The organism is Stenotrophomonas sp. 109824_Sma (genome assembly GCF_056480025.1).
Genome location: NZ_CM151078.1, coordinates 2,982,796 through 3,037,044, shown reverse-complemented (window position 1 = coordinate 3,037,044; position 54,249 = coordinate 2,982,796). Strand labels below are relative to the sequence as shown.

The following is a 54,249-nucleotide window of genomic DNA, read 5'->3' as shown; positions in this document are numbered from 1 at the left end:
AGCCCTTCAGCGTCAGCGACTTGCCCAGCACGTTGAACAACGGGAACGGGGTGGGTTCGCTGCTCAGCGCGCCGTACTCCAGCAGGATGCCGCCACGCGCCATCGCCTCGGTCAGCGGCACGAACTGCGGGCCACCGATCGGATCGAACACCACGCGGGCACCGGCACCGCCGGTGATGCGCGCCACTTCGGCTGACAGGTCCTGCTCCTCGGTGGCGATGACATGGGCGGCACCAGCATCGAGCAGGGCCTGACGCTTGCCCGGGCCACGCGTTACCGCGATCGGCGTGGCGCCCACCGCGTTGGCGATCTGGATCGCGGCCAGGCCGACACTACTGCTGGCAGCGGTGATGATGACGAAATCCCCGGCGGACAGGCGGGCCTGCTCCAGCAGCGCACCCCAGGCGGTGACGTACTGCATCCACACTGCGGCGGCCGTTTCAAATTCCAGTGCCTGCGGGTGCTTGACCACCAGTCGTGCCGGCACGTTGGCCAGCTCGCCATAGGTGCCCCAGCGCGCGATATCCAGCGGCGGCACCACGCTGACCGCATCGCCCACGGTGAATCCACTCGCCGCACTGCCGATGGCTTCGACCACGCCGGCCGCTTCGTAGCCCAGCCGGCTGGGGAACTGCGCCTCCTGCAGATAGGCGCCGTTGCGGAACATCACCTCGGCGCGGTTCAGGCCGACGGCCTTGACCCGGATCTGGACCTCGTCGGCGGCGGGGGCGGGAACGTCGATGTCGTCGATGCGCAGTACATCGGCATTGCCGTATTCGTGGATGCGGACAACCTGGCTCATGGGGGCTCCTGGGCAAGGCCGGCGTTGGGGCCGGCGGAAAGGTGAGGGCTACTGTGCGCGTGGCCTGCATCCAGAATAAGGGGTAATCTGGCGTTTCATTGAAAAACAATTGTTTGCAATGGACCTGATCGCTCCCCTGCGTACGTTCGTCAAAGTGGCCGAGGTCGGCTCCTTCGCCGCTGCTGCCGACGCGCTGGACCTGTCGCCGCAGCTGGTCGGCAAACACGTGCAGTCGCTGGAACACCACCTGGGCGTACGCCTGCTCAACCGCACCACGCGCAAGCAGAGCCTGACCGACTTCGGCCAGGCCTACCTGGCGCGGGCGCGGGTGATCCTGGAAGAAGTGGAGGCGGCCGAGCAGCTGGCTGAAGTGGCGCGTGGGCGGCCGATGGGGCGCCTGCGCATCAGCGCACCGGTCACCTTCGGCGTGCATGCACTGGGACCGGCGGTGGTGGCCTACCTGCAGCAGTACCCGGACGTGCAGGTCGATCTGAACCTGTCCAACAGCCTGGTGGATATCGTTGAGGACGGCTTTGATCTGGTGTTCCGCACCGGCGATCTGGCCGACAGCGGGTTGGTGGCGCGACGGTTGGGGCCGTATCCGCTGGCGCTGTGTGCGTCGCCGGGTTATCTCGCTGCACGTCCGGCCATTACCCATCCGACCGATCTGAGCCGACACGAGTGCCTGGGATTCGCACATTCGATCATCCGCACGCGCTGGAGTTTCCGCGACACCGATGGCAGCGTGCTGACCGTGCCGGTGTCCAGCCGCTTCATGGTCAATCAGGCCGAGCCGCTGCTGACCGCCGCCATCGGAGGGCTGGGGCTGATCCTGCAACCGCACGAAATGCTGGCCGGAGCGATGGCGCGTGGTGAACTGGTGGAGGTGCTGCCGGCGTACGTGCCGGTGTCGACCTGGATCAACCTGGTGTATCCACGCGATCGCCAGCTGACACCCAAGCTGCGCAGCTTCCTCGACTTCTGCGTGGCGTGGTTCAACGAACAGACCATGGCACGGCGATAGCGCGACCATCGGTTAGCATGGTTTCCATCAACCGCGAAGGATCGCATCCTCATGTCGCCTCCATGGCCGGAACGTCTCGCGCGTTTCATGCTGCCAGTACTGCCTGCATTGCTGTTCACCACCGGTTTGCTGGCTGCCGAAAGTCCAGCACAGGCACTGGCGGAGTGGGAGGCGCACGGCCGTGCCGACGGCCTGGCCCGACCTGACATGGTCTGCCAGGACTTCCTGCAGGCAATGGGGCGGAAACCAGCGGGACTGGAATACATCGGCTGCAGCCAGGACGATGCGTCCTACATCAAGCCGATGGAAGCCCACTATCGGGTTGCGGGTGCCGGGGCAGCGAAGGTCGAAGCCTTCCTGCACGCAACGTTCGGCCTGCCAGCGTTGCGTTACGTCTGCTGTGGCTGGAGCAGCGGTGAACCCTATTACTGGCGCGAAGGTCCGGACGCAGTGAGGTACCAGATCGGCATGGGCGTGGAATCCCTGCCGCACGCGCGGAGCGAATGGCATCGCATCGAGGCATTCAATGTAACGGTTGAGGTGTTTCGGCAGAGTCCCTAGCGCCGATGCGGCGGACGCAGCCTTGGTCTAGGATGCATCCAGGGATCCCGCAAAGGAACGGCCATGAAGGCGGTTGGACGTTTGTTTCTCTGCAATGCGCTGGCCTGTTCGGTTCTGATGGCTACCCCGGTTTTTCCAGCAGTAGGCGCAACCTCTTCCGAGCGCGCACATCCACGTGCGCAGGACGCCATCGATGACTGGCTGGCGGCCTTCAATGCTGGCAGCCTCGAGGATCTGCAGGCATTCGCCGATACCTACGGGAAGAAGGAGGGCAGCAGCCCAGGGGACTATCTCGAATTCCGCGGGAGCACCGGCCCACTGCGCGTACTGGAAACAATCCAGAGCACGCCCAACCAGGCGAAGCTGCTGGTGATGGGTCAGCTGAACGAACGTGCGATGTGGGTGACGGCCGGCATGGACCCGGACAACCCGTCGCACGTGAAGCAGTTCCAGATCGAGGGCACTGAAACGCCGGGCAAGTACAAGCCGGCACGGGTTGCATTGCCTGTCCTGATGGCCGATGCCACAGCAAAACTGGAGGCGCTGCGGGCGCAGGACGCGCTGTCGGGAGCGCTGCTGGTGGCGCGGAACGGCGAGGTGCTGCTGGACTGGCGCGGTGGCGAGGCGAACCGCGAAGGCGGCATTCCGGTGGATGCGGATACGCGCTTCCGGCTGGCCTCGTCCAACAAGATGTTCACCTCGGTGGGCATCCTGCAGCTGGTACAGACCGGCAAGCTGGGGCTGGACGATACGATCGGCATGCACCTGCCGGACTATCCGAACAAGGCCGTTGCCGGCGCCGTGACCGTTCGCCAGCTGTTGACCCATACCAGCGGCCTGGGCGATTTCTTCGGGGATGATTTCGACCAGTATTCCGCCTCGCTGAAGACGCTGGATGACTACGTGCAGCGCTTCGCCAAGGATCCGCCGCAGTTCACGCCTGGCAGCCAGGACAGCTATTCCAACTATGGCTTCATCGTGCTCGGGCGCATCATCGAGGCCGTTTCCGGGCAGTCGTACTACGCCTATGTGGAGGAGCACATCCTGCGTCCGGCCCGCATGGCCGGCACCGGCTTCGAGCCGGAAACAGTGACGGTGCCACAGCGTGCCGTCGCCTACACGAAGCAGGATGGGCAATGGATGCGCGAAACGAAGTCGCTGCCCTGGCGCGGCATGTCGGCCGGTGGTGGTTACAGCACGGTAGGCGACATGATGAAGTTCGCCGAGGCGCTGCAAAGCGGAAAACTGGTCTCACCTGCATTGCTGCAGCAGGCCACCACAGCGCAGAACCACAAGGGCTGGTACGGCTATGGTTTCGTGGTGCAGGGCGAGGGCAGGGAGCACCAGTACGGCCATGAAGGTGGTGCGCCCGGCTCCAACAGTGCCATCGTGGTGCTGCCCGCGCAGGGCTATGTGATTGTCGGGCTGGCCAATGTCGATCCGGATGCGATCGGCAATGTGGTCAATTACATCGCGCGACGGGTGCCACTTTGATCGTGACGCGTGCCGGTCATTCCGGCACGCGCACCATCTTCGTCATCAGGTGTTCCACCACACCCGCAGGATCGGCGGTGCGGCCGACATGCGTGCTCGACATCTGCACGACCGAGCTGCGCTTGGCGGTGAGGAAATGGAAGCGCGCGCGCGCGGGCAGCTGCGCGATTGGTCCGGCGGTCGCGTCGCCGCGGCAGATGGCCACGATCGCATCCAGCCATGGCTGCAACGCGTCCTGGTCCAGCGCCGGCGCGAACGCGTGCAGGCGTGCCGGATCAATCTCGATGGCCGCTTCCAGATGGCGTGCGCCGGGGCAGGACACGATCACCCCGACGTTGATGAATTCCTCGCGTTCCACCCGCGGTACCACGCGGATGACCGCGTAGTCATACGTGTGCAGCGTGGGCACGGATGGCCTCCTGCACGAACACCGCACGCACTTTCAGGCGGTGCTTGAGATAGTCGATGTAGCCCTGGCGATAGGCCTGCGGGCTGTCGAATGCCGGCTCGTTGACCAGCCAGCTGTCCGGCACCAGGCCGACGATCCGCTCGATCTCGGCGTCGGTCAGGCGGGCGGCCAGCTCGGCATCCACCTCGGCGATGCGGCTGGCGAACGACAGCAGCACGTGGTCGCGGATCAGCACGAAGGGCTTCTCGCAGGCATCGCCGGCGTTGGCCCAGTCGTGATGGAAGTACATCGCCGCGCCGTGATCGATCAGGTACAGCTTTCGATGCCACACCATCAGGTTGGGATTGCGCGTGGTGCGATCGACATTGCTGGTGAACGCATCGAACCAGACGATGCGCGAGGCCAGGTCGGCATCCACCGGCATCGCTGCCGGGTCGTAGTTGATCGCGCCAGGCAGGTAGTCCAGGCCCAGGTTCAGGCCCTCGCTGGCGCGGATCAGCTCCTGGATCTCCGGGTCGGGCTCGGTGCGGGCGAACTCGCGGTCCAGCTCGACGAACAGGATTTCCGGAATCGGCAGACCGAGCGTGCGCGCCATTTCGCCGGCGATCAGCTCGGCGATCAGCGCCTTCGGGCCTTGGCCGGCGCCACGGAACTTCAGCACGGCCATGCCGTCGTCGTCGGTCTCGACCACGGCTGGCAGGGAGCCACCTTCCCGCAAGGGGGTGATGTAGCGAAGGGCATGTACGGTGCGCATGGCCGCATTCTAGCGTGGCGTCCGGGGCAAGCGTGCCGCGGCAGGGTGGGGCGGCAGCTTAATGAACGGGTACCGCGCGAACCACCTGTTACAGGTCGCCTGCAATCTTCACTTGTTCCTTCCGCGCAGAGTGGCAGCATTCGTTCCAACGGAGCAACACACCCGCGTGTGACCTTCAACAGGAGGCCCTCATGCCGCTACAGTGCAGCTGTCACGCTTCACCGTGTATGCAACGCAACGCGTGGTGTTGACCTTGACCTTGACCTGACGCGGTCACGCCATCGGCGCAGATGGCCATCCCCCCGCAGTTCCAGATACCTTTCGCCCATCGCGCCCCGGCGTTGCCCGGTTGGTCCTGCGATCCAGGTACTTGCGCCCCAAGAGAGACCCCTGCGTTGCCGTCAACGCTGGCAACGTGGGGCCGCCGAATCCACGCTATCCCCACAGGCTTTGGAGGTGCTCCGATGAACGACGAATTCAATCCCATGCTGCCCCCACTGGATGATGCGAAGGCCGAGGAAATGATCGGCAAGGTCGTGCTGGTGGGTGTCACCCGCTATGGTGGCGACGGCCAGGTGCAGGGTCTGGAGCAGTACGCGGGCACCGTGCTGCGCATCAGTGCCGACGAAGGCGTGGTGCTGGCCGACGAAGACGATGGTCACGAGCGCTACCTGCCGCCCATGCTCGACCAGTACCAGCGGGCCGAGCCAGGCGAATACCGCATGCGCAACAGCGGCATGATCGTGGTCGACCCCGATTACCTGACGGCCTGGGACCTGCACGCCCAGCAGTGATGACAGACCACGCCTGGCAGATGCCGGCCCATCGCCGGCCTCTCCGGGCGTGTCCCACTTTGCCCCATCCGGACACTAGCCCTTCCGGCCCATTCACCCCAACCCCTGCGGTGCTAGATTCGGGTCCATGCCCGATTCCGGGTACCCATTCACACCCAGGGGATAAGGATGCTGATCCGTCGAACCTCTCTGGCGGCGGCTGTTGCCGTTGCCACCGTCGGCCTGCTGGCCGCTGGCCCGGCCTTCGCTGATTACGCGAAGCCGCCGGAACACCTGCTCAAGGTGCTGAAGGCACCGCCGCCGCCGGCACCGAACGTGGCCCCGGGTGGGCAGCGCCTGCTGCTGACCACCGCGCAGACCTACCCGTCGATCAGCCGCGTGGCCCAGCCTTACCTGAAGCTGGCCGGCGTGCGCCTGGAGCCGAAGAACCGCAGCCGCCATGACACGCCCGGCGGCTACGGCATTCCGGCCTGCGTGGCCGATTTCACTCTGGTTGATATCGGCAGTGGCAAGGAAACCAAGGTGAACCTGCCGCAGGGCTGCGCCACCGGCGCGCTGTGGTCGGCCGATGGCAGCCACTTTGCCTTCCAGAACGCGGTCGATACCAGCGTGCAGCTGTGGGTGGGCGATGCCGCCACCGGCCAGGTGAAGCAGGTGCCGAACGTGCAGCTGAACCCGATCTTCGGCAACACCGTGCAGTGGCTGGGTGGCAGCCAGAACCTGCTGGTGAAGCTGGTGCCGGCCAACCAGGGCCCGGCGCCGTCCAATGGTGGTGTGCCGAACGGTCCGGACGCGCAGGAGTCGCTGGGCAGCAGCGGCGAAAGCAGCACCTACGAGGCCCGCGACACGCTGACCAGCGTGCATGACGAAAAGCTGTTCGCTTACTACGGTGCCTCGCAGCTGGCCGTGGTCGATACCGCCGCGGGCAGCGTGCGCCCGGTCGGGCAGCCGGCGCTGTTCAACGAGGTCAGCGCCGCGCCCGATGGCGTGCATGTGCTGACCGAATCGATCAAGGCACCGTACTCGCATGCGGTGACCTACCAGCGCTTCGCCAATGATGTGGCAGTGCTGGATATCAGCAACGGCCGCAGCACGCCGATCGCCAGTCTGCCGCTGGCCGACCGCGTGCCGGTGCACGGCGTGCCGGAAGGCCCGCGCGGTTTCGACTGGCGTGCCACCGATCCGGCTACCCTGGTCTACGCCGAAGCGCTGGACAAGGGTGACTGGAAGGTCAACGTGCCGCATCGCGATCGCGTGCTGATGCTGAAGGCCCCGTTCAACGGCAAGCCGACCGAAATCACCCGCACCGCGCAGCGCTTTGAAGGCTTCGCGTGGACCGCCGATCCGGCCGTGGCCTTCCAGTACGAGAACGACGAGAACCGTCACTGGATGCAGACCCGCATCGTCGACGTGGACCAGCCGAAGAAGGAAGGTCGCCTGCTGTGGGACATGTCCAGCGATGAGCTGTACGGCAATCCCGGCAACCTCGTGTTCACCCGCCTGCCGAATGGCGCGCAGGTCGTGCGCCGTGAGGGCAACCACGTGTTCCTCAGCGGCCGTGGCGCCTCGCCGCAGGGCGATCGTCCGTTCCTCGACCGCCTGGACCTGGGCACGCTGAAGAGCGAGCGCCTGTTCCGTAGCAGTGCCGACGCCTACGAACAGTTCCTCGGCTTCAGCAACACGCCGGGCCGCTACCTGACCTGGCACCAGTCGGTGATCGATCCGCCGAACGCCTTCATCCGCCAGCAGGGTGAGGCAGTGGCCGATGCGAAGGCCGGCGAGGCGCAGTTCGCCTCCACCACGACCGCGCTGACCAAACTGGTCGACCCGACCCCGGAAGTGCGCCAGATCAAGAAGCAGCTGGTGACCTACAAGCGTGCCGACGGCGTGGACCTGTCGTTCACCCTGTACACGCCGCCGGGCTACAAGGAAGGCCAGCGCGTGCCGGCGATCCTGTATGCCTACCCGGCCGACTTCGCCAACGCCGCGCAGGCGGGGCAGGTGTCCGGTTCGCAGCAGACCTTCACCCGCCTGCAGCCCTACCGCCTGATGCTGCTGGCCGGCTACGCGATCATCGACAATGCCTCGTTCCCGATCGTGGGTGACCCGAAGAACGCTTACGACACCTACCTGGAGCAGTTGGAAGCCGACGCCAAGGCGGCGGTGGACAAGGCCGTGGACATGGGCGTGGTCGACCGCAACCGCATCGGCGTGACCGGTCACAGCCACGGCGGCCTGATGACCGCCAACCTGATCGCGCACACCAACCTGTTCAAGGCCGGTGTGGCGACCAGCGGTTCGTACAACAAGACCTTTACCCCGTTCGGCTTCCAGAACGAGCGTCGCTCGGTATGGCAGGCGCAGGACGTGTACCTGAAGGCCTCGCCGTTCTTCTATGCCGACAAGATCAAGCTGCCGCTGCTGCTGGTCCACGGTGAGGATGACGCCAACCCGGGTACCGAACCGTTCCAGTCGCGCAAGCTGTACCAGGCCATTCGTGGCAACGGCGGCACCACCCGCCTGGTGATGCTTCCGAACGAACCGCACTGGTACACCGCGCTGGAATCGAACGAGCAGCTGGTGTCGGAGATGCTGAACTGGTTCGACACCTACGTGAAAAACGCCAAGTAAGGCAACGGGAAGGCCGCCTTCGGGCGGCCTTCCTGCCTCCTGTAGAGCCGAGCCCATGCTGTTCGCATGTAAACAGAGGCAAGCGCTCTGCAATCAACTGTGGAGACTCGGTAACGACGTGTTACCGGCACATTCCCGCGTCATGCAAATGGGCTAGGCTGAGGCCGTGTGCTCGTTCCAGGTCGGTGCAATGAAAGCCATCCTCCTTGCTGCAATGCTGTCGTTGGCCTTGGTCTCGACTGCATATTCCCAGCCGTTGCCCACCGAACTGGCGCAGCTGGGCATTGTTGCCGGCATGCCCTATGCCAAGGCCAAGCGCCTGATGGATGCAGCAGGGTGGCAGGCGAGTCCGGCACAGGGCGCCCCCGAGTCACTTGAGGGCTTTCCGGAAGTCGGATGCCAGAAGGGCGGAAAGCAGTGCGCAACGACCTTCGAGAAGGGCGGGCAGCAGATCGCGGTGCGGCTGGGCACTACCCTGGCAGGGCAGCCGTTCGTGCAGGGCGCTGACTGAGCATCCGCCCTCACGCCAGCGGTAGGCGGTCCTGCGCGTGCGACAGGCGATCGTGCAGTTCGCGCACATGCTCCGCCTTGGCATGCACCCGGGAAGTGTCGCCGAAGCTGCGCAGATAGGCACAGGCCGCGAAGCCGGCACTCTTCTTTTCATACTCGGCAATCCAGGCCAGTCGATCCGGATTGTTGGCCTGTTCGGCTGACCAAGCGGCCACCGGCGGCCGGATGCGGTACTTCAGGCCAACGCGCCACGGCTTCGGTGTCAGTCGCGCACGGAAGCAATGCTGCAGCCGGCACATGCGCGCGTACAGGGTGTCGGTGCCCAGTGCCTTGAAGAATGCCTGCAGCTGCTCGTCCTCAGGTGAGAACGTGGCATGCATCGCCAGCACGCGCAGCCCCGCCGGTGTGCGGTAGGCCCGCAGGTGCCAATCGGGATGCTGTTCGCTGAAGGCGTCCACGCGCTTCAGCGCAAGCCCTTCAGCACCACCGGCAGCGGCCAGGCGCTGCTTCCGCCGCATCAGCAGTGCCGCGTTGGCCAGCAGCACTGCCGCCACGCCCAGTACCAGGCCCACCAGCCAATGCCAGAGCACGGTGCCGATGATGGCGCCGGCAAGCAGCACGGCCGCAGCGACGATGGCCGGTATCACGCATCCGGCCGGCGGCTGCGCATGGTCGATGTCGGCAAACAGCACGTCGGGGCTGTTGAGGCACAGCGCGCCATAGCTGTTGCGGGTGATGATGACATCGCCGTCGCGCTGCACGATCTGCTCGCGGATCGGTACGCCCTCCACACCGTAGTTGCTGCGCACTTCGCGACGCGGCAGCACCTGCCCGGCGATGATGGCGTTGAGGGCTTCATGGGCACGTGCGTCGGCGTGGGCCTGGGCTTGGGCAGGTCCCTCGTCGGACCAGCCGAAGCGGCGCACGACCACCGGCCGGCCACGGAAACGGGCCTGCAGGCGGGCTTCGGCCCAGTACGCGGGAACGATCATCATCGTGCGGTGCTCCATCATCCATGGCAGGTGCCAGAGTGAGTCTGGCACAGCCCCGAAGGGCCTGCATATGCCCGCTGCGGTAGCTGGGGCGGAGTGGTAGATTGCGCGCTTCGCATGCACTCCACCAAGGACGGAGCGATGTCCAGTTTCCTGCGTTGCCTGCTTGCCCTGGCCTGTGCCGGGGCGGTCGGCGTGGCGTCGGCGGGTACCCCGCCGGGGCCGCAGATCCTCACCACCGATGCCAGCCGCTTCTACGCGCTCTACGACAGTACCGGCGGCAAGCCCAGCGTCGCCCAGTTGGCCGGTTACCTGGCCGAAGGCAGTACGGGCCTGGGTGAATTGGCGAAGGCGCGACGGGTCACGCCCGAGCGTATTGCCGAGGCCATTGCCAGCCAGCCCGAAGTGTATGCGCAGGGCCGCGCTTGCCTTGCGGAGCTGCCGGCGGTGAAGCAGCGCCTGGTGCAGGTGTTCGCCAATCTGCAGGCGATCTACCCGCAGGCCACGTTTCCGCCGGTGACCATCGCGGTCGGCCGTGGCCGGCCGGTCGGGCTGACCTCGAAGAGCGGCGTGATCATCGGCCTGGAAGCGCTGTGCGCAGCCGATTTCATGAATCCCAATGTGCAGGACCGCTTCGTGCACGTGATCGCGCACGAGTACGTGCACATCCAGCAGACCGGCCTGACCGATTTCGAGCCGGGCGACCCGCATGCGACGGTGCTGCGTGTTTCGCTGGGCGAAGGCATTGCCGAGTTCATCGCCGAACTGATTTCCGGCAACGTCGGCAACGGCCGGCACGCCGCCTGGACCCGTGGCCGGGAGGTGCATATCGAAAGCGCCTTCGCGTTGGATGTGGACAGCACCGATCTGTCGCCGTGGCTGTACAACTACAAGCCGGGCTCGCAGGAGCCTTACGACCTGGGCTACTGGGTGGGCTACCGCATCGCCAAGGCCTATTACCTGCAGGCCAGGGACAAGCGCGATGCGGTACGTGCGCTGATCCAGCAGGACAACCCGAAGGCGATCCTCGCCGCCAGCGGCTGGACGCCAGGCATGTGGATGCCGGCCAAGGTGACCGGCGTGGCGGCACGGTCGGCGGCACGCTAGGCGCGGGGCCACGCGCTAGACTGGCCCGGACATTCCACGGAGAGACCCCATGCGTTCCTTGTCCGGCGGCGTGGCCGCGGTTGCCCTCGGTATCGCGCTGAGTGCCCATGGCGTGGCGGCCGATGTGCCCGCCATCAACCCGTTGCTGGTGGAACCTGTCGAGCGCCTGCGCCAGGACGAGGTGCGCTTCATGCAGCAGCGCCTGGCCGATTGGCCGGAACTGCAGCGTTACCGCGACGCCAACGCACGTCTGCCTGCCGCCGTACCTGGGCAACCGCGCGTGGTGTTCTTCGGTGACTCGATCACCGAAGGCTGGGGCAGGGAGGGCAGTGCGGCGTTCTTTCCCGGCAAGGGCTGGCTCAACCGCGGTATCAGTGGCCAGACCACGGCGCAGATGCTGGTGCGCTTCCCGCAGGACGTGCTGGCACTGAAGCCGCAGGTGGTGGTGATCCTGGCCGGCACCAACGACATCGCCGGCAACACCGGCCCGTCCACCCAGGCAATGATCGAAGACAACCTGCACGCGATGGTGGACCTGGCCCGCGCACACGGCATCCGTGTGGTGCTGGCATCGGTGCTGCCGGTCAGCGATTACCCGTGGCTGCCGGGCACGGCACCTGCGCCCAGGGTGCGTGCATTGAACACGGCGTTGAAGCGCTACGCCGATGCGCAGCAGCTGGTCTATCTGGACTACTACACGCCGATGGCCAATGCGGCTGGTGGGCTCGACCCGCAGTTGGCCGACGACGGCGTGCATCCCACGGCGAAGGGCTATGCGGTGATGGCGCCGCTGGCCGAGGCGGCGGTCAAGCGCGCGCTGCGGCAGAAGTAGCTCGGGCGGGCAGGTTCGCCAACAGCCACTCGCAGAAACTGATCACCAGCGGATCTGCCGCGCTGTCCTCATGCACCAGCCAGCTCCAGCGCGGGCCGCGCACGCGTGCATCATCCAGCGGTTGCAGCAGGCCTTGATCGCACGCACGCGCGCTCAGCAGTTCGCTGACCAGCGCGATGCCCAGCCCTTGGCACGCGGCATCCAGCAGCTGCCCGGGCTCGGAGAAGTTCATGCCCTCGCGGCGCTGGCCGACATCGGCGCCGCCCTGCACCTGCCATTGGCTCCAGTCCATTTCGCGCTCGCCATGCAGGGTCAGTCGTTCGTGCATCGGTGTGGCGAGCAGGGCCGGATGGCAGGCCGGAAAGAGGCGGTCCTGCAGCAGCACGCGGTGCTGGCACTGCGCCTGTGAGTCGAGGTCATCGCGTACCGCCACGTCCAGCGTCTGCGTGGTCATGTCCGGCGCTTCCTCGCTGGTCAGCAGCCACAGATCGGCGTCGGGATGCAGCCGGTGGAAGCTGGCCAGGCGTGGCACCAGCCAGTGTCGGGCGAAGGCCGGGCTGGTGTTGACGATCAGTTGATTCGGCTTGCGGTACTGATCGAGCCGGCGGATGCCGCTGGCCAGCTGGCGCAGCAGTGACTGGGTGGTTTCCAGCAGGTCGATGCCGGCGTCGGTGAGGGTGACGCTGCGGCCTTGCCGGAAGAACAGTGGTTGTTGCAGCGACGCCTCCAGCCCGCGGATCTGCTGGCTGATGGCCGACTGGGTCAGGTGCAGTTCCTCGGCCGCCCGGTGGAAGCTGCCCAGGCGGGCGGCGGCCTCGAAACCACGCAGCGCGTTCAGCGGGGGCCAATGCTTGAGCATTCTGATAAGAAAAACTGTTCAGTTGATGGCTGAATCTATCGTTTGTTCTTATGGATGGGCAAGCGCAGCATAGCGCCCATCCCACACCGGCCATGGAGCCTGTCATGACCAACCGTCGTCACTTCCTCACCCAACTGGCGGGCGCCGCCGGCCTTGGCTGCTTGGCCGCGCTCGGCCTGGCCGGGCTGCCGGGTCGCGTATCCGCAGCAGGGCCAGGTGCGGGGACTTGGCGCATGCCGGACGAGCACGGCCCACAGGAACGCGTGTTTCTGGCCTTCGCCGCGCAGCCGCGGGTGTGGGGCGCGCAGGCCGATGCGGTGAACGCCGCCGTGGCGCGGCTGGCCCGTACCATCGCCCGCCACCAGCCGGTCAGCGTGCTGTGCCGCCCGGCGCAGTTGAAGCAGGCGCAGGACCGCTGCGGCCGCGACAACATCGAGTTCCTCGAGGTGCCGCTGGATGACATCTGGGTGCGCGACTACGGCGGGTGCTTCGTCACCGATGGCCAGGGCGGGCTGGGCCTGGTCGACTTCAACTTCAATGGCTGGGGCGGCAAGCAGAGCGCGCGCAACGATGGCGCGGTGGCACCGTGGCTGGCGCAGGTGACCGGTGCCACGCTGCTGGAAAGCGATCTGGTCGGCGAGGGCGGCGGTATCGAAGTCGACGGCCATGGCACGGCCATCCTTACCGAAAGCTGCTGGGTCAACCGCAATCGCAATACGGACTGGTCGCGCGCGGACATCGAGGCCGAGCTGAAGCATCACCTCGGCCTGCGCAAGGTGATCTGGCTGCCCGGTATCGCCGGCAGGGACATCACCGATGCGCACGTGGACTTCTATGCCCGTTTCGTGCGGCCGGGCGTGGTGATCTCCAACCTGGACAACGATCCGGAGTCCTACGACTACGATCTGACCCGCGAACACCTGCAGATCCTGCGCGCGGCCACCGATGCCGATGGCCGTCGCCTGCAGGTGCACACCCTGCCGCCGCCCCTGGACGGGCGCGACAACGTGCATACCCGCGACAACGACGATCTGGCCATGGGCTACATCAACTACCTGCCGATCAACGGCGCCGTGGTTGCGCCGCAGTTCGGTGACGATGCAGCCGACGGCTTCTGCCGTGAACTGCTGGAAGACATGTATCCGGGCCGCGTGATCGAACAGGTGGATATCGATGCGATTGCCGGCGGCGGTGGCGGCATCCATTGCGTGACCAAGAACATGCCGAAGGTCTAGTCCGTCACGGTACAGTGGCGCGGAAGCCGGCCACGCAGGGTGGCCGCCAGGGACGATGGAGTGGGTGATGCGGAAGGGAATCCAGGGCTGGCTGCGCCGCGGCGGCGCAACGATGGCAGTGCTGCTGGCCGCCGTGCCGGCGTTCAGTGCGGACACGGCGGCGCCTTCGCCGCTGACGCGTGAACCGGTGGGCGGCGTTTCGTTGGCCGAATGGACCGCCCGATGGTGGCGGTGGGCCGACGGCCAGGGCGGCGCGCCCTATCTCGACCCGGATGGCCGCGTATGCGATGTGGGCCAGGAAGGCCCGGTCTGGAACCTGGCCGTCACCAACGGCCGTTTCCGGCCACATCGCGAATGCGTGGTGCCGGCCGGCAAGTACCTGTTGCTGCCGATCATCAACATGGCGCACTACCAGGTGGATGAGCGTGTGACCTGCAAGGAGCTGCAGGCCGGGGCAGCGGTCAACAACGATTACCTGATCAGTGCGGTGGTGCTGCTGGACGGCCAGCCATTGGGCGACATGCGCAGGCATCGGGTCCGCAGCGAAGGCTGCTTCCGCATGGATGCCGATGACGAACACTCTCGGCTGGCTGCCGCCGATGGGTATTGGGTGATGCTCAAGCCGTTGCCGCCGGGACGGCATACCCTCAGCGTGGGCGCCAACTACGGCGTACCGGATGGTGGCGCGTACAGCCGCATGCGGCAGTCCTTCGAATACGTGCTGCACGTGGGAGGGCGTACCCAGGTCGTATCGCGCGGACAGCCCACGATGCCGATGGCGGCTCCCTGACGCTCAGGCGTCGTCCTGCTTCAACGCCGCATCGGCGGCCAGCAGCGCTTCGGCGGCCGCACTGAGCGGCGGCGACGGCGGGGCGACCACGCCGATCGCTTCCATCATCTTCGGCATGCCGAGGAACTGCCGCGCGCGGCGGTCGTAGATGCCGGTGACCAGCAGCGCGCGCGTGGCGATCTTCTGCTCGGCACCGATCAGCACCCGCTGCTCCATGATGCCGCGGGAGCCGACCCAGCCAACCAGCCGCGTCTCCAGGGTGAAGCGCTGGAACGGTTTGAGCTCGCGACGGAACTGGATGGTGCCGGCACCAACGATCGGTGCCCACTTCTCGCGCAGCGCCACCCGGCCCAGGCCCATGCGCAGTATCAGGTCCAGCCGGCCCAGGTCGAAGATGTTCCAGTAGCGGCCGTTGGTCATGTGCAGGTTGCTGTCCAGGTCATTGGGCAGTACCCGGAACTGCAGCCGCGAGACCCCGAACGGGGCCTCCAGCTTCGGCCGGAACAGGCTGCACAGCAGCAGATGGAGCAGGCGGAACCAGAGATTCATGGCTATGACGACTGTTATAGAACGGCCGGTACGCTAATCTATGACGACTGTCTTAGCAAGGAGCCTGCCGTGAGTCCGCGACCCTCTGATGCGCCTCAACGCGTGATGGATGCTGCGGCACAGATGCTGGCGCGCGTGGGCCTCAATGCCACCAGCATCCGTGAAGTGACGAAGCTGGCCGAGGCGCCGCTGGGCTCCACCTACCATCACTTTCCCGGCGGCAAGCAGGAGCTGCTGGCGCGCGCCACCCACATGGCCGGCGACAAGGTGGAGGTGCTGCTGGTGGAGCTGCTGAAGGGTGGGGCGGTACAGGGCCTGCAGCAGTTCCTGGCGCTGTGGCGCGAGCGCCTGCTGTGCACTGGTTTCCGCGCCGGCTGCCCGGTGCTGGCCGCTGCCGTGGAGGAACCGGTGGAGGCGACGCCCAGCCAAGCCCGCGCGGCGGCTGCCGAGGTGTTCGCGCGCTGGCAGGGCCACCTTGCAACGGCGTTCGTCGCCGAAGGGCATGCCCCGGCGGCGGCGGATGAACTGGCCAGCCTGGTGATCGCCAGCGTGGAAGGTGCGGTGGCGATGTGCCGCGCGCTGCAGGACATCGCCCCGTTCGATCAGGTGGCCGCGCAGCTGCTGAAGGCTGCCGCGCGGCCTTGATCGGCCGGTGCTGGCAGGCGAGACTCGCCAGCAGCCCACGACTGGATGCCGCCATGGACGAACCGCACCGCCGTCAGTTGATCGAGCACTACCTGCAGGCCTACAACCGCTTCGACATCGACGCCATGCTGGCGGTGCTGGCGCACAACGTGCGCTTCGAGAACCACAGTAATGGCCAGCTGACGATGGTCACCGAAGGCATCGATGCCTTTGGCGAACTGGCACGGCAGTCTGCGCGCCTGTTCCGGGAACGCGAACAGCGCTTGCTGGCGCTGGTGTTCGATGGTGATCGGGCGACGGCGACGATTGGCTGGCGCGGCGTGTTCGCGCAGGATATTCCCGATGGACCGCATGCGGGCACCGAGCTGGAACTGCAGGGCCAGAGCGAGTTCGTGTTCGCTGGTGGCCGCATCGAACGGATCACCGACCGCAGCTGAGGATCGGCCGCTTGGAACCGCCGTCTGGACAGCGGACCTGCCCGCGGTAGAATCCGCCCATCACCGCTTACGCGTGCCCGGCAAGGATGTCCGCATGCAGTATCAGGTTCCCGACGTTCCCGGTCGCCATGCCTCCCGCCCGCTGGCGGCTGCATGAAGCGCTCGCGCCACTTTTCACGCAGCCCGCTGAAATTGCCCGTGAACCGCGGCGGCGAAGTCGTGCGTGCGCGCCGGCACCTGCAGCAGCGTGGTTGGCCACGCCTGCAGATGGCGCTGATCGTCGCCCTGACCGGTGCGGCCGGTTTCCTTGCCTCGTACCTGCTGCGCCTGGCCGGTATCGACGCGATGCTGCTTCGCTACCCGATGGCCGTGCTGCTGGCCTATGGCGTGTTCCTGCTGCTGATGTGGGTCTGGATCCGCTGGCGTTGGGACAACGTGCTGGATGGGCTGTCGCCGGATGTAGGCGGTAGTGGCGCATCGCCGCGCGGTAGTGCCATGGAATCCCCGTGGAGCGGCGCCGGCGGGCGTTCCGGCGGTGGTGGTGCATCGGCATCGTGGAACGAGTCGGTGCCGGCCGGTGGCGGCGATGCCGGAGAGCTGCCGTTGACCGGGCTGGCCGAAGACGAAGCGGGCCTGCCGTTGCTGGCCATCCTGGGCCTCGTCGCGCTGGTGGCGACCGTCCTGCTGGCCAGCGTGTGGGTGGTGTGGTCGGCGCCGGTGCTGATGGCTGAGCTGCTGGTGGACGCGGCCATCGCCGGAGGCCTGTACCGGCGCATGCAGGGCATGCAGCAGCAAGGGTGGTGGCGGGTATGCGTGTCGCATACGATCTGGCCGCTGCTCGGGCTGCTGCTGTTCTTCGCGATGCTGGGCTGGCTCGCGCAGGAACTCGCGCCAGGTGCGAGCCATCTGCTGCAGGTCATTCAAGCGCTGTAGCTGGGGTGCGTACTTCATATGGCCAGCCCCGGCCCGTTTTCAGCGGCAATGGACAGTGGGCTATGATCGCGGTCGCCCAGGATTCGTGTCCGGGTGGTTTCACCTATCGGGAGCTTGTCGTACTGCATCTGGAACAGGGGCGCTGGATATCCGAACGCCCGCTGGGACACACAACCACTGACGAGGAAGAGCGCATGGATGTCGCTGCACGCAGGAACAGGTCGTTGTTTCGTTGGATCATGGTGACGCTGCTGGCGGTGTTGTTGCCGTTTGCAGCACTGGCGCAGCCCGAAGCCGGGCAGGCCGAGGGCGCCGAAGCCGCCACTGCCGCGGAAGAGGCGCAATGCCGCGCCTGTACCTATGAGCGCATTGGACCCAAGGTCGATATCGGCCTGGTGGCACTGGTGTCGCTGCTGGTGGTCGGCCTGCTGATTGCCGCGTCGCGGGAATGGGGCACCACCTCGCAGCGCTGGACCTGCCGCACGCTGGCCCTGCTGCTGGTGGGCATCGGCGCAGCGTTGCTGTGGTGGGCCGGCAGCATCCTCTACCTGGGTTACAACCCCTGGCAGGAGCAGCTCGCACCCGGCGACGGCTCGCTCGGTGCCACGCTGCTGAGCACGTCGCCGAAGTGGCTGGCGGCACTGGTGCTGATCGGCTTCGCGCCTTCCATCTGGAAGCGCAGCGAGCGCCTTCCTGCCTGGCGCATCGGCTGACCCTGGAACGGCGGCGCCGGATCACGCCCGGCGCCGCCTGCGGCCATCAATCAAAGCGCCAGCGCACACCTGCGTAGACGCCACGACCTTCGCCCGGCGTCGAGCGGGCGACATCCCTGCCGGCATCGTCGTAGCCCGGTGTGACCGTGGCGGCGTAGTGGCGGTTGCCGATGTTGCGCATCTCCGCCCAGGCCTGCCAGCGACCGCCGGGTGCGTCGTAGCCGATGCGGCTGCCGAAGATCACATGGCTGTCGGCCCAGTAGCTGTTGGCGTAGTCGACGGCGATGCGCGAGGCGTATTCGGTATTGAGCGCGGCGTACAGGCCGGACGCGTGATCGAAGCGCAGCTCGGCCTGGTAGGCGTGGCGCGGCAGGCCGGGCAGGCGGTTGCTGCCGAAACGCGCATCGTGGCGATAACGGAAGTCGCTGAAGGTGTACGCCTGGCGCAGCGACAGGCGGCCCGGCGCAGACTGCCACAGCGTGCTGTCCAAGCCGGATTCGATGCCGCGGTGAACGGTGGGGCTGGCGTTGTTCTCGGCGATGAACAGGTTCGGCACCGGCTGCAGTTCGACGCTCAGTAGTTCGTGGTTCACGTGCGCGTAGTAGCCGGTCAGTTCCCAGCGACCCAGCGCCGCGTCACCGCGCGCGCCCAGTTCCAGCGTGGTGGCGGTCTGGTTCTGCATCGGCACCGGCGCGCGCTGGCGGCCGCTGGACGGGCCATTGCCCGGCCCGAAGTACTGGTTCGAGCCCCAGATCATCGACCACGGGTGCGGCGCCTCCACCGAACGGCTGAGGTTGCCGAACCACTGGGTCTGCGCGCTGTGCTGCCAAGTGAAGCCCAGTCGCGGCGCGTAGTCCCGGTCGTGGTCGCGCAGGCGGCCGCCGCTGCTCGGCCAGGTCACCTGCACATCGCGGCGGGTGTTGATCAGTGCCAGCCCGGTCTGCATGCGCAGGCGGTCATTGAAGGCGAGGGTATTGCTGACGTGCAGCGTGCTGTCGGTGCCGTGGTGGCGGAAGTCACGTGTGCGCGTGCCGGCGGCATAGCCGTTGCTGGCAAAACGCAGCGACTCGCGCACATCGGCATCCAGGTCATGGGTGACGCGCAGGCCGACCGCGGTTTCGCTGTCCAGGCCGAACAGGCGGTGCCGGTGGCGGTAGTCCAGCGTGGCGTTGAGGTTGGCGTAGTCCAGCTGCTGGCGGTACAGGCTCTCGTTCAAGTCCATCGGGTACTTGTGATAGACCAGTCCCGCCTGCAGCGAGGAATCCTCATCGATCTGCAGCGTGGTGACGTTGCCCACCCACGTGCTGCCGGGCTGCGGGCGACGTGCATCGATGGCCAGGTTGGCCGGGTTGGCCGCATGCGGGTCGTTGCGGATCTGGTCGCGGGTCAGGCGACCGGGTGTTTCGTGATTGGTTTCGCGGTAACGCACGAAGAAGCGCGTCTGCAGGTCGGGCGTGATCTGCCAGCCGATGTTGGCCATTGCGCCCTTGCCGTCGCCGCGCGCATGGCGCTGATAGCCATCGAACTCGGTATCGGTGTAGGCCAGGAAGTAATCGACATCGCCACTGACGCCGCCCCAGCTGATGCCGCGCTTCTGGTAGCCACGGCTGCCGGCTTCGTAGTGCAGCTGCACGCCCGCCGAATCACGGCCGCTGCGGCTGACGTAGTCGATGGCACCGCCCAGCGCCAGCGCGCCACGCTCGAAACCGTTGGCGCCGCGCAGTACTTCCACGCGCGACAGCCACAGCGGTTCCAGCAGCTCGTAGGGCGTGCCGCCCGGGCCGGTCAGTGGCAGGCCGTCGATCGACACCGCAATACCCGAGGCATGCGCGCCGGGGCCCCGGTTGATGCCCGAGCCACGGATCGAAATCTTGGTGCCCTCATTACCCGGCGACTGCGCGCTGATGCCCGGTTGGTAGGCCAGCACATCGGCACTGCTGGACAAGCGGCTGTCGGCCTTGGCCACGTCGATGACGTTGCTGGCGCCGGGTACGCGCTTCAGCGCCTCGCGCGCCTGGGCGCTGGCATCGGCGGCAGTGACCCGCACCGCATCGAGGGTGGTGGCCTGCGGCGCAGCAGCGGCGGTGGTGGAGAGGCCAAGGGAAACGGCCAGGAACAACAGCGACGGGGTGGGGCGGTACGACGAGAGCGACATGCGGAAATGCTGTAAACCACTAAATTGGTGCGCAAGTTAACAGGTCGGCGGCCCCGCGTCACCCGCCGCCCGCGTATGGGCTGCCCGCAACATCCATGTAGCGCCGAGCCCATGCTTGGCTCTACAGCAATATCTATGGCGAGGGCTTCGCCAGCGCCTTGGCCTTCGCATACAGCCGATCAGCTGCTTCCTTCTCACCCAGTGCTGCATGGCATTCGGCCAGGCTGTCCCACGCGTTGGCCGAATCCGGATACAGCTCGGTGTTGAGCGCGAACACCTTCACTGCCTTGCGTGCGCCGAGACTTTCGCGGATCGCGTAACCATCGGCATTGATCGCGCGTTCCAGTTCACTGGCAGCAACCTTGTTGCTGTCGCGCAGCCAGCGATGCACTGCTTCGGCCGCGCCAGCGCTGTCATCCAGCGCATACGCGATCAGCCGCTCGGACAGCACCGCATGCGGAAACTCCTGCGGTGCGGCCACCGCCATCGTGCTCTCCACCAGCGTGCTCGACCACACATTGCGGGCGCTGCCGTTGGTCAGGTACACGAACACCCAGTAGCCGCTGGCCAGGGTGCCCTTGTACGCCAGCCGCGCACGTACACGGGTGCCACCATCGTGGCCGACCTGGGTGTAGCCGTCGCTGCGGGTGGTGTCCCAGCCCGTGGAGAAGAAGTTGCTGCCGCCGCCGGCCAGTTTCTGCGGCTGCCAGAGTTTTTCCAGGGTCGCCGTGCGCAGCAGCTTGCCGGTCGCCAGCGCCTGCAGGAAACGGTTCATGTCACCCACGGTGGTCTGCAGGTCGGCGTGGCCCCAGCCGTAGTCCGGCCAGGGGTCTTCATTGGCCGGCTGCAGCTGGCCGTCCTTGCCGATGTAAGGCACCGCTGCGCGCTGCGACGGCACGCTGGCTGCGCCCCATGAGGTGCTGGTCATCTTCAGCGGTTGCAGGATGCGTTCGCGTGCAATGGCCGGGTAGGGCTTGCGGTAGTGCGCTTGCAGCAACGCCGTCAGCACCAGGTAGTTGGCCTGGGTGTACTGCACGCGGCTGCCGGTGGCGAACTGCATCGGTGCGGCGCCGGCCACCTTCAGTGCAGCGGCAAGGTCAGGCGCTACACCGGGGTAGCCCTTGCTCACCCAGCGGTTGTCCGCCCGGTCGTAGTACTCGCCGATGCCCGAGCTGTGGTTGAGGAAATCGCGCACGCGGATCGCCTGCCAGGCTGCAGGCAGGTCCGGCACATAGCGGCTGGCTGGTGCATCCAGATCCACCTTGCCCTGATCCATCAATTGCATCACCAGCGTGCTGGTCAGCAGCTTGGCCATCGATTGCGCGGCGAAAATGGAATCGACGGTGGCCGGTGCATGGGTGGCCGGATCGCGCTCGCCGCTGGCGCCCTGGTAGAGCACCTGGCCATTGTGCGCGACCAGCACCGCCTGGCCGGCGATGCCGTAGCGCTCGCGGTTGGCCTGCAGTTGGGTGTCGAGCTGATTGGAAAGATCGCCGGGGGACTCACGCGCCGAAGCGATCGGAACGGCGAAGAGGGCGCAGAGCAATGCGGCAGCAAGGGTGCGGTACATCGCGGTGATCCATCAGCGGTGATGGCGCATGTTGGTCACGGCTGCAGGTGGGGTCAAGCGGGCCCTGTTCGATGGACCACGCATGCATGAGCAGATGGGCCTCGTGCCGCACTGGATCATGCGGGTATACCCGGATGGAGGGTGTGGCGGCAGTCGAGTGTTGCATGCAGGTCCGCAGCGGCCATGAAAGGCGTGCTGTGCGTGGTTTCCTGTATTTCCTGATGGCGGTGATGCCGGTCGGTGGCCGGCACCCTATCGATGGTGGCGTAGGGCTTACCTGGGGTTCTTGTCCATGAGCCAGCCACGGCCATAGCAGTTACGCATGAACCCGCGGGTCGGACAGCGCTCCTCCAGGGTGTTGCTCAGCAGCTCGATGAGGCGCGGCAACGGGGTCGGGCCAATGAAGTTCATATCGCCGAGCTTGGTAACGGTCCACATCTGGTCCTTGCTGAGCTCTATCGTGCCAAGCAGCGGGCGTTCGCCGTCGCCTGGTCCGGACAGATTCATCACCAGGTAGCTTTGTTTTCTCTCGTCCACCAGTCCGTGGTAAGTCAGCACGTACCGATCGGGGTACTTTTCAATTACGCCTTGCTTCCACTCAGCGAACGCGGCGTAATACTCCTTGTAGCCGATGGGCGCATCAGGCGTGAAGGATTCCATTTTCGCGTCGAAGCCGCGGGTAATGAGTGATGCGAACAGGGCTTGTGCAAGGATGCTGCAACGCTGCCTGAGATCAGGGAAGTAGGGAGTGCGGCGACGCCCATCCGGCGAGGGCAGTGCGCAGGAACCCTCATTGTTCGCATCCAGAATAACGAGCGGGCTGATCCGGGTCTCGTTTGGGATCTTTGTGCTGATCTGGTTTGCTGCGCTCGCAGGCCCGGCGACCGCAATGCAGGCGGCGACAAGTAGCAGACGTTGAAGAACGCTCATTGGAGAGAACATCTCGATGGTGCAGAACGGGATTCAGACGAAGTCCTGGCACTGAGACTCCGTCGCAGGGCGAAGTGGCAATCCGCGATCGATCTACTTGATCTTCACATCCTTGCCCTGGTCCTGCATCAGCTCGGCGAACCTGGCCCAGCTCAGCCGCTTCTTGTTCACCGAATTGCCTGCGGGCACCCATTCGATGTTGCCTTTGCTGATCAGGGCGGTACCGAGCAGCTTTCCATCTTTCCTGACAGCAAGTTCGACGTCCTTGTGCAGGACGAACTTGGTGGCAAGATCCATGGTGATTTCGTGAGCCATACAGTGGATTCCTTTCAGCAGAAGAGTTCATCAGAAAGGAATGAGCCCATATGGGCACTGGCCCGAGTAAACAGGTCGGAGGGCAACATTCCTTGTTGACCTCCGGTATCGGCAGGGCAGCGCGCAACTTTAGGTGTGATGCCACCGAAGCTGGCGTAAGCCTCTCTCATGGCATGCGCGCCGGTGAATCGGGGACACTACCGCGCATTGCCCTGATGGCACCGGAATATGTGCGCGCTGGTCGCTGACCTGTCAGCCCAGGATTCCCGGTAGATCCAGCCCCTTTTCCTTCGCGCAATCAATCGCGATCTCATAGCCTGCATCGGCATGGCGCATCACGCCGGTGGCCGGGTCGTTCCACAGCACGCGGCCAATCCGCTTCGCCGCTGCCTCGGTGCCATCGCACACGATCACCATGCCGGCGTGCTGCGAGAAGCCCATGCCGACGCCGCCGCCGTGGTGCAGCGACACCCAGGTCGCGCCGCTGGCGGTGTTGAGCAGGGCGTTCAGCAGCGGCCAGTCAGAGACCGCATCGGAACCATCGGCCATTGCCTCGGTCTCGCGGTTCGGCGACGCCACGCTGCCGCTGTCCAGGTGGTCACGGCCGATCACCACCGGTGCCTTCAGTTCACCGTTCGCCACCATTTCGTTGAAGGCCAGGCCCAGCCGATCACGGTCACCCAGGCCGACCCAGCAGATGCGTGCCGGCAGGCCCTGGAACTTGATCTTCTCGGCGGCCATGTCCAGCCAGCGGTGCAGGTGCGGGTTGTCCGGAATCAGTTCCTTCACCTTGGCATCAGTCTTGGCGATGTCTTCCGGGTCGCCGCTCAGTGCGGCCCAGCGGAACGGGCCGATGCCGCGGCAGAACAGCGGGCGGATGTAGGCCGGTACGAAACCGGGGAAGTCGAACGCGTTCTCCACGCCTTCTTCCAGTGCCATCTGCCGCAGGTTGTTGCCGTAGTCCACGGTCGGCACGCCCAGCGCGTGGAAGCCGAGCATGGCGCGGATATGGTTGGCCATCGATGCGCGCGCGGCTTTCTCCACTTCCTTGGGCGCGGAGACACGTTTCTCATCCCACTGTTCGACCGTCCAGCCCTGCGGCAGGTAGCCGTTCACCGGATCGTGCGCGGAGGTCTGGTCGGTCAGCAGGTCCGGCTTCACGCCGCGCTTGAGCAGTTCGGCCAGCACGTCGGCAACGTTGCCGAGCAGGCCCACCGACTTCGGCGTGCCCGCCTTGCACGATTCGTCGATCAGGCGCAGCGCTTCGTCCAGATTGTCGGTCCAGGTATCCAGGTAGCCGGTGCGCAGGCGCATGTCGATGCTGCTCTTGCGGCACTCGACGGCCAGGCACGAGGCGCCGGCCATCACGGCGGCCAGCGGCTGCGCGCCGCCCATGCCGCCGAGGCCGCCGGTGAACAGCCACTTCCCGGTCAGATCGCCACCGAAGTGCTGGCGACCCATTTCCACGAAGGTCTCGTAGGTGCCCTGCACGATGCCCTGCGCACCGATGTAGATCCAGCTGCCGGCGGTCATCTGGCCGTACATGGCCAGGCCCTTCTTATCCAACTCGTTGAAGTGGTCCCAGTTGGCCCAGCGTGGCACCAGGTTGGAATTGGCGATCAGCACGCGCGGCGCATCGGCGTGGGTGCGGAACACGCCCACCGGCTTGCCCGACTGCACGAGCAGGGTCTGGTCGTCGTCCAGGCGCTTGAGCGTTTCGACGATGGCATCGAAGCTCTCCCAGTCGCGCGCGGCGCGGCCGATGCCGCCGTACACCACCAGTTCCTGCGGGCGTTCGGCCACGTCCGGGTGCAGGTTGTTCATCAGCATGCGCAGCGGTGCTTCGGTCAGCCAGCTCTTGGCGTTCAGCGTGGTGCCGGTGGGCGCGGCGATGGTGCGGGACGGGTCGTTGCGGGTCATGCGGCGCTCCGGTTCGTAGCGAATTCAAGGCAGGCGTTGAGCACCTGCGCCAGGGTGTGGCGCAGCGGTGCGGCGTGGTCGGGGTCGAGCGGGGTGGGCCAGCTGTGTTCGTCCACCTGGTCCGGCAGGGGTTCGTGCATGTAGCCGCGGCAGGCCAGTTCCATCTGCAGGCTGTGCACGCCGCCGGCGATGTTGCTGTAGTGGCGGGTGATCCAGCCGCCCTTGAAACGGCCGTTGCGCACCTGGCTCATGCCGCTGATCTTCAGCAGGTTTTCAACCACATCGCTCAGGGCGTTGTCGCAGGAGGTGTCCGGCGCACCCGAGGGACCGGCGGTGCCCAGGTTGAACTGCGGCAGTTCACCGTCGAACAGGTGCGGAATGTGCGAGCGGATCGAATGCGCGTCGTACACCACCACGGTGCCGAACTTCGCACGCAGGCGCGTGATCTGTGCGGCCAGCGCATCGTGGTAGGGAAGGAAATACGTGTCGCGGCGACGGGCGATTTCCGCGTCATCCGGTTCGCGCCCGGCGTGGTACAGCGGCTGGTTGTCGAAGGTGGTCAGTGGGCACAGGCCGGTGGTGTTCTGGCCGGGGTACAGCGACACGCCGCTGGGATCGCGGTTGAGGTCGATCACCGAGCGCGAGACCGCCGAGCGCACGGTGGTCGCGCCCATGCCGCGCACGAAATCGTACAGTTCGTGCACCCACCAGTCGGCGTCGCGACGGGCCAGCCATGGCGAGTGGTAGTCGCCGATCAGGTCGTGCGGCAGCTCGCTGCCGGTATGCGGGAAGCTGACGATCAACGGGGCATCGCCTTCGTGCACCGTCAGCCATTCGGGATGGGTCTTCATGCCTGTGGTTCCACAGTCGGCAACAGATCGGCAAGGCCCTGCGCCAGCGCGCCACTGCGCACCAGGTTCGTGGCGGTCACCATGTCCGGATGGAAGTAGCGGTCTTCTTCCAGCGTCGGCACCTGCGCACGCAGGGTGGCGCGCACGCTTTCCAGCGCGGCACTGGAGCGCAGCGGCGCGTGGAAGTCGCAGCCCTGCGCAGCGGCCAGCAGTTCGATGCCGATCACGTTGGCCGCGTTCTCGGCCATCTGCATCAGGCGGCGCGCACCGTGTGCGGCCATCGACACATGGTCTTCCTGGTTGGCCGAGGTCGGAATCGAATCGACGCTGGCCGGGTAGGCGCGCTGCTTGTTTTCCGAGACCAGCGCGGCCGCGGTCACCTGCGGGATCATGAAGCCGGAATTCAGGCCCGGGCGCGGGGTCAGGAACGCCGGCAGGCCGGACAGCGCCGGGTCCACCAGCATCGCCAGGCGGCGCTCGCTGATCGAGCCGATCTCGCACACCGCCATCGCCAGCATGTCGGCAGCGAAGGCCACCGGCTCGGCGTGGAAGTTGCCGCCTGACAGTGCCTCGCCGGTATCGGTGAACACCAGCGGATTGTCGGACACGCCGTTGGCTTCGATTTCCAGCGTGGTCGCGGCCTGGCGCAGGATGTCCAGCGCCGCGCCCATCACCTGCGGCTGGCAGCGCAGGCAGTACGGGTCCTGCACGCGCACGTCGTTGTCACGGTGCGATTCGCGGATGTCCGAGCCCTGCATCAGCGTGCGCAGCGTGGCCGCAGTGGCGATCTGCCCACGCTGGCCGCGGATGGCGTGGATGCGCGGGTCGAAGGGCGTGTCGGAACCCTTGGCCGCTTCCACCGACAGCGCACCAGTGACCAGCGCGGCCTGGAACACCGTCTCGATCTCGAACAGGCCGGCCAGCGCATAGGCGGTGGAGAACTGGGTGCCGTTGAGCAGCGCCAGGCCTTCCTTCGCGCCCAGCTCGATCGGCTGCAGGCCGGCACGTGCCAGCGCATCGACCGCCAGCAGGCGTTCGTCACCGATGAAGGCTTCACCCACGCCCAGCATCACGCTGGCCAGGTGCGAGAGCGGCGCCAGGTCACCCGAGGCACCCACCGAGCCCTGTGCGGGCACCACCGGCAGCACGCCCTTGACCAGCATCGCTTCCAGCAGCAGCAGGGTTTCCTCGCGGATGCCCGAAGCACCCTGCGCCAGGCTGACCAGCTTCAGCGCCATCATCAGGCGCACTACGCTGGCCGGCATCGGCTCGCCCACACCGGCAGCATGCGAGAGCACGATGTTCCGCTGCAGGGTAGCCAGGTCCTCGCGCTCGATGCGCACGCTGGCCAGCTTGCCGAAGCCGGTGTTGATGCCATAGACCGGCGCGCCCTTGGCGACGATGGCGGCGACGGCCGCCGCACTGGTGCGCACCACCGGCAGCGCGGCCGGGTCCAGTGCAAGCGGCACGCCGCGATAGACCTGCCGCCACTGGGCGAGAGTGACATGGCCGGGGCGAAGAACCAGGGTGTTGCTCATGTATTGCTCCAGGAGGCAGGCAGGTCGGGCTGTCCGCGCACCACGCGCGCGTGCAGCGGGTTGAATCCAATGCGATAGACCAGGTCGGCGGGCGCGTCGATGTCCCAGATCGCCAGGTCGCAGTCCAGGCCCACGGCCAGGCGGCCGATTCGGTCGCCATGGCCCAGTGCGCGCGCCGCTTCACGGGTGAAGCCGGCGATGCACTCGTCCACGGTCAGGCGGAACAGGGTCGCGCCCATGTTCATCGCCAGCAGCGGGCTGGTCAGTGGTGAGGTGCCGGGGTTGCTGTCGGTGGCCAGCGCCAGTGGCACGCCAGCCGCGCGCAGCGCCGCAATCGGCGGCAGGGTGGTATCGCGGGTGAAATAGAAGGCACCGGGCAGCAGCACGGCGACGGTGCCGGCCGCCGCCATCGCGGCAATGCCGGCATCGTCCAGGTGTTCGATATGGTCGGCCGACAGTGCACCGAAGCTGGCGGCCAGTTCGGCGCCATGCTGGTTGCTCAGCTGCTCGGCGTGGATCTTCACCGCCAGCCCGTTGGCGCGCGCCGCTTCGAAGACCTGCCGCGCCTGCGCCGGCGAGAAGGCGATGTTCTCGCAGAACACATCCACCGCTTCGGCCAGGCCTTCGGCGGCGATGGCCGGAATCATCACGTTACACACCTCGTCGGTGTATTCCTGTGCTTCGCGGCCCGGCGGAATCGCGTGTGCGCCGAGGAAGGTGGTCACCACATTGACCCGGCATTCCTCGCCCAGCGCACGCGCCACCTGCAGTTGCTTGCGCTCGTCCGGCAGGGTCAGGCCGTAGCCGGACTTGATCTCGAGGGTGGTCACGCCCTCGGCGCGCATCGCCAGCAGGCGTGGCCGGCTTTCGCGGGCCAGCTGTTCCGGTGTGGCGGCGCGGGTGGCGCGCACGGTGGAGACGATGCCGCCGCCGGCACGGGCGATCTCGGCATAGCTGACGCCCTGCAGGCGCTGCTCGAATTCGTTGGCGCGGTTGCCGGCGTAGACCAGGTGGGTATGGCAGTCGATCAGGCCGGGCGAAATCCAGCGGCCTTCGCCGTCGATGCGGGTGGTCGGCTGCAGGTGGGCATCGCTGCCGGCTGGGCCGACATGGACGATGCGGCCGTCAGCGCAGGCCAGTACGCCATCGCGGATGACACCCAGCCCCTCGCCATCGAGGGTGATCAGGTGGACGTTGGACCAGAGGGTATCGACGTGCATGGCATCCACAACGCGGCTGTGCTTATATGTCTATACAATATAGGCGTCCATTTCGGGTTGTCCAGCCATGTCCGATTCGCGTTCCCCGCACCGTTTCCATGCCGCCCACGCCCTGCTGGCCGAGGGTTGGGCCCGCGACGTCCGCCTGCAGGTGCAGGACGGTCGCATCACGGCGATCAGCACGGGGCAGGGCGCGCAGGCCGGCGACACCCGCGTTGGCATCCTGGTGCCGGGCCTACCCAACCTGCACAGCCATGCCTTCCAACGCGGCATGGCCGGGCTGACCGAGATCGGCGGCGGCGACGGTGACAGCTTCTGGAGCTGGCGCGAGCTGATGTACCGCTTCCTGGCCCACCTGCGCCCGGACGCGGTGCAGGCCATTGCCGCCCAGGCCTACATGGAAATGCTGGAAAGCGGCTTCACCCGCGTCGGCGAGTTCCACTACCTGCACCACGACGCCGACGGTCGGCCGTATGCCAACCGCGCCGAGATGAGTGCGCGGATTGCGGCGGCGGCCGACCACACCGGCATCGGCCTGACCTTGCTACCGGTGTTCTATGCGCACGCCGATTTCGGCGGGGCGGCACCGAACCCCGCGCAGCGGCGGCTGATCCATGACGTGGACGGCTTCGCGCAGCTGCTGGACGCCGCAAAGCCGTCATTGGCCACGCTGCCCGATGCGGTGCTCGGCATTGCACCGCACAGCCTGCGTGCGGTCACCGGAGAGGAACTGAGCGCCCTGATGCCGCTGACCGACGGCCCGGTGCACATCCACATCGCCGAACAGGTGCGCGAAGTGGAGGCCTGCCTGGCCTGGAGCGGCCAACGCCCGGTGCAGTGGCTGTACAACCATGCGCCGGTGGATGCGCGCTGGTGCCTGGTGCATGCCACCCATATCACCGATGACGAGCGCGCGGCCATCGTGGCCAGCCAGGCCGTGGCCGGCCTGTGCCCGATCACCGAGGCCAACCTGGGCGACGGCCTGTTCCCGATGCAGGCGTTCGCGCGCGAAGGCGGTCGCTTCGGTGTCGGTTCCGATTCCAATGTGCTGATCGATGCGGCCGAAGAACTACGCCTGCTTGAGTACGGCCAACGCCTGACCCTGCGCGGGCGCAATGTGCTGGCCCCGGATGCCACCCGCAGCACCGGCCGCTTCCTGTTCGAGGGTGCACTGCAGGGCGGTGCACAGGCCCTGGGCGTGGCCGCCGGCCTGCAGGTCGGCGCCAGTGCCGACCTGGTTGAACTGGATGCTTCGCACCCGGCGTTGCAGTCGCGACAGGACGACGCATGGCTTGACAGCTGGGTGTTCGCCGCACGTAATGGCGCGCTGCGATCGGTCTGGCGCCATGGCCGCCAGTGCGTGGCCGACGGCCGCCACCTGCAGCGCGAGGCGATCACCAGCGCCTTCGCTGCCGCCCTGCGCGGCGTGCTGGGCTGATCGCCTCCCGCCACCGAGACCCCATTACGTGAAGGCCAGCAAGTCCGCCACGCTCAACCAGCGTATCCGCAGCGATCTGGAAAGCCGCATCCTCAGCGGAGAGTGGGCGCCGGGCTTCCGTATTCCGTACGAGCACGAGCTGATGGAACAGTACGGCTGCTCGCGGATGACCGTGAACAAGGTGCTGACCGCACTGGCCGAGAGCGGCATGATCGAGCGCCGCCGTCGCGCCGGCTCGTTCGTGGCGCGGCAGCCCCCGCACCTGGAGCAGGTGGCGCTGGAGATTCCCGATATCGCGATGGAAGTCGGCTCACGCGGTCATCAGTACGCGTATCGCCTGCTGCAGCGCGACCTGCGGCTGGCCGATGCCGGCAATGCTGGCGAAGTCGAGCTGGCCGGCAGCGAAATGCTGCTGGCGATGCGCTGCCTGCACCTGGCCGACGGTCGCCCGCTGGCACTGGAGCATCGCCTGATCAGCCCGGTGGGCGTGCCCGAGGTGCTGGAGGTCGATTTCAGTACCACCGCGCCGGGCAGCTGGCTGCTGCAGAATGTCTCGTGGACCCGTGCCCAGCACCGCATCAGTGCCTGGGGTGCTGACACCGCCACCGCCAAACTGCTGGACGTGAAGCCCGGCACCGCCTGCCTGGTGATCGAGCGCCTGACCTGGCGCGGTGAGCAACCCATTACCCGCGTGCGCCAGGTGTTCCTCGGCGACGCCTGGGACCTGGTCGCGCGCTTCGCGCCGGGCGCGCGGTAGGGGCCGGTTCGCTCAGCAGGCACTGTCGCCTTGAACTCTGTCGGGGCGTGTGTACGATGTGTATCGTCCCTGCATGAAGAGAAGGGACCTCATCCGGGAACTGGAAGCGGCGGGTTGGACCTGTCGACGGATTCGCGGATCCCATCATGTATTCGTGCACCCGCAGTGCCCTCACATCATCACCGTGACTCATCCAAGGAAGGATCTGGGGAAGGGGCTGCTGCTGGCGTTGCGGAAGCTCGCAGGGCTGACGTAGGAGGTCCCATGCGATATCCAGTCTTGATCGAGGCAGGCGATGAACGCACCGCATGGGGCGTCGTCGTTCCGGATCTGCCGGGGTGCTTCTCGGCGGCCGACACGCTTGATGATGCGCTCAGTGCTGCGGAAGAGGCGGCGCTCGCCTGGATCGACGCGGCCCTGGATGACGGACGCTCGATTCCGACGCCTTCCGCACCCCAGAAAATCGCCGCCGAGGCATCAAAGGGCACCCGCTGGATTCTCGCCTACATCTGCATTGATCCGGCGCTGTTGGACGACACCATCGAGCGGGTCAACATCAGCCTGCCACGCCGGATCCTGGCGAAGCTGGATGCGCAGGCCAGAGCGGCGGGTGAATCGCGTTCAAGCTACATCGCCCATCTGGCTGCATTGGGCTGAGCAGGCGCCATGTAGAGCCGAGCCCATGCTCGGCTGCTGCTGCTCGCGCGTTGCGCGATGAGTCGAGCGTGGCTCGACTCTACAAGGGCATCCACGCATGGCGTTGATCTACGGACCCCCCAATCAATACGTAGCGCACTGTCGCCAGCGTACGGGCTCATCCACGCCGGGGCGGGCGTTGAGCTGGATGCGCACGTTGCGCAGGGCGGGGTAGTGCAGCACTTCCTCGCAGACCCGCGGCCACACCGCTTCCAGTTCGCCGGTGCGGTTGATCGCCAGGGTCTGGCGGGTCAGCCAGACGCCGCTGGCGATGCCGGGCTTGCCGGCCAGTGCGCGGGCCAGATCGGCCTGGAAGCGCTCCAGCGTGGCGGCATCCGGGTTGGGATTGCTGCGCGCGTCGGCCGCCGGGGCGACGGCAGTTTCGGGAGCAGGGGCGGCCGCAGGGACGGCTTCGATCGGGGCAGGTTCGGCGGCTGGCGCGGCCGAAGGTGCTGCCACCACCGGCGCCGCAGCAACCGGCGCGGCCTCTTCCACATGCAAGCCCTGCAGGCCCAGGCCGACCAGCAGCCCCAGCGTGACCGAACCCAGTGCGGCGATGGCAATGCGGCGCAGCGCCTCATGCCGGGCGCTGGCACGCACGCGCGCTTCGATATCGCCGGGCAGGTAGGGCTGCAGCAGCGGCCACAGGCGGGGGCCGTCCAGCACCTCAACGGCCTGCTTCTCGGCGGCGCCACGGCCGTCGCGCTCGATCCGGCCTTCGGTCAGCAGCACGCCGCCCTTGGCGCCGGCCAGGCGCGCGGCCGCACCCAGCTCGTTCACTGCGGCGGTGCCGATGCGGTAGGCCAGGCCGTGCTTGCACGACACCAGCCATTGATTGGGGCCATCGCTGAGCAGGAAGTCGCTGCTCGGCTCGCGGGCATCTTCGGTCGGATCGATCAACTCACGCAGGCCGCGTTGTTCGCGCAGCATGCGCTTGACCAGTACCGAGAATTCGCGCCAATGCATGCCGGCCAGAGCCTGCAGGCCGAGTTGCATCTCCTTCTGCCGCCGCTTGATCCACCACAGATAGACAACGGCCAGGGAACAGGTAAGCAGGGCCGACAGCAGGGCCAGGATCCAAGGGAGCATGCAGGAGTAGGGCGGAAGGGGCGAAAGCGGAGAACGACAGTGTAAAGGTCGCGGTGCCCGGCTGGGTCAGGATGTTCCTGACAGGAAGCGTGATGGAGCGCGCAGATCGGCGCACGGCGGGCACGAAAAACCCGCCAATCCTGAAGCCGTGAGGGGAGGGAACAAACGGCAGCCGAAGCGATTGGCGGGTTGCTCGCGATTGTCAATCAATTTTTATTGCATTGCAACAATTGCGCTCAGGGCACGCTGTCCGGCGATTGATGGCTGCCCGGCGCAGGGGCGTCGGTGCCGGACGCGGCGCGGGTTTCCAGCTTGGCCAGGCGCGCGTGCAGGGCATCGATGCGGGCTTCCAGCGCGGTCACTTCGTCAGCGGTGGGGACATGCAGGCGCTTGAGCACGCCCTGCACCTGGTCATCAAAGGCCTTCTCGACCTTGTTCCAGGTGCCGGAGGCCTTCTCGCGGGCCTCGTCCAGCGAGGTCTCAACGTTGTCACGCCAGCCCGGGCCCTGTTCGCCATTGCGTTCACGGCGGCGGGCTTCCCAGGCTTCGCCTTCCTTCACCAGGCCGTCGAAGAAGCGGCTGCCCTCGGCCTGCGCGCGGCCCAGAGCGCCCAGCCCGGCCAGCCAGACCTGCTGTGCCGAATCGCTGAGCTTGCGCGAGAAGCGCTCGGCCTGGTCACCGAAAGAGGCGTCGTCGTTGCGGCGGTCGTCGTTCTCGTAGTGGTTCATCGCACTTCCCGTGGGAGTTGGGCCTGCCCCGAGAGTAGCGCGCGTTGGCGTTGCACGGCCGTGACGGCCGCCGCCGGGGTTCAGCCCAGCTTTTCCTTCAGCACGCGCTGGATCTCGCCTTCGACCATGCCCTTCATCGCCGACAGCAGGAACCCCAGCTTGGCGGTCACGCGCACGGCGCCCGGCTGCAGTTCGATCGCACCGTCCACGCCGCTGCCGGAGAAGTTCAGGACGTCGGCGGTCCAGGACGACTTCAGGCCGAAGCGCTCGGACAGCTTGGCAGCGACCTGTTCGATCGCGGCGCGCGCCTGTGCGTCGGGCAGGGCGTGGGCGTGGCGGACATCGATGGTGGACATGCAGGCTCCTGGCGCAGGGCGGGGATGATCAAAGAGGGCGAGCATTGTGCGCATCGCGGGCCGCCGCGCCAAGCACTCATCGCAGGTTCTTCTTCGTTGGCGGCCAACCTGCTAGGCTGCGCCGCGTGCAGAACCTGCTTGTTCACTTCAGTCAACAACAACAGCCCGACCAGCCCCTGCGGCCCGGGGTGCAGCGCATCGTGCGCCAGGCCAACGGCAGCGTGCGGCTCGGCGATGCCGGCAACGGCGCCCTGTTGCTGGCCCAGTTCTGCATGGACGATCGCGGCCTCTGGCTGCAGGTCGGCAATGGCATCCGCGGCATCCACGTCAACGGTCGCCCCGTGCGCCGGATGGCCCTGCTGCGCGCGGGCGACGCGGTGTACGTGGATGGCGTGGAGATGGTGCTGCAGGGCGAAGTCGAGAGCCTGCTGCAGGCGCCTGCGCCGAAGAACGAGGATGGCAGCGACGAGCAGCAACGACTGCTGCGCGGCGTCGGCGGCCTGCACCATGGCCGTAGCTTCACCCTGTCGCGGGCCCGCCTGATCGGCCGCGGCAACGAGGCCGACATCGCCATCGATGACCCGGCCTTCGCCGAACAGCACGCCCGCGTGGAAGTGCACGGCGAGCGCGTGCTGCTGCGCGACCTGGGCAGTGCCGACGGTACCCGGGTCAACGGCGTGGCCGTGCGCCACTGCTGGCTGCAGGCCGGCGACCAGGTGGTGTTCGATGGTCAGCACCGGTTCGTGCTGGAAGTGCCGCATGATCCGCGCCGGCGGCCGCTGCCCGCCGAGGACGACGCCAGCCACGAGGCCGAGCAGGCGCCGGTGCTGCCGACCGCGCCCCGCAGGGTCCGGCGCTGGCCGTGGCTGCTGGTCAGCGCACTGCTGCTGGCCGCGCTGCTCAGCCTGCTGCTCTGGTTCGGCGCGCGCTGACGGCCGCGCGGTGATGGTAGTGCCGGCCGCTGGCCGGCAGCCGCTGCCCTGTATCGCTGAGGTTGCCGGCCAGCGGCCGGCACTCCCCCGTCGTGTCGCCGATGGATTCCAATGAAACCAAATTTCCCTTGCCGCACTAGGCCGCAAGGCTGGTGCACTGCGGCATACTAGGGGTCTTGCCCCACAGGTGTGACATGACGCGCGCGTTCAACTTCAGTGCCGGCCCTGCGACCTTGCCGGAATCGGTCCTGCGCCAGGCGCAGGCGGAAATGCTGGACTGGCACGGTACCGGCGCCTCGATCGTGGAAATGAGCCATCGCGGTGCGGAATTCATGTCCGTGGCCGCCGAGGCCGAGGCCGACCTGCGTCGCCTCCTCGACATCCCCGAAGACTATGCGGTGCTGTTCCTGTCCGGTGGTGCCACCACCCAGCAGGCGCTGATCCCGCTCAACTTCGCCGCCCCCGGCCAGCGCGCCGACTATGTGGTCAGTGGCCACTGGGGCAAGACCGCGGTCAAGCAGGCCGGTGTCTACGTGGACGTCAACATTGCCGCCAGCAGCGAAGCCAATGGCTACCGCGAGCTGCCGGCACGTGCCGACTGGCAGCTGTCACCCGATGCCGCCTACGTGCACATCACCGCCAACGAGACCATCCACGGCGTCGAGTTCCGTGATGTGCCCGACACCGGCAACGTCCCGCTGATCGCCGACTTCAGCTCGTCCATCGCCAGCGAGCCGCTGGACGTGCGCCGCTACGGTGTGATCTATGCCGGCGCGCAGAAGAACCTGGGCCCGGTCGGCATCGCGGTGATGATCATCCGCCGCGACCTGCTCGAGCGTAGTGGCCAGCCACGCGCGGACATCTTCGATTACCGCTCGCATGTCGCCCGCGATTCGATGCTCAACACCCCGCCGACCTGGAACTGGTACCTGGCCGGCCTGGTGTTCAAGTGGATGCTGGCCGAAGGCGGCGTGGCCGAATTCGCCAGGCGCAATGCCGCCAAGGCCGCGCTGGTATACGGCGCCATCGATGGTTCCGGCGGCTTCTACCGCAACGAGGTCGCACACGCGGCCCGTTCGCGGATGAACATCCCGTTCTTCCTGCCCGATGCCGAGCTTGATGCCCGCTTCGTCGCCGAAGCCAAGGCCGCCGGCCTGCTGGCGCTGAAGGGGCACAAGGTGGTCGGGGGCATCCGTGCCTCGCTGTACAACGCCATGCCGCTGGCCGGGGCCGAGGCGCTGGTCGCCTTCATGGCCGATTTCCAGCAGCGTCACGGTTGAGCAATGAACGGCGCGCACCGTCGGGTGCGGGCCCCGCAACAAGGAATTCCGATGGCAAGCAGCAAATCCAGCAAGAAGGCGCCGAAGAAGGCCGAACCGGCCAAGGGCAGCGCGCCCACCAAGGCGAAGGGCAAGGCCAAGGCCGCCTCGAACCCGGCACCCACCCTGGCGCCGCTGGCGCTGGCCGATGTGCGCTCGAAGATCGACCAGATCGACCGCGACATCCAGAGCCTGATCGCCGAGCGCGCGCGTTTCGCCCACCAGGTCGGCAAGGCCAAGGGCAAGCTCGCCGCGGCCGTCGACTACTACCGCCCCGAGCGCGAAGCGCAGGTGCTGCGCATGGTGGTGGACCGCAACGAAGGCCCGCTCAGCGATGAGCTGCTGGTGCACGTCTACCGCGAGATCATGTCGGCCTGCCTGGCCCAGCAGGAACCGCTGAAGATCGGCTACCTCGGCCCGGAAGGCACCTTCAGCCAGCAGGCGGTGCTCAAGCACTTCGGCCGCTCCGCGCTGGGCCTGCCGATGGCCAGCATCGAGGAAGTGTTCCAGGAAGTGGAAGCGGGCAACGCCGATTTCGGCGTGGTGCCGGTGGAGAATTCGGGGCAGGGCACCATCCAGATCACCCTGGACATGTTCCTGACCTCCAACCTGAAGATCTGTGGCGAAGTGGAACTGCGCGTGCAGCAGTACCTGATGTCGCGCAGCGGCCGCATCGAGGACATCGAGCGCATCTACGCGCATCCGCAGTCGTTCATGCAGACCTCGGCATGGCTGCGCGCCAACCTGCCGAAGGCCGAGAAGATTCCGGTCTCGAGCAATGCCGAGGGTGCACGTCGTGCGCGCAACGCCGATGACGCAGCGGCCATCGGCGGCGAGAGCGCCGGCCATGTGTACGGCCTGAAGAAGGTGGTCACCAAGCCGATCCAGAACGATGCCGACAACACCACCCGCTTCCTGGTGGTGGGCCGCAACATCTTCCCGACTTCCGGCCACGACCGCACCTCGGTGCTGGTGTTCATCCATGACAAGCCCGGTGCGCTGTTCGACGTGCTCAGCCCGTTCGCCCGCCACGGCATCAGCATGAACCGCATCGAGTCGCGGCCGTCGCACCACGGCAAGTGGGAATACGGCTTCTTCATCGATCTGGCCGGCCACATCGACGACGCGCCGATGCAGGCCGCGCTGGCAGAACTCGAAGCGCACTCGGCGCAGATCAAGGTGCTGGGCTCCTATCCGGTGGCCGTGCCCTGAGTGCTGCTGTGGCGGCCATGGCCGCCGCTCCCTGATGCATCGCCGGCGCTGCCGGCGTTTACGGAACGATCGAACGATGAGCAACGCGCAACACTGGATCGCCCGCAAGGGCCAGCCGCTGCAGGGCAGCCTGACCATTCCCGGCGACAAGTCGGTCTCTCACCGCTCGGTGATGTTCGCCGCGCTGGCCGATGGCACCTCGCATATCGAAGGCTTCCTGGAAGGCGAAGACACTCGTGCCACCGCGCGCATCTTCAGCCAGTTGGGCGTGCGCATCGAGACCCCCAGCCCGTCGCAGCGCATCGTGCATGGTGTGGGTATGGACGGCCTGAAAGCACCGGATGCACCGCTGGACTGCGGCAATGCCGGTACCGGCATGCGTCTGCTGGCCGGGTTGCTGGCGGGCCAGGCGTTCGACTGCACGCTGATCGGCGACGAGTCGCTGTCCGGCCGCCCGATGCGCCGCGTGACCGGCCCGCTGTCGCAGATGGGCGCGAAGATCGATACGGAGAGCGATGGCACGCCGCCGCTGCACGTGCATGGCGGGCAATCGTTGCACGGCATCGACTTCGCCTCGCCGGTGGCCAGCGCGCAGATCAAGTCGGCGGTGCTGCTGGCCGGCCTGTATGCGCAGGGCGAAACCAGCGTGCTGGAACCGCACCCGACCCGCGATTACACCGAACGCATGTTGTCGGCGTTCGGCGTGGACATCGAATTCTCGCCGGGCAAGGCGCGCCTGCGTGGTGGCCAGCGCCTGCGTGCCACGGATATCGTGGTGCCGGCTGACTTCTCCTCGGCTGCGTTCTATCTGGTGGCCGCCAGCATCATTCCCGGTTCCGAGCTGCGCCTGAAGCAGGTTGGCCTGAACCCGCGCCGCACCGGCCTGCTGCACGCGCTGCGCCTGATGGGGGCGGACATCACCGAAGAGAATCCGGCCGAGCAGGGCGGTGAACCGGTGGCCGATCTGGTGGTGCGCTACGCACCGCTGAAGGGCGCGCGCATTCCGGAAGCACTGGTGCCGGACATGATCGACGAGTTCCCGGCGCTGTTCGTGGCTGCCGCCGCCGCCGAAGGCCAGACCGTGGTGACCGGTGCGGCCGAACTGCGGGTGAAGGAATCCGATCGCCTTGCGGCGATGGCCACCGGCCTGCGTGCGCTGGGCATGCAGGTGGACGAAACCGAAGACGGCGCCACCCTGCACGGCGGCGTCCGCCTGGGCAGCGGCACCATCGAAAGCCACGGTGACCATCGTATCGCCATGGCATTCGCCATCGCCGGCCAGATCAGTGACGGCGAAGTGCGCATCAACGACATCGCCAACGTCGCCACGTCCTTCCCGGACTTCGATGGCCTTGCCCGAAGCGCAGGATTCAACCTGGCCTGAAAGGCCACGCCCGGCGGATGACGCAACTCGGTAGGTGCCAACCTTGGTTGGCACGCCCATATCTCCCGGTGGGTGCCAACCTTGGTTGGCACGCTTTCCGCATAAAAGGACGGAGGCCGAAGCCTCCGTCTAAACATCACGAACCCCTCGTCCGCGATCAACGCTGTTCGGTACGGAAATCCACCGGAACCCGCACCACACTGGCCACTGCACGGCCTTCATGCATCGCCGGCTGGAACTTCCAGTTCTGCACGGCGCTCAGCACCGCACGATCCAGGTCACGGCTGCGTTCGCCGCTGCGCGAAACAATCGCGGCATTGGTCACCTGGCCACGGGTATCGACATTCAGGCTGGCGATCACGCTGCCCTGCACGCCGTTGCGCAGCGCGGCAGCGGGGTAGGTCGGCTTGATGTTGCCTGCCAGCGGGCGCGCCTCGCGATTGCGTACCGCAGGGGCGGCTTTGTGCTGGTTGCCGCCCGGTGCGGCCTGGCGGGCAACAGGCTCCTGAGCCTCCGCGACCGGCGCCTGCTCAGGGGCGGGCAGCATGCGCTCGCCAACCGGCGCCGGCGCCACGTCTTCCTGGTTCGAGTGACGCAGCCAGAGCAGGGCGGCGGCAAACATCGCCACGATCAGCGCGATCCACATCCAGGGCGACGTGGGCTTGTGCTGTTCGCTGGCGTCCTGCTGCAGTTGCGGCGAATGAAGGTCTTCGTGGGTGGTGGCGGTCATCGCAAACTCCTTCCGTCAATGGACGACGGGGAGAGTGTTGCGCGGGCCAGTGGCGGGAAGTGTCAGCGTTGCGTCAACGCGACCGGCAGGGTTCAGTTTGCCTGCCGGGAAACGTTCAGTTACTGCGTCTTGAAGTCGAACGGCACTTCAATGCTGCCCGGTACGGCCTGGCCGTTGCTCTGTGCCGGGGTGAAGCGCCAGCGGCGCACGGCGTCGGTGGCGGCACGGTCGAGCTCGCGTGAGCCGCTGCGCTGGATCACCGTGGCATTGTTCGGGTAGCCGGTGGCATCCACGTCCACGCGCACCACCACGCTGCCGGTCTCGCCGGCGCGCAGCGCGGCGGCCGGGTAGGCCGGCGGCGGCGACTGGCCGGCAATCGGCATCGGCTGGCTGTTGCCGGTGGCGGCCGGCGCAGGGGCCGGCGCGGCCGGGGCCGGGGCCGGTTCAGCGATGGGCGCCGGCGGTGGCGGGGCGGTTTCGACCAGCTTCGGGGCGTCGTCCTCTACCGGGGCCGGCTTGGCGTCGGGCATGTCGCTGGAGCCTGCGGCTGCGGCCAGCGGTTCCGGCAGCGGTTCCACCTGCGCGGTCTCCTGCGGGGTCTGCGCGGCCGGGTCGGCACGGAAGAACTCCTTGTCGCGGCCGGTCAACCAGACCAGCACGAACAGCAGCACGCCCGCGCCGAAGGCGATGCCGGCGATCTTCAGGGCGTTGCGCGGGATATGCACAGTGAACGACTTGGCGGACGACGAGCGGGGTGCAGACATGGACCGGACCAGTACGGAATAGCCCGATTCTGCCACGCCAGGAATGAACCGGGCGGCAGAAATCCGTATAACAAGCGATAATCCCATCCCTGATACCCACTACGACACCTGCCATGCTTGATCCAGCCCTGCTCCGCCACCAGCCCGCCGACCTCGCCGAACGCCTGCGCACCAGCCGCGGCTTCGAGCTCGACGTGTCTGCCCTGGAGTCCCTGGAGGCTGATCGCAAGCGCATCCAGGTGCGGACCCAGGAGCTGCAGAGCCTGCGCAACAGCCGTTCCAAGGCCATAGGCCAGGCCAAGGCCAAGGGCGAGGACGTCTCGGCCATCATGGCCGAGGTCGCTGCCTTCGCCGCCGAGCTGAAGGCTTCGGAAGTGGCGCTGGACGAACTGCGCGAGAAGATCGAAGCGATCTCGATGGGCATTCCGAACCTGCCGGCCGATGACGTGCCGGCCGGTGCCGACGAGAACGACAACGTCGAGCAGGCGCGCTGGGGCACCCCGCGCCAGTTCGATTTCAAGGTGCTCGACCACGTTGAACTGGGCGCCCGCAACGGCTGGCTGGACGGCGAGACCGCGGCCAAGCTGTCCGGTTCGCGCTTCACCGTGCTGCGCGGCCCGATCGCGCGCCTGCACCGCGCCCTGGCCCAGTTCATGGTCGACCTGCACACCGGCGAGCACGGCTACGAGGAAACCAACGTGCCGCTGCTGGTCAACGCAGACTCGCTGCGCGGTACCAGCCAGCTGCCGAAGTTCGAGGACGACCTGTTCAAGACCGCCGTGGGTGATTCCACGCGTTACCTGATCCCGACCTCGGAAGTGCCGCTGACCAACATCGTGCGCGACGAGATCGTTGACGCCGAGCGCCTGCCGCTGCGCATGACCGCCCACTCGATGTGCTTCCGCGCCGAGGCCGGCAGCGGTGGCCGCGACGTGCGCGGCATGATCCGCCAACACCAGTTCGAGAAGGTCGAGCTGGTCTCGATCAGCCGCCCGGAAGACAGCGATGCCGAACACCAGCGCATGACCCGCTGCGCCGAAGTGGTGCTGGAAAAGCTGGGCCTGCCGTACCGCAAGGTGCTGCTGTGCACCGGCGACATGGGCTTCTCGGCCATCAAGACCTACGACCTGGAAGTCTGGCTGCCGTCGCAGGAGACCTACCGCGAGATCTCCTCGTGCTCGAACTGTGGTGACTTCCAGGCCCGCCGCATGCAGGCCCGCTGGCGCAACCCGGCCACCGGCAAGCCGGAGTTGGCGCACACGCTGAACGGCTCGGGCGTGGCCGTTGGCCGCGCGATGATCGCGGTGATGGAGAACTACCAGAACGCCGACGGCAGCATCACCGTGCCGGAGGCCCTGCGCCCGTACATGGGCGGCCTGGAAACCATCGCCTGATTCCCTGATCGGGTGGGTGCCATGCCTGCATGGCACCGCATCCACGCATGGCGTGGATCTACTGGAGGATGTTGCACGCGCCCGGCATGAATTCACCAATGCCCCAGTAGATCCACGCCATGCGTGGATGAACCACCGCGATCACTCCACAGCCCGCAGCTTCTCCAACGGCACCCATCCCGGTTCGCCGATTTCCGGCGCGCACCACGCCCAACCATTGAGCGTGCGCACCCCGCGCAGCACCTGCCCAGGATCCACATCCAGCTCCCGCGCGCAGTAATCCTCCGTGGCAAACGCGCCACCCTGCGCATCGCGGCCGATCACCGGCGCCGGCACGAAACCGGGCTGCTGCCCCTCGGCCTCGCACAGGAACCAGTCGTCCCAGCCCTCCGGGCCTTCATAACGTTCGCCCACCACCAGCGCCTGGCCGCGGCGCAGGGTGATCGGGTGCGGAAATTCGCTGCGGTGCGCAGCCGTCACGATGTAGTCCATGGCCCCAGCGTAGCGCGCCCACAAAAAAACGGCCCCGCAGAGCGGGGCCGCCAGGGTGGGCCGGGATGGGGGAGGGGATCCCGGCCCGCGTTCAGCGCCCAGACGAGGAGAGAGGGGCGCCGAACGTTGGAACGCGTTACGCCGCGACGGCTTCATCCGCTGCGTGCGACGGCAGTGCCGCAAGCGCGCCAGCAATGGCGTCTTCACGGTGCTGCGGCGAGTAGGCGATGCCTTCAGCGCGCACGAACTCGACTTCGTTGATGCCCATGAAGGCGAACACCTGGCGCAGGAACGGCTCCTGGAAGTCGGCCGGCGAGTCGGTGTAGATGCCGCCGCGGCTGCTGGCGATGATCACCCGCTTGCCACCGGCCAGGCCGACCGGGCCGTTCTCGGTGTACTTGAACGTGCGGCCGGCCACGGCCACCCGGTCGATCCAGGCCTTCAGCGTGGAGGGGATGCTGAAGTTGTACATCGGTGCGCCGATCACCACGATGTCGGCCTCCAGGAACTGCTGCATCACCTGTTCAGCGTCGGTCGCCTCGGCGGCGTCGGTCTTGGCCAGCGAGCTGCTGCGCAGATGCGGTACCGGATTGGCGTCAAGATCGCGATAATCGACCTGCAGGCCGTCGATCTGGCCGGTGAAGCGGGCGACCACGGCGGCCGACAGCTGGCGGGACACGGAGTTGTCGCCAAGCACGCTGGCGTCGAGATGCAGAAGCTTCATGGCAGTCACCTATGTTCTGGGAGGAAGGGGCGGGGTGCCCCGCCGACGGAGAGAACGATAGGTTGTTGCAAAGGCGGGATAAAGGTGGTTGAATGCCACGTATTGTTCTAGATATGGAACTCGGGCATGCATGACCTGAATGATCTGTACTACTTCGCGATGGTGGTCGACCACGGCGGATTCGCCGCCGCCGAGCGCGCCTTGGGCATCCCCAAGTCGCGACTGAGCCGCCGCATCAGCCAGCTGGAAACCGACCTGGGCGTGCGCCTGCTGCAGCGCTCCACGCGCCGTTTCGCGGTCACCGACGTCGGCACCAGCGTGCACCGCCATGCGCAGACGATGCTGGCCGAGGCCCAGGCCGCACGCGAAGTGGTGGACCGCCTCAGCGCCGAACCGCGCGGCGTAGTGCGCGCCAGCGTACCGGTGTCGCTGGCGCAGATGCAGCTGCCCAAGCTGCTGCCCAAGTTCCTCGAGCAGTATCCGAAGGTGCGGCTGCAACTGAACATCAGCAACCGCCGCGTGGACATCATCAACGAAGGCTACGACGTGGCCCTGCGCGTGCGTTCGCGCCTGGACGACGACGGCAGCCTGGTGATGCGCAGCTTCGGCCAGGTGCAGGAACTGCTGGTGGCCAGCCCGAAGTACCTGGATCGCGCTGGCCGCCCCAAGGACCCGGAAGAGCTGACCCAGCACGTCACCCTCAGCATCAGCGAAGACGAAGCGCGCCAGCGCTGGGAGCTGCATGGCCCGGAAGGCGAAGTGCGCCGGGTTGACCTGCAGCCGCGCGTGGCTGGCTTCGACTTCCCGCTGCTGCAGAGCATGGTGAAGGACGGTTTCGGCATCACCATGCTGCCGGAAACCGTGTGCGCCGACGCCGTGCGCAACGGGGAGCTGGAAGTGGTGCTGCCGGACTGGTCACTGCCGCAGGGCGTGTGCCATGCCGTGTTCGCCTCGCGCCGCGGCCTGCTGCCGGCGGTGCGCGTGTTCATCGACTTCCTGGCCGAGCACCTGCCGCCGCAGCTGGAGGCCTCGCGCCTGGATTGCGGTGGCGCCTGTGAAAAGGCCAAGGAGCGGATCAAGGCCAGTGCACTGGGTGCGCTGGCCGTGGATGCCGGCTGAGAGCGCTGAAGGGCAACGCCGGGCCATGCCCGGCGCTGCTGCTTTCCGGACCCGGTCAGTTCCGGCCGAACAGCCGGTCCCAGAAACTACGGCGTCGCGGCGCGGCCGGTGATGGTTCGGCTGCAACGACGGGCGCTTCCAGCACTGCCATCAGCTCCGCGCTGCGTGGCTTCTTCAGGAAGCGCGCATAGTCCAGATAGCTGGTCACCTTGCTCATGTGCAGGCGCTCGGGCATCGCCGGCAATGCGCCGCCCTGCAACAGCACCCGCAATGCCTGCGGACGGTCCAGGCGGATCGCCTCGAACAGCGCGGTGCCGCCACAGCCTGGTTCGATCTGGTTGGCGCGCTGCGGCGCATCCTTCAGCAGGGCACGCAGCGCCTCCACGTCATCGCGCTCTACGGCGGCCACCAGTCGCGCCAGCGCCTCGGCTTCCGCAGCCGGCAGGTTGTCGCGATAGGCCTGGTCGGCAATCTCGCGCTCGTCGCGCCCATCGCCGCCTTGGATGCACAGGAAATCGGTGACCAGGGCGACCGGAATGCCGGACGTGTCCAGCGCCCAGTAGCTGGGATAGACGCCGTCGCCCCAGCCGCTGGTGAACACGACCAGGCCGTGCGGCGAGTCCTCGCCCCAAGGGCGATATTCGGCGCCTTCATCCAGGCCATCGTGGTCGATCAGTGCATCCGACCATTCACTCTCTTCGTCGCCATCAGCCTGTTCGATCAGGGCCAGCAGCGCCTGCTGGGTGTCGGTGTCCATGAAGCAACCGATACCGGCGTCGACCGGATAGCCGATGAAGCTGTCCTCGTCCAGGCCGGTCAGGTCCTGCGTGGTCCAGCGCGCCATCTGCCAGTGCAGCGCGGACGCGGTGAGCAACTGGCGCGGCTTGAACCAGACCACGGCCAGCGCCGGGCGGCCGCTATGCACGATGATCTCGACCGGGTGCCGGCCCAGCGGGGCGGTGTAGTCGGCCAGCGCGGGCGCCTCGGCTTGGACCAGCGGATCGCAGACCACCAGCTGCCCACTGCTGACCGGCAGGTGCCCGGCGAAGGTGCGGTGCAGGGCCACTGCGGCCAGCTGGGTGTCGTCCAGCAGGCAGGTGCGCAGGTTGGCCAGATCGAGATGGGCCATGGCGGCTCCGAGTGCGGTGAAGGCCCCCACCGTGCCGGATGCGGAGGGCAGGAGCAAGGTGGTCTTGGGCAAATGCCCTTCACGTGCGAGAATACGCCGCTGCCCGGGCGACCGGGACCCGATTGGAGAGATGGCCGAGCGGTTTAAGGCACCGGTCTTGAAAACCGGCGAAGGGTTAAACCTTCCGTGGGTTCGAATCCCACTCTCTCCGCCAAGACAATGTCTAAGACGCTGTTTGCAGCGGGTTTTTTGTTCCACGTTGCTCGTTCCATGTTTTCGCCCGCATTCTGTGGATTCGTTGTTTCGGCGCTGAAGCGGTCTATGTCCGCTTTCAGCCATGCCGCACGCGGTCCACTTGGTTGCCGGCTCCGGTGCGAGAACATTGCGCTCAATCAGATCACTCACGCCTGGCGGCGTCACGGCCGCACCTGCACGCCTCCCGCGACGCGGGTGCGAGGCCAGCCGTGCAGGCCGTTGGCTGTCATCAGGCGCGCCATTCGTTGGAGGCTGGCAGTCTAGCCCTCTTCAGCCAGGTCTTCGCACATGCGGCCAGCCCCCAACGTGCCGCGGCTGCCTTCGTGTAGTTCGCGTATCCGTACGAGCGGCGCTCATTGTCGACTTGCCGGGCGCTCGCAGGGTGCTTTACCCCACTCGTAGTAGCGGCTGGCCGATACCCTCACGCAGCGGCCCATCAGTCGAATCGGAAACCCATCGCGGCGTCGTTCGATTACCCGATTGCTCAGGATGCCTCCGTTGCAAAGAACGTTGCCACATCTCGAAAAAATCGCGTTCCGTTTGCTTGCGACACGAATTGATGTCTGGACGGATCTGATCTGGCAAGGAGCTGGAAAAGCCATGGAACTCAAGGACGCGGTATCAAGTTCGCTGCGACCAGGCCGACTACTGCATTTCTGGGTAGAAGTGCGATTGCTTCTCCACTTCGGTAAATAGAGCTGTCATCAGCGAGGAGTTGGGTTTGAATCTGGATCTTTCGAAGTGGTCGCTTCTGGAAAAGTTGAGCGACTTCCCATTTGTGCTCAGGATGAGCGCGTTCGCCTTGGCTTCGGACTTCGCGTCAGCGATGATTTGGCACAAGAGCATTGTTGAGCTTTCACTGCGCGAGCTGACGGAGCGCCCCGGTCTTGCCCTCGTTTTGATTGTGGTCTTCGGGCTTGCATTATCTGTCGGTGCAGTGATGGTGCAGATAGTGGTCCAGTTCGGCCTCATTCCTATCGCTCTTGCGATCCAAGAGCGGCTTCCGGTCGACGAGCGGGATGATTCGTCGCCGCCCATGGGATACGTCACGCAATTTCAGGCAATGAAGCACCTCATGGTACATCCGGACCATCAATGGTTAGCCAGACTTGAGGCCTGCTTGGCAAAGCACCGGGAGGAAGAGCGAGCTTGGTTGGTGACGGTGCGAAATAGCATTGCATGCATGGCACTGAGTGCTGCGAGTTGGTGTTGGGCGGACCAATCACTACTCTCAGTGTGGGCTGACCGTTGGATTTGGACTTATCTGGTTGTCCTCTTGCTCCTGGGGACGCCCCTGATGCTATTCATCTGGAGGGGCTTTGACAGCGAGCCACTCATGTACTGGCCTGATCTCTATGACGTCTTGCGAGCGAAGCGAGAGGAAAACACAAGAAAGCCGGCTTTTGTGAGTCGTGCTTCATCACGAAGATAGACCCCGCTCCCAACATCCGACGTTCCCCGCTTTCAGTAGCGGGGTCCTTTGGAGTCCAGATTTCTTCGTAGTGGCTTTGGCCGCCAACTGTTGGGCATAGGCCGCCGGTGTCAGGTCGCCCATGAGCTTCGCCGGTCGCTCCTCGTTGTATTTCCCTGGCCAGATCTCGAGCTCGACGTGGGCATGCAGCAGTTTGGGAAAACTGCGCTCGTTGAGGCATTCGACGTAAGGGCGGCCGCTGAACCTCACGACGTAGACGTTCGCCCTCCGGGACGAATCCGGACAAACTAACGACGCCCACCCTTCGGCTTGTTATGGCACAACGGATAACTCGAGCACGACCGGAAAGCCCCGTGCGGCCCATTCCGGTCCACGAACACGCCCACCTTGCACACCGGGCAGCGCTCTTCGTGGATGGCCGCGCCTGAAACCGCGGTCACTTCCACTGCGCCGTCCTTCACCAGCTCATCCAGGAACGGCGAGTGCTTGCCCTGCAGGGTGAACATCGCCACCGACCGTCGCGCACGCGTCAGCGCGACATAGAACAACCGCCGTTCTTCGCTCAGCGGATAGGTATCCCCATCCGGCATGGCCAGCGAAAGCACCGGGTCATCCGCGCGCAGGCTCGGGAAGCTGCGGTTGATCATGCCCGGCAGGATCACGTAGTCCGCCTCGCGCCCCTTCGATCGATGTGTGGTCAGGAACTCGACGTCCATCGTGCTGCCGAAGGCCGCCTTCCAATCCGAAGGCACTGCACCGCGATCCGCGCGATACCGCCCCAGGACAAAGACCGTCACACGCCCGTTGCGGCCCTGTGGAACGGCCCCGGACAGCAGCTTCTGATGCAGCTTGGCGAGGTACTGGCGAACACCATCCTGCACCTCCTCACGCCGGTTCATCTGGAACGCCTGCAGTACTGGACCCGTTGCCGGCGCAGCTGAGCGAACTGCTTTGGCGATCTGCGTGGGGTTGCGGCTGATGAAGCGGCTGGACACATCGCACAGTGCCTGCGGGCAACGGAACGTCTGCTCCAGTTTCAGCACCTGGCCATGGCCCATCCACTCGCGGAATCCGGTCATCACCGAAACGTCGGCACCGGCGAAGCGATTGATCGACTGCCAGTCATCGCCCACCGCGAACAGATGGCGGCCCGGTTGGCTGACCAGCGCTCGGCACAGGCGCGCACGGGCGCGCGATGCGTCCTGGAATTCGTCGGCCATCACCAGTTCGTAGGGTGATTCATAGTGGCCCTGTTCCAGCAGCCCGGCCGCCATGTTGAGCATGTCCTCGAAGTCGATGCTGCGCTCGTCAGCCAGCGCGCTGTCCCAGGCCTGGAAAACCGGCCCGGCGATTTCCAGGAAGCGCCGGTAGCGTTCCTTGAACTGATCCTCGGGCATCTGCCGCAGGCGCGCCGCCATATCGTCCAGCGTCAGGCAGTTGCTCTTGGCATGGGCAATGAAGGTGCGCATCAAGCCGATCAGGTCCGCATCCGGCATCGGCTTGGCGCCCTGATCAGGCAGTTCGCGGTCCGGGTTCGGGTCCAGCTCGACATCAGACGCGCCAAGCCGCTCCGCAAGGTCCTGCAGGGCATGTCCACTGCGCAGGCCAAACGACGTCGTCTCGACCAGGGCGGTGCCACGCGTCACATGCTGCTGGCGCTTCCAGTGCATGCCTTCGCTGTAGTTGGCAAAGTGCTTCGGCGGCTGGCCATCGGCATCCAGCGCAAAGTGCTCGTGATACAGCTGGGCGTCTGGATAGTAGAAGTCCGGACGATACTGGCGGTGGGTATCTGTCGCGGTGTCGAACTCGTAGCGTCGTTCGTAGTCGTACGCCACGCCGTTGTAGAACAGCCAGTCGGCGATGACGCACTCTTCCAGGCTCTTCACCCGCTCACCCTGCAGGGTACGCATGTAGGGCGTGCCATCGCGGTCGTAGCCATCGGCCATCATGTCGGCACCGAACGGCGGAAGGTCGCGCCCGAACACCAGGCGGAACATGTCCCACTGGGTGCGGAAGTGGGTCGAGCGGTCCTTCAGGTCGTCCACCAGTTCGGCCAGCTTGTTGAAGCCCAGCGTCGCGTCGACCGCCCATTCCGGGATATCGGGCTTGCGCCCTGTGGCTTTGGCGATGATGGACAGGCCGAGGGCGTGGAAAGTCCGGGCCTCAACCACGGTATCGCCCATGCCGAGCCGGTCGAAGCATCGCTGTGCGCGCGCTTCCAGCTCCTTGGCGGCGTCCTTGTTGAAGGCGAGCATCACGATCCGTTCGGGTTCGACAAAGCCACGATCGATGGCATAAGCGGCCTTGGCGACCATCGTGGAGGTCTTGCCAGAGCCGGCCGCGGCCACGACCTGCACCCGGTTGTCGAAGCAGATGACGGCACGGGCCTGTTCCTCGGTCAGCGGTTTGCTCTCGACCCGGTCCAGGAAGTCCTTGGCCAGCACCCGCTCACGCGTTGCCATGGTCGCGTTGGCCTCGGCCCAGGTGGCGGGCCAGTCCAACTGCCAGTCGTGCAGGGCATCCAGCGCAGCACGATGGCTGTGCGAATGCAGGTCGCCATGCACGCTTTCATCAAGGAACAGTTGCTCCAGCTCCGCCGGCTGCAGCGGCAGGGAGGAACGTTCGGCCAGCAGCGCCTGCTGCTGTTCGTGGGTGATCCAGCGGCGGCCGGCACGGCCGCGATCGATGAGGGCGTCCGCGGCGCTCAACCACGCCTGGATCTGCGCCAGGATCGTGTCAAACAGAGCCTTGCGCCCGCGTGTGGTGCGCGCAAAGCGCACCTGCTGCAGCGCCGCCGCAAGCCGGGACGCCTGCGCGTTGGCAAGCCCGTCCACCGACAGCCTCAGTGCGCCTTCTGTCTTCAGCTCGACCCGCGACCAGAAAAGCCCTGGAATGACCTGCACGCTGTGATCGTCATCCAAGCGTTGCCGGTATTGCTGACCGGCGACGTTCAGCTCGATGCTTTCGCCATCCAGCCGCAGCCACCAGTGTGGCGAACGAGTCACACGTTGGCCCCAGATCGAGGGGCGCCATTCCATAGACATCCAGGTACTGCCTTGCAAGCGTCAACCGGGCATGTAGAGCCCCTAAGCCCGCATGATAAGGGGCCTTGACGTTGCATGTGGCCTTTCACACGCGGGCGGGGTGAGTGCGGGAGCCGTCCATTGCTGCCCGCTCAATTGCCTGGCGCATGGCATCATGGAGCGTCTGGATCCAGGAGCTGGCCATGGATATCGACTGGGACCGCGTGGGAACCTTGAAGCACATCGGTGGTGGCTACGATATCCGGACGGATCCATTGAGGATCCTGGTGACCACCGCGAAGCAAGGGCACGAGGGCGAAGTTTCCGACATGCTGATCGTGATGGATGATGGCACCGTCATTCCGCCGGATGGGATCCTGCGTTTGGCACGGGCGCCGGGCCGGATCCCTTAGGCGTTCGGAAACCGGCAGCGCCAGCGGCAGTTGCTGAATCAGCAGTTGCTGAATCACTCGTAGGCACGATCCCGCTTTGCAGGGGGACTTCAACCGCGTCGCCACGCCGGATCAGCTCATCCAGATCCACCGCCGATGCCGCCAGTGCATCCTGTGCGTCGAAATCCCACCTGTTCCTGTAGTCCCGCGCCAGCAGGTCGCAGACCGCTTTTGCGCGCTGGTAGGCATCGTCTTTTCCCTCGGCCTGCTGCAACTCACCGCGATGGATCTGGCACAGCATGAGCTGGTGCGCGTCCTCGGCGCGCTGGCGCTCCCAGTCGATGTCGGGCAGGCCCGAAAGTGCGGCGGCAAGCGCGAATGCGGTCATTGGCATGTCGAGGATCCAGCGGCAGTGGGAGCCTGAGCGTATGCGACCGGCGATGGCCGAAGGTCACTGCCGCACCGTGTGTTTCACGGCAGGTTCACCATTCGCTGCAGCATGGAGGCGCGTTGCAGCCCTCCATCTACACCCATCCATCGAGCCCCGTTGCGGTCATCCGCTCAGGCATTTACATCCACAACGATGCGGCCGCGCACCTGACCGGGGATGATCTTCTCGTACACGTCCAGCACGTCGGCAAGCCCGATCAATTGCACCGTGCTTTCCAGCTTCTGCGGGTCCAGGTCGGTAGCGAGGCGATCCCATGCACGCTGGCGAACGTCCTGCGGTGCATTCACCGAGTCCACGCCCGCAAGGGTCACGTTGCGAAGAATGAAGGGCAGCACCGAGCCGTGCAGTGCATCGCTCTGCGCCAGGCCGCACGCGGCCACGGCACCGCGGTACTTGGTCTCGGCGATGGCGTTGACGAGGGTAGGGCCGCCGGCCACATCCACCACGCCGGCCCAGCGTTCGGCGCTCACCGGTCGGCCGCGCGGTTCCGAAAGCTGCGCGCGGTCGATGATTTCGCTCGCACCCAGGTTGTGCAGATACTCAGCATGCTCCGGGCGCCCGGTAGCGGCCACCACGCGATAGCCCAGCTTTGAAAGGATCGCCACTGCGATCGAGCCGACACCACCGTTGGCGCCGGTCACCAGCACATCGCCCTTGTCGGGCGTCACGCCAGCATGTTCCAGGGCCAGTACGCACAGCATGGCGGTATAGCCAGCGGTGCCGATGGCCATGGCGTCGCGGGTGCTCAGGTTGCCGGGAATCCGGTTGAGCCATTCGCCCCGCACGCGGGCGCGCTGTGCCAGGCCGCCGTGGTGGCCCATGCTCAGGTCCCAGCCATTGAGCACAACGCGGTCGCCTGGCTTGAAGTCGGCCCTGCTGGATTCCAGCACCACGCCTGCCAGATCGATGCCGGGAATGAGCGGGAACGTCCGGATGACCGGACTCCTGCCGGTGAGGGCAAGCGCATCCTTGTAGTTGAGCGTGGAGTACTCGACCTGCACCAGGACATCACCGTCCATCAGGTCGGCCTCATCGAAATCGACCAGTTCGGTCGAAACCTGGTTGTTCGTCTTGCAGGCGAGCAGTGCTTTGAACGTCATGGAGGGGCTCACATTCACCGGATGAGGCCATGCTAGGCTCGCGCCTCTATCGCAACAAGAACGATGATTTTCCGTAGGTACTATGGTTTTCCGGAGTATGCATGCGTAGCAAGCGTTGGGATGGCAAGAGCGGTTGTGCCGTGGAAGTCACGCTGTCGGTGATCGGCGGCGTGTGGAAGCCGATCATTCTTTTTCACCTGATGACGGGCAAGCGGCGTTTCATGGAACTGACGCGGCGGGTGCCCAACGCCACCCAGTCCATGCTGACCAGCCAACTGCGTGAGCTGGAAGCCGACGGCGTGGTGATCCGCCACGTGTACCCGGAAGTGCCGCCGAAGGTGGAATACGAGCTGTCCGAGTTCGGACGCACGCTGGTGCCGGTGCTGCTGGCCATGCGCGAGTGGGGTGAAACCTACCGCGGCTATCAGAGTACCCAGGGCGATAGCTGAAGGCTGAGCGGCGTTGCACATGCCGCATGCCGGTTTTGCGAACGCGCACGGCCACCGACGGGTCTTTGGTGGCGGCAGCACGTGTGTCGTATACGGCGGATAGGGCGCCCGGGCAGTGCACGCTGGCGGGAGTCGTCTGCTGGCGAAGCGCGTCAGCCGATGGACAACTCGACATCCGCTGACGCAACCAACGTAACAGCGCGATCGCTGGGGATTTTCCTGCTTTCCATCGCCGGTTCGGGGCGGTAACCATGGCCGCGCCAAGGCATTCGCCGTGGCCGGGATTGGCGTCCCGAACGTACATGATGCGCGGCGTCACGGTTGCAGCCAGAGTTGCAACCGTGACAATGCATCGTCTGCCAGTTCATGGCGGACGGTGCGTGGGGATCTCTCGATCCGCCGGCTTCTTGCATCATGTATCCGGCACGCCAACCCGCACCGTCCGCCACCTTGCATCTGCAGGTGGCCACATCGTGAGGTTGCCGTCATGCCCGAACGTCTTCCCGAACATCCCCGCCTGCACGCGCTGCTCGGTGCCGCCGTGCGCGATCTTCCTGCTGCCTTGGCCGAAACGCTGGAGGACGCGCTCCGCGAATCCGCCGATCTCGTCACGCCGTCGGCATTCTTTGCACACCTGAAAGGCCACGGCAGGAACCTGCGCGCCGATGGTGAGGCCTGGAGTGAAATGTGCCTGAGCCCCGGCCGTGCCTTCGACATGGCCCTGGCGACCCGCAGCGCGTCGGGCATCACGGCGCTGACCGCGGTACTGCACGCCGCGCATGTGGCACGTGAGAACGACGATCCTGCCTGCTGCCCCTCCGCAGCCGTGGTCGAGGGCCTGTTCAACGCCTGCCAGGTGCTGTCGCTGTAGGTCGAACGTTGCCTGGTGCCGTGAAGGGCTGCGATGCGGTTCCTGTTCCGTTGACGCCCAGTTGCCTATAGTGGCGCCGGAACCCTGCAATGGAATGCCCATGCGCGTGATGTCCCCCGGCCGTTGCCTGACGCTCGCACTTGCCGTTGCAGTGAGTGCCGGCGCGTGCGCACGGCCACCGTCCACCGAACACGAAAGGAATCCCGCCATGTCCGGCGCAACCCAGACCGGCCGCACGATCAACGGTCACACCTATACCGATGCCCCCGTGGACGTGAAGCTGGGGCCGAACACCTTCCGCATCCCGGCCAACTATCTGGACAGCCAGATCGCACCGTGGCCCGGTGAGGGCGTGACGCTGGTCATCGAGTGGCCGGACATGACGCCGACGGCCCCGGGTGCCCGGGCGAATCCGCGTACGAATGATTTCCGCAAGGAGATTGCTGTCCGTATCAACTACATCGATCGCATTCCAATTGAGACTTCGCTTTCAAGGCTTTCCTCAAATGAAGCCATCACGGAGGAGGGCTCTGTGGAAAGGGAGGATCCCAGGGACCGTCTCGATCAACGCGTCGCACAGCCGGAGACCTTGGGCCTGACGCCCTATGCAATCGATGAAGGGAAGATGGTGGTGTACGCGAAGAAGTATGAGGCCCGGTATGGGAAGCCGCCTGTCCGCAATCCGGCATTCGAGCGCGACTGGTATGTTGCACGGGACGGTGCCGGGGGGCTGACAAGCTTCATCAAGTGCGATAGCGCAACGTTCCTGGGGGACGGAGTGCGCCTGACGCATGATGAGGTCATTGATCTGGACGATCCTGTGGCTGCCGGATGCGTTCACTACTTTGTCGATATCTCTGACAGCCTATCCATCTCCCTGCATTACAAGAGAGCTTTCTTGAAGGACTGGAAGCGCATGGAAGATGCTGTTCGCGATGTTCTTGCTGCAGCACGGACACGCTAAACGACGAGGCTCAAGGAGAAAGCAATGAGCGGCCTGACCCAGAAGGACATCAGAATCCTCATCGATTATGCGGATGCCGGTAATCGTGAGCTGTACTGGAACTACCTGTCGCAACTGCCGGGTTCGGACGGCTACGGTACGCTGGCACTAGGTGTGGTACGTAATGACAGTTTGCCTGGACGCGTGGCCAATGCCTACGCGCAAAGCCATGCCAGATCTCAGAATGACGAAGGTTCGCGCTTTCCAAATGCTGAGCTGAGCGAGCGCCAGTGGGAGGCATTCGGCCGGACACTGCTGCGGGAAGATCTGGAGCTTCGACAGGCGTGGATGGGAAACGGACGTGCGGATCTCGCGCTGAATCTGCCTGGTGCTGACGTCATGCTCGCTCATGACCGCGCTTTCGAGCAGCACAGACTGGACCCCAATTGCTGGACTCCTCGAGTGCTCCTGCAAGCCGCCTCGGACAAGAGCGGCCCCGA

55 protein-coding genes, 1 tRNA gene and 2 pseudogenes (2 of these 58 cut by a window edge) are annotated in these 54,249 nt (G+C 66.2%); 31 read left to right on the top strand and 27 right to left on the bottom strand.

Annotated features, from left to right (window positions below; all coding sequences use genetic code 11):
* A protein-coding gene (locus tag ACZK1G_RS14470) for a zinc-dependent alcohol dehydrogenase family protein (protein ID WP_101765752.1) crosses the window boundary here: on the bottom strand, positions 1–802 show its 5' portion. 188 nt of this gene lie to the left of the window's left edge; only the first 802 of its 990 coding nucleotides appear in the window; its start codon is at positions 800–802; its stop codon lies beyond the left edge, outside the window.
* 118 nt (positions 803–920) lie between these two features.
* Here ACZK1G_RS14470 and ACZK1G_RS14465 point away from each other — a divergent pair, with 118 nt between their 5' ends.
* From ACZK1G_RS14465 to ACZK1G_RS14455, 3 genes are all read left to right on the top strand, one after another.
* Positions 921–1,826, top strand: coding sequence for a LysR substrate-binding domain-containing protein (locus tag ACZK1G_RS14465; RefSeq protein ID WP_049443215.1), 906 nt, complete (start codon positions 921–923; stop codon positions 1,824–1,826).
* A gap of 108 nt (positions 1,827–1,934) precedes the next feature.
* Complete coding sequence (locus ACZK1G_RS14460; protein WP_424143675.1) at positions 1,935–2,387, top strand: DUF4952 domain-containing protein; 453 nt, start codon at positions 1,935–1,937, stop codon at positions 2,385–2,387.
* A gap of 63 nt (positions 2,388–2,450) precedes the next feature.
* A complete protein-coding gene (locus ACZK1G_RS14455) occupies positions 2,451–3,881 on the top strand; it encodes a serine hydrolase domain-containing protein (protein ID WP_101765751.1) in 1,431 nt (476 codons plus the stop codon).
* Between the two features lie 16 nt (positions 3,882–3,897).
* Here the strand turns inward: ACZK1G_RS14455 and ACZK1G_RS14450 are convergent, their stop codons facing one another.
* The gene (locus ACZK1G_RS14450) at positions 3,898–4,290 is read right to left on the bottom strand and encodes a DUF3037 domain-containing protein (protein ID WP_049443217.1); all 393 of its coding nucleotides are present in this window, start codon (positions 4,288–4,290) and stop codon (positions 3,898–3,900) included.
* Positions 4,268–5,044, bottom strand: coding sequence for a HipA family kinase (locus ACZK1G_RS14445; protein ID WP_021202746.1), 777 nt, complete (start codon positions 5,042–5,044; stop codon positions 4,268–4,270). Before ACZK1G_RS14445 ends, ACZK1G_RS14450 begins: the two co-directional genes overlap by 23 nt.
* 464 nt (positions 5,045–5,508) lie before the next feature.
* Here ACZK1G_RS14445 and ACZK1G_RS14440 point away from each other — a divergent pair, with 464 nt between their 5' ends.
* From ACZK1G_RS14440 to ACZK1G_RS14430, 3 genes are all read left to right on the top strand, one after another.
* On the top strand, positions 5,509–5,838 hold the full coding sequence (locus ACZK1G_RS14440) for a hypothetical protein (protein ID WP_049443219.1): 330 nt from the start codon (positions 5,509–5,511) through the stop codon (positions 5,836–5,838).
* 168 nt (positions 5,839–6,006) lie between these two features.
* Positions 6,007–8,469: a S9 family peptidase gene (locus tag ACZK1G_RS14435; protein ID WP_101765750.1), complete on the top strand. Its 2,463-nt coding sequence runs from the start codon at positions 6,007–6,009 to the stop codon at positions 8,467–8,469.
* Positions 8,470–8,659: 190 nt separating this feature from the next.
* Positions 8,660–8,980, top strand: a complete 321-nt coding sequence (locus ACZK1G_RS14430; protein WP_101765749.1) for a hypothetical protein — start codon at positions 8,660–8,662, stop codon at positions 8,978–8,980.
* Between the two features lie 10 nt (positions 8,981–8,990).
* Here the strand turns inward: ACZK1G_RS14430 and ACZK1G_RS14425 are convergent, their stop codons facing one another.
* Positions 8,991–9,974, bottom strand: a complete 984-nt coding sequence (locus tag ACZK1G_RS14425) for a hypothetical protein (protein ID WP_101765748.1) — start codon at positions 9,972–9,974, stop codon at positions 8,991–8,993.
* Positions 9,975–10,112: 138 nt separating this feature from the next.
* Between ACZK1G_RS14425 and ACZK1G_RS14420 the strand changes: the two genes are divergently transcribed.
* Together ACZK1G_RS14420 and ACZK1G_RS14415 are read left to right on the top strand one after the other, a co-directional pair.
* Complete coding sequence (locus ACZK1G_RS14420) at positions 10,113–11,078, top strand: DUF2268 domain-containing putative Zn-dependent protease (RefSeq protein ID WP_014037711.1); 966 nt, start codon at positions 10,113–10,115, stop codon at positions 11,076–11,078.
* Between the two features lie 49 nt (positions 11,079–11,127).
* Positions 11,128–11,910, top strand: a complete 783-nt coding sequence (locus tag ACZK1G_RS14415; protein WP_101765747.1) for an SGNH/GDSL hydrolase family protein — start codon at positions 11,128–11,130, stop codon at positions 11,908–11,910.
* Here ACZK1G_RS14415 and ACZK1G_RS14410 read toward each other — a convergent pair.
* Positions 11,885–12,769, bottom strand: coding sequence for a LysR family transcriptional regulator (locus ACZK1G_RS14410; protein WP_101765746.1), 885 nt, complete (start codon positions 12,767–12,769; stop codon positions 11,885–11,887). The genes ACZK1G_RS14415 and ACZK1G_RS14410 overlap by 26 nt on opposite strands.
* Before the next feature lie 104 nt (positions 12,770–12,873).
* On the opposite strand from ACZK1G_RS14410, the gene ACZK1G_RS14405 reads away from it, so the two are divergent.
* A complete protein-coding gene (locus ACZK1G_RS14405) occupies positions 12,874–14,004 on the top strand; it encodes an agmatine deiminase family protein (protein ID WP_197622054.1) in 1,131 nt (376 codons plus the stop codon).
* 67 nt (positions 14,005–14,071) lie between these two features.
* Positions 14,072–14,794: a hypothetical protein gene (locus tag ACZK1G_RS14400; RefSeq protein WP_478447610.1), complete on the top strand. Its 723-nt coding sequence runs from the start codon at positions 14,072–14,074 to the stop codon at positions 14,792–14,794.
* 3 nt (positions 14,795–14,797) lie between these two features.
* On the opposite strand, the gene ACZK1G_RS14395 is transcribed toward ACZK1G_RS14400, so the two are convergent.
* Positions 14,798–15,343, bottom strand: a complete 546-nt coding sequence (locus tag ACZK1G_RS14395) for a thioesterase family protein (RefSeq protein ID WP_012511531.1) — start codon at positions 15,341–15,343, stop codon at positions 14,798–14,800.
* 69 nt (positions 15,344–15,412) lie between these two features.
* Between ACZK1G_RS14395 and ACZK1G_RS14390 the strand changes: the two genes are divergently transcribed.
* From ACZK1G_RS14390 to ACZK1G_RS14375, 4 genes are all read left to right on the top strand, one after another.
* A complete protein-coding gene (locus ACZK1G_RS14390) occupies positions 15,413–15,988 on the top strand; it encodes a TetR/AcrR family transcriptional regulator (protein ID WP_049443225.1) in 576 nt (191 codons plus the stop codon).
* A gap of 53 nt (positions 15,989–16,041) precedes the next feature.
* The gene (locus ACZK1G_RS14385; protein ID WP_049443226.1) at positions 16,042–16,425 is read left to right on the top strand and encodes a nuclear transport factor 2 family protein; all 384 of its coding nucleotides are present in this window, start codon (positions 16,042–16,044) and stop codon (positions 16,423–16,425) included.
* Between the two features lie 153 nt (positions 16,426–16,578).
* Complete coding sequence (locus ACZK1G_RS14380) at positions 16,579–17,358, top strand: hypothetical protein (protein ID WP_101765744.1); 780 nt, start codon at positions 16,579–16,581, stop codon at positions 17,356–17,358.
* A 194-nt stretch (positions 17,359–17,552) separates the two neighbouring features.
* Positions 17,553–18,071 carry a hypothetical protein gene (locus ACZK1G_RS14375; protein ID WP_049443319.1) on the top strand — a complete coding sequence of 173 codons (519 nt, stop codon included), beginning with the start codon at positions 17,553–17,555 and terminating at the stop codon, positions 18,069–18,071.
* Between the two features lie 46 nt (positions 18,072–18,117).
* Here ACZK1G_RS14375 and ACZK1G_RS14370 read toward each other — a convergent pair whose 3' ends face one another.
* The 8 genes from ACZK1G_RS14370 to hutI form a co-directional block, all read right to left on the bottom strand.
* On the bottom strand, positions 18,118–20,226 hold the full coding sequence (locus ACZK1G_RS14370; RefSeq protein ID WP_101765743.1) for a TonB-dependent receptor family protein: 2,109 nt from the start codon (positions 20,224–20,226) through the stop codon (positions 18,118–18,120).
* A 133-nt stretch (positions 20,227–20,359) separates the two neighbouring features.
* The gene (locus ACZK1G_RS14365; RefSeq protein ID WP_101765742.1) at positions 20,360–21,796 is read right to left on the bottom strand and encodes a serine hydrolase domain-containing protein; all 1,437 of its coding nucleotides are present in this window, start codon (positions 21,794–21,796) and stop codon (positions 20,360–20,362) included.
* A 273-nt stretch (positions 21,797–22,069) separates the two neighbouring features.
* On the bottom strand, positions 22,070–22,726 hold the full coding sequence (locus tag ACZK1G_RS14360; protein WP_049443230.1) for a hypothetical protein: 657 nt from the start codon (positions 22,724–22,726) through the stop codon (positions 22,070–22,072).
* 93 nt (positions 22,727–22,819) lie between these two features.
* Positions 22,820–23,041 (bottom strand): hypothetical protein, encoded by a 222-nt coding sequence (locus tag ACZK1G_RS14355; RefSeq protein WP_049443231.1) that lies wholly within the window; start codon positions 23,039–23,041, stop codon positions 22,820–22,822.
* 252 nt (positions 23,042–23,293) lie between these two features.
* On the bottom strand, positions 23,294–24,961 hold the full coding sequence (gene hutU, locus ACZK1G_RS14350) for a urocanate hydratase (protein ID WP_014037699.1): 1,668 nt from the start codon (positions 24,959–24,961) through the stop codon (positions 23,294–23,296).
* Positions 24,958–25,812, bottom strand: a complete 855-nt coding sequence (gene hutG / locus ACZK1G_RS14345) for an N-formylglutamate deformylase (RefSeq protein ID WP_101765740.1) — start codon at positions 25,810–25,812, stop codon at positions 24,958–24,960. The genes hutU and hutG overlap by 4 nt, the downstream gene beginning before the upstream one ends.
* Positions 25,809–27,350, bottom strand: coding sequence for a histidine ammonia-lyase (gene hutH, locus ACZK1G_RS14340; RefSeq protein ID WP_101765739.1), 1,542 nt, complete (start codon positions 27,348–27,350; stop codon positions 25,809–25,811). The genes hutG and hutH overlap by 4 nt, the downstream gene beginning before the upstream one ends.
* Positions 27,347–28,570, bottom strand: coding sequence for an imidazolonepropionase (gene hutI / locus ACZK1G_RS14335; protein WP_101766422.1), 1,224 nt, complete (start codon positions 28,568–28,570; stop codon positions 27,347–27,349). The genes hutH and hutI overlap by 4 nt, the downstream gene beginning before the upstream one ends.
* Positions 28,571–28,637: 67 nt before the next feature.
* Here hutI and ACZK1G_RS14330 point away from each other — a divergent pair, with 67 nt between their 5' ends.
* The 4 genes from ACZK1G_RS14330 to ACZK1G_RS14315 all read left to right on the top strand — a co-directional run bounded on the left by ACZK1G_RS14330 (position 28,638) and on the right by ACZK1G_RS14315 (position 31,422).
* Complete coding sequence (locus ACZK1G_RS14330; RefSeq protein WP_049443236.1) at positions 28,638–30,008, top strand: formimidoylglutamate deiminase; 1,371 nt, start codon at positions 28,638–28,640, stop codon at positions 30,006–30,008.
* A 28-nt stretch (positions 30,009–30,036) separates the two neighbouring features.
* Entirely contained in the window at positions 30,037–30,765 is a 729-nt protein-coding gene (gene hutC / locus ACZK1G_RS14325; RefSeq protein WP_049422110.1) for a histidine utilization repressor, read from the top strand.
* A 73-nt stretch (positions 30,766–30,838) separates the two neighbouring features.
* Positions 30,839–31,021, top strand: coding sequence for a type II toxin-antitoxin system HicA family toxin (locus ACZK1G_RS14320; RefSeq protein ID WP_080347459.1), 183 nt, complete (start codon positions 30,839–30,841; stop codon positions 31,019–31,021).
* An 8-nt stretch (positions 31,022–31,029) separates the two neighbouring features.
* Positions 31,030–31,422, top strand: a complete 393-nt coding sequence (locus ACZK1G_RS14315) for a type II toxin-antitoxin system HicB family antitoxin (RefSeq protein WP_049443237.1) — start codon at positions 31,030–31,032, stop codon at positions 31,420–31,422.
* Positions 31,423–31,545: 123 nt separating this feature from the next.
* On the opposite strand, the gene ACZK1G_RS14310 is transcribed toward ACZK1G_RS14315, so the two are convergent.
* The 3 genes from ACZK1G_RS14310 to ACZK1G_RS14300 all read right to left on the bottom strand — a co-directional run bounded on the left by ACZK1G_RS14310 (position 31,546) and on the right by ACZK1G_RS14300 (position 33,634).
* Positions 31,546–32,550 carry a restriction endonuclease gene (locus tag ACZK1G_RS14310; protein WP_049443238.1) on the bottom strand — a complete coding sequence of 335 codons (1,005 nt, stop codon included), beginning with the start codon at positions 32,548–32,550 and terminating at the stop codon, positions 31,546–31,548.
* 236 nt (positions 32,551–32,786) lie between these two features.
* Positions 32,787–33,278 carry a phasin family protein gene (locus ACZK1G_RS14305; protein WP_014037692.1) on the bottom strand — a complete coding sequence of 164 codons (492 nt, stop codon included), beginning with the start codon at positions 33,276–33,278 and terminating at the stop codon, positions 32,787–32,789.
* Positions 33,279–33,358: 80 nt separating this feature from the next.
* A complete protein-coding gene (locus ACZK1G_RS14300; protein ID WP_005417302.1) occupies positions 33,359–33,634 on the bottom strand; it encodes a polyhydroxyalkanoic acid system family protein in 276 nt (91 codons plus the stop codon).
* Positions 33,635–33,759: 125 nt separating this feature from the next.
* Between ACZK1G_RS14300 and ACZK1G_RS14295 the strand changes: the two genes are divergently transcribed.
* The 4 genes from ACZK1G_RS14295 (at position 33,760) to aroA (ending at position 38,481) form a co-directional block, all read left to right on the top strand.
* Positions 33,760–34,566 carry an FHA domain-containing protein gene (locus ACZK1G_RS14295; RefSeq protein WP_049443239.1) on the top strand — a complete coding sequence of 269 codons (807 nt, stop codon included), beginning with the start codon at positions 33,760–33,762 and terminating at the stop codon, positions 34,564–34,566.
* Between the two features lie 194 nt (positions 34,567–34,760).
* A complete protein-coding gene (gene serC, locus ACZK1G_RS14290; protein ID WP_049443240.1) occupies positions 34,761–35,846 on the top strand; it encodes a 3-phosphoserine/phosphohydroxythreonine transaminase in 1,086 nt (361 codons plus the stop codon).
* A gap of 51 nt (positions 35,847–35,897) precedes the next feature.
* The gene (gene pheA / locus ACZK1G_RS14285; protein ID WP_049443241.1) at positions 35,898–37,097 is read left to right on the top strand and encodes a prephenate dehydratase; all 1,200 of its coding nucleotides are present in this window, start codon (positions 35,898–35,900) and stop codon (positions 37,095–37,097) included.
* A 76-nt stretch (positions 37,098–37,173) separates the two neighbouring features.
* Positions 37,174–38,481 carry a 3-phosphoshikimate 1-carboxyvinyltransferase gene (aroA, locus tag ACZK1G_RS14280; protein WP_101765738.1) on the top strand — a complete coding sequence of 436 codons (1,308 nt, stop codon included), beginning with the start codon at positions 37,174–37,176 and terminating at the stop codon, positions 38,479–38,481.
* A gap of 157 nt (positions 38,482–38,638) precedes the next feature.
* Here aroA and ACZK1G_RS14275 read toward each other — a convergent pair whose 3' ends face one another.
* Both ACZK1G_RS14275 and ACZK1G_RS14270 read right to left on the bottom strand, forming a co-directional pair.
* Positions 38,639–39,211 (bottom strand): energy transducer TonB, encoded by a 573-nt coding sequence (locus ACZK1G_RS14275; RefSeq protein ID WP_197622229.1) that lies wholly within the window; start codon positions 39,209–39,211, stop codon positions 38,639–38,641.
* A 119-nt stretch (positions 39,212–39,330) separates the two neighbouring features.
* Complete coding sequence (locus tag ACZK1G_RS14270) at positions 39,331–39,975, bottom strand: energy transducer TonB (RefSeq protein ID WP_101765736.1); 645 nt, start codon at positions 39,973–39,975, stop codon at positions 39,331–39,333.
* Positions 39,976–40,088: 113 nt separating this feature from the next.
* Between ACZK1G_RS14270 and serS the strand changes: the two genes are divergently transcribed.
* Positions 40,089–41,369, top strand: coding sequence for a serine--tRNA ligase (gene serS, locus ACZK1G_RS14265; protein WP_101765735.1), 1,281 nt, complete (start codon positions 40,089–40,091; stop codon positions 41,367–41,369).
* A gap of 141 nt (positions 41,370–41,510) precedes the next feature.
* Here serS and ACZK1G_RS14260 read toward each other — a convergent pair whose 3' ends face one another.
* Entirely contained in the window at positions 41,511–41,861 is a 351-nt protein-coding gene (locus tag ACZK1G_RS14260) for an SH3 domain-containing protein (RefSeq protein ID WP_049444380.1), read from the bottom strand.
* A gap of 136 nt (positions 41,862–41,997) precedes the next feature.
* Complete coding sequence (locus ACZK1G_RS14255; RefSeq protein ID WP_014037684.1) at positions 41,998–42,585, bottom strand: FMN-dependent NADH-azoreductase; 588 nt, start codon at positions 42,583–42,585, stop codon at positions 41,998–42,000.
* A 126-nt stretch (positions 42,586–42,711) separates the two neighbouring features.
* Between ACZK1G_RS14255 and ACZK1G_RS14250 the strand changes: the two genes are divergently transcribed.
* Positions 42,712–43,704, top strand: a complete 993-nt coding sequence (locus ACZK1G_RS14250; RefSeq protein ID WP_005410175.1) for a LysR family transcriptional regulator — start codon at positions 42,712–42,714, stop codon at positions 43,702–43,704.
* Positions 43,705–43,759: 55 nt separating this feature from the next.
* Here ACZK1G_RS14250 and ACZK1G_RS14245 read toward each other — a convergent pair whose 3' ends face one another.
* Positions 43,760–44,833: a DUF4241 domain-containing protein gene (locus ACZK1G_RS14245; protein ID WP_101765734.1), complete on the bottom strand. Its 1,074-nt coding sequence runs from the start codon at positions 44,831–44,833 to the stop codon at positions 43,760–43,762.
* 124 nt (positions 44,834–44,957) lie between these two features.
* Between ACZK1G_RS14245 and ACZK1G_RS14240 the strand changes: the two genes are divergently transcribed.
* Positions 44,958–45,047, top strand: a tRNA-Ser gene (locus tag ACZK1G_RS14240).
* A 137-nt stretch (positions 45,048–45,184) separates the two neighbouring features.
* Here the strand turns inward: ACZK1G_RS14240 and ACZK1G_RS14235 are convergent.
* A pseudogene (locus ACZK1G_RS14235) lies at positions 45,185–45,615 on the bottom strand (IS3 family transposase); the annotation flags it as partial.
* Positions 45,616–45,809: 194 nt separating this feature from the next.
* On the opposite strand from ACZK1G_RS14235, the gene ACZK1G_RS14230 reads away from it, so the two are divergent.
* Positions 45,810–46,520 (top strand): hypothetical protein, encoded by a 711-nt coding sequence (locus tag ACZK1G_RS14230; protein ID WP_101765733.1) that lies wholly within the window; start codon positions 45,810–45,812, stop codon positions 46,518–46,520.
* An 81-nt stretch (positions 46,521–46,601) separates the two neighbouring features.
* Here the strand turns inward: ACZK1G_RS14230 and ACZK1G_RS14225 are convergent.
* Both ACZK1G_RS14225 and ACZK1G_RS14220 read right to left on the bottom strand, forming a co-directional pair.
* Positions 46,602–46,781: pseudogene (locus ACZK1G_RS14225) on the bottom strand (integrase core domain-containing protein); the annotation flags it as partial.
* 26 nt (positions 46,782–46,807) lie between these two features.
* Positions 46,808–49,558, bottom strand: a complete 2,751-nt coding sequence (locus tag ACZK1G_RS14220; RefSeq protein ID WP_049444350.1) for a UvrD-helicase domain-containing protein — start codon at positions 49,556–49,558, stop codon at positions 46,808–46,810.
* A 188-nt stretch (positions 49,559–49,746) separates the two neighbouring features.
* Between ACZK1G_RS14220 and ACZK1G_RS14215 the strand changes: the two genes are divergently transcribed.
* Positions 49,747–49,956, top strand: a complete 210-nt coding sequence (locus ACZK1G_RS14215; RefSeq protein ID WP_101766421.1) for a hypothetical protein — start codon at positions 49,747–49,749, stop codon at positions 49,954–49,956.
* On the opposite strand, the gene ACZK1G_RS14210 is transcribed toward ACZK1G_RS14215, so the two are convergent.
* Positions 49,901–50,329 (bottom strand): hypothetical protein, encoded by a 429-nt coding sequence (locus tag ACZK1G_RS14210; RefSeq protein WP_233490788.1) that lies wholly within the window; start codon positions 50,327–50,329, stop codon positions 49,901–49,903. The genes ACZK1G_RS14215 and ACZK1G_RS14210 overlap by 56 nt on opposite strands.
* A 167-nt stretch (positions 50,330–50,496) precedes the next feature.
* Positions 50,497–51,486, bottom strand: a complete 990-nt coding sequence (gene acuI, locus ACZK1G_RS14205; RefSeq protein ID WP_101765732.1) for an acrylyl-CoA reductase (NADPH) — start codon at positions 51,484–51,486, stop codon at positions 50,497–50,499.
* A 101-nt stretch (positions 51,487–51,587) separates the two neighbouring features.
* On the opposite strand from acuI, the gene ACZK1G_RS14200 reads away from it, so the two are divergent.
* The 4 genes from ACZK1G_RS14200 to ACZK1G_RS14185 form a co-directional block, all read left to right on the top strand.
* Entirely contained in the window at positions 51,588–51,935 is a 348-nt protein-coding gene (locus tag ACZK1G_RS14200) for a winged helix-turn-helix transcriptional regulator (protein ID WP_014037677.1), read from the top strand.
* Positions 51,936–52,422: 487 nt separating this feature from the next.
* Positions 52,423–52,806, top strand: coding sequence for a hypothetical protein (locus ACZK1G_RS14195; RefSeq protein ID WP_049444344.1), 384 nt, complete (start codon positions 52,423–52,425; stop codon positions 52,804–52,806).
* 100 nt (positions 52,807–52,906) lie between these two features.
* Positions 52,907–53,770, top strand: a complete 864-nt coding sequence (locus tag ACZK1G_RS14190) for a Smlt3025 familytype IV secretion system inhibitor (RefSeq protein ID WP_080347500.1) — start codon at positions 52,907–52,909, stop codon at positions 53,768–53,770.
* Positions 53,771–53,794: 24 nt separating this feature from the next.
* A protein-coding gene (locus ACZK1G_RS14185) for a Smlt3024 family type IV secretion system effector (RefSeq protein ID WP_049444340.1) crosses the window boundary here: on the top strand, positions 53,795–54,249 show its start. The gene runs 871 nt beyond the window's last position; only the first 455 of its 1,326 coding nucleotides appear in the window; the start codon lies at positions 53,795–53,797; its stop codon lies off the right edge, out of view.

Excerpts from the sequence above, each read along its gene's own strand:
- ACZK1G_RS14380 (WP_101765744.1), top strand. The coding sequence starts at position 16,579 with ATGAAGCGCTCGCGCCACTTTTCACGCAGCCCGCTGAAATTGCCCGTG.
- hutI (WP_101766422.1), bottom strand. The coding sequence starts at position 28,570 with ATGCACGTCGATACCCTCTGGTCCAACGTCCACCTGATCACCCTCGAT.
- hutU (WP_014037699.1), bottom strand. The coding sequence starts at position 24,961 with ATGACCCGCAACGACCCGTCCCGCACCATCGCCGCGCCCACCGGCACC.
- ACZK1G_RS14355 (WP_049443231.1), bottom strand. The coding sequence starts at position 23,041 with ATGGCTCACGAAATCACCATGGATCTTGCCACCAAGTTCGTCCTGCAC.
- hutH (WP_101765739.1), bottom strand. The coding sequence starts at position 27,350 with ATGAGCAACACCCTGGTTCTTCGCCCCGGCCATGTCACTCTCGCCCAG.
- ACZK1G_RS14210 (WP_233490788.1), bottom strand. The coding sequence starts at position 50,329 with ATGCCAATGACCGCATTCGCGCTTGCCGCCGCACTTTCGGGCCTGCCC.
- ACZK1G_RS14250 (WP_005410175.1), top strand. The coding sequence starts at position 42,712 with ATGCATGACCTGAATGATCTGTACTACTTCGCGATGGTGGTCGACCAC.
- ACZK1G_RS14440 (WP_049443219.1), top strand. The coding sequence starts at position 5,509 with ATGAACGACGAATTCAATCCCATGCTGCCCCCACTGGATGATGCGAAG.
- hutG (WP_101765740.1), bottom strand. The coding sequence starts at position 25,812 with ATGAAGACCCATCCCGAATGGCTGACGGTGCACGAAGGCGATGCCCCG.
- ACZK1G_RS14190 (WP_080347500.1), top strand. The coding sequence starts at position 52,907 with ATGCGCGTGATGTCCCCCGGCCGTTGCCTGACGCTCGCACTTGCCGTT.
- serC (WP_049443240.1), top strand. The coding sequence starts at position 34,761 with ATGACGCGCGCGTTCAACTTCAGTGCCGGCCCTGCGACCTTGCCGGAA.
- ACZK1G_RS14435 (WP_101765750.1), top strand. The coding sequence starts at position 6,007 with ATGCTGATCCGTCGAACCTCTCTGGCGGCGGCTGTTGCCGTTGCCACC.
- ACZK1G_RS14360 (WP_049443230.1), bottom strand. The coding sequence starts at position 22,726 with ATGAGCGTTCTTCAACGTCTGCTACTTGTCGCCGCCTGCATTGCGGTC.
- ACZK1G_RS14445 (WP_021202746.1), bottom strand. The coding sequence starts at position 5,044 with ATGCGCACCGTACATGCCCTTCGCTACATCACCCCCTTGCGGGAAGGT.
- pheA (WP_049443241.1), top strand. The coding sequence starts at position 35,898 with ATGGCAAGCAGCAAATCCAGCAAGAAGGCGCCGAAGAAGGCCGAACCG.
- ACZK1G_RS14200 (WP_014037677.1), top strand. The coding sequence starts at position 51,588 with ATGCGTAGCAAGCGTTGGGATGGCAAGAGCGGTTGTGCCGTGGAAGTC.
- ACZK1G_RS14255 (WP_014037684.1), bottom strand. The coding sequence starts at position 42,585 with ATGAAGCTTCTGCATCTCGACGCCAGCGTGCTTGGCGACAACTCCGTG.
- ACZK1G_RS14195 (WP_049444344.1), top strand. The coding sequence starts at position 52,423 with ATGCCCGAACGTCTTCCCGAACATCCCCGCCTGCACGCGCTGCTCGGT.
- ACZK1G_RS14330 (WP_049443236.1), top strand. The coding sequence starts at position 28,638 with ATGTCCGATTCGCGTTCCCCGCACCGTTTCCATGCCGCCCACGCCCTG.
- ACZK1G_RS14300 (WP_005417302.1), bottom strand. The coding sequence starts at position 33,634 with ATGTCCACCATCGATGTCCGCCACGCCCACGCCCTGCCCGACGCACAG.
- aroA (WP_101765738.1), top strand. The coding sequence starts at position 37,174 with ATGAGCAACGCGCAACACTGGATCGCCCGCAAGGGCCAGCCGCTGCAG.
- ACZK1G_RS14305 (WP_014037692.1), bottom strand. The coding sequence starts at position 33,278 with ATGAACCACTACGAGAACGACGACCGCCGCAACGACGACGCCTCTTTC.
- ACZK1G_RS14425 (WP_101765748.1), bottom strand. The coding sequence starts at position 9,974 with ATGATGATCGTTCCCGCGTACTGGGCCGAAGCCCGCCTGCAGGCCCGT.
- ACZK1G_RS14260 (WP_049444380.1), bottom strand. The coding sequence starts at position 41,861 with ATGGACTACATCGTGACGGCTGCGCACCGCAGCGAATTTCCGCACCCG.
- ACZK1G_RS14430 (WP_101765749.1), top strand. The coding sequence starts at position 8,660 with ATGAAAGCCATCCTCCTTGCTGCAATGCTGTCGTTGGCCTTGGTCTCG.
- ACZK1G_RS14420 (WP_014037711.1), top strand. The coding sequence starts at position 10,113 with ATGTCCAGTTTCCTGCGTTGCCTGCTTGCCCTGGCCTGTGCCGGGGCG.
- ACZK1G_RS14405 (WP_197622054.1), top strand. The coding sequence starts at position 12,874 with ATGACCAACCGTCGTCACTTCCTCACCCAACTGGCGGGCGCCGCCGGC.
- ACZK1G_RS14220 (WP_049444350.1), bottom strand. The coding sequence starts at position 49,558 with ATGGAATGGCGCCCCTCGATCTGGGGCCAACGTGTGACTCGTTCGCCA.
- ACZK1G_RS14215 (WP_101766421.1), top strand. The coding sequence starts at position 49,747 with ATGGATATCGACTGGGACCGCGTGGGAACCTTGAAGCACATCGGTGGT.
- ACZK1G_RS14310 (WP_049443238.1), bottom strand. The coding sequence starts at position 32,550 with ATGCTCCCTTGGATCCTGGCCCTGCTGTCGGCCCTGCTTACCTGTTCC.
- ACZK1G_RS14365 (WP_101765742.1), bottom strand. The coding sequence starts at position 21,796 with ATGTACCGCACCCTTGCTGCCGCATTGCTCTGCGCCCTCTTCGCCGTT.
- ACZK1G_RS14275 (WP_197622229.1), bottom strand. The coding sequence starts at position 39,211 with ATGACCGCCACCACCCACGAAGACCTTCATTCGCCGCAACTGCAGCAG.
- ACZK1G_RS14415 (WP_101765747.1), top strand. The coding sequence starts at position 11,128 with ATGCGTTCCTTGTCCGGCGGCGTGGCCGCGGTTGCCCTCGGTATCGCG.
- acuI (WP_101765732.1), bottom strand. The coding sequence starts at position 51,486 with ATGACGTTCAAAGCACTGCTCGCCTGCAAGACGAACAACCAGGTTTCG.
- ACZK1G_RS14320 (WP_080347459.1), top strand. The coding sequence starts at position 30,839 with ATGAAGAGAAGGGACCTCATCCGGGAACTGGAAGCGGCGGGTTGGACC.
- ACZK1G_RS14465 (WP_049443215.1), top strand. The coding sequence starts at position 921 with ATGGACCTGATCGCTCCCCTGCGTACGTTCGTCAAAGTGGCCGAGGTC.
- ACZK1G_RS14270 (WP_101765736.1), bottom strand. The coding sequence starts at position 39,975 with ATGTCTGCACCCCGCTCGTCGTCCGCCAAGTCGTTCACTGTGCATATC.
- ACZK1G_RS14410 (WP_101765746.1), bottom strand. The coding sequence starts at position 12,769 with ATGCTCAAGCATTGGCCCCCGCTGAACGCGCTGCGTGGTTTCGAGGCC.
- ACZK1G_RS14245 (WP_101765734.1), bottom strand. The coding sequence starts at position 44,833 with ATGGCCCATCTCGATCTGGCCAACCTGCGCACCTGCCTGCTGGACGAC.
- ACZK1G_RS14375 (WP_049443319.1), top strand. The coding sequence starts at position 17,553 with ATGGATGTCGCTGCACGCAGGAACAGGTCGTTGTTTCGTTGGATCATG.
- ACZK1G_RS14315 (WP_049443237.1), top strand. The coding sequence starts at position 31,030 with ATGCGATATCCAGTCTTGATCGAGGCAGGCGATGAACGCACCGCATGG.
- serS (WP_101765735.1), top strand. The coding sequence starts at position 40,089 with ATGCTTGATCCAGCCCTGCTCCGCCACCAGCCCGCCGACCTCGCCGAA.
- ACZK1G_RS14455 (WP_101765751.1), top strand. The coding sequence starts at position 2,451 with ATGAAGGCGGTTGGACGTTTGTTTCTCTGCAATGCGCTGGCCTGTTCG.
- ACZK1G_RS14400 (WP_478447610.1), top strand. The coding sequence starts at position 14,072 with ATGCGGAAGGGAATCCAGGGCTGGCTGCGCCGCGGCGGCGCAACGATG.
- ACZK1G_RS14385 (WP_049443226.1), top strand. The coding sequence starts at position 16,042 with ATGGACGAACCGCACCGCCGTCAGTTGATCGAGCACTACCTGCAGGCC.
- ACZK1G_RS14395 (WP_012511531.1), bottom strand. The coding sequence starts at position 15,343 with ATGAATCTCTGGTTCCGCCTGCTCCATCTGCTGCTGTGCAGCCTGTTC.
- ACZK1G_RS14370 (WP_101765743.1), bottom strand. The coding sequence starts at position 20,226 with ATGTCGCTCTCGTCGTACCGCCCCACCCCGTCGCTGTTGTTCCTGGCC.